This is a genomic window from Vibrio zhanjiangensis, assembly GCF_030161235.1.
In the GTDB taxonomy this organism is placed as follows: Bacteria; Pseudomonadota; Gammaproteobacteria; order Enterobacterales; family Vibrionaceae; genus Vibrio; species Vibrio zhanjiangensis.
Map to the genome: position 1 here is coordinate 1 of NZ_BSPW01000028.1, position 56,443 is coordinate 56,443.

A 56,443-nucleotide genomic window follows, 5' to 3' on the forward strand; every position below is an offset into this window, starting at 1 on the left:
AGTTAACGTAATGACAAAGTCGCTTGGTAATTAAGGTACGACAGAATCGCTTGGTGATCACACGGTTTGCGGGTTCCTCATGATTTGTCAGTGGTCGGTTTCGATGATATTCATTTTGCACAATATTGCGATCCACCATTAACAACGATTTCGCAGCCGCGTTATGAAATAGGTCGTCAGGCTATGCTGATGATGCTGGATCTCTTGCGAGGGCATGAGGTTCGCGCAGGCTCTCGTCTACTTGAGACCCAATTAATTATCAGAGAGAGCGCCGCGCCTCCTAGAAGCAGAAGTTGCTAACAGCATAATCACGCTTTCACTGATTTTTACATTCTCCTATGTATTGCATGGCAATCATTACATGCGTTTGCATTTCTATAGAGAATGGCTATCTCGCCTTTGGCAATTAAGCGATACATTTTGATGTGTCGCTTCCATTTCATCACTGTCATCAAAGGTCAATCTGGATTACCATAGCGATAGAAGTAACCGACATTGATTGACAACAGTGGCAAATAGAGATTACGTAAAACGCGGTCGCGGCAATAGCGGAAAAAAAACACAACGTAATAAACCATCATCATCAAGAAAACCATGGCGAAGTGGTTTGTTGGCTGTGGGTTTGCTTGGTGTGTTCGGTTATGGGCTTTATACCCTGAGTAATGATCCAGAGCCTCCTCAACCTCTAGTGCAGCAAGCCAAGCCAAAACCTAAAACTCAAAAACTGCTTCCTCCACCTCCAGAGGAGAAGTGGGATTACGTTGAATCTCTACCAAGTCGAGAAATCGAAGTGACAGCAAAAGAGCAAGTTGTTTCGGAGATTCCTTACATAATGCAATGCGGGGCTTACACCAATGCAGCACAAGCCGAAGCTCGTAAGCTGGATATTGCTTTTCAAGGCATAAACAGCAAAATACGGAAAAAAGAAGACAGCAAATGGTATCGCGTTGTTCTGGGACCTTATAAATACAAGCGTGACGCCGAAAGAGATAAACATAAGCTGCAACGCGCCAAAATTGAGCCATGCGCAATATGGAAAGATACGCAATAGATCTCTGGTGTCGTGCGCTTGGCTGTGTCAGCGGGTTTGCTGTTAGATTTTTATAGCTTGGTCCTTGATGGGTTAAGATCTGACGATTGAAGAGGTGTTATGGGCCGGCATAGCAAATTAATTTGTAGACGACTGATATACGCCCCATTCAAATTGATATTATCAACAGAAGTGCTTTTTCCCTTGAATTTGTCATTTCTTAGCCTCATATATTGTCTAACATTGAAATTAAAATAATTATGAGGCCCTACTCGTGACTACTATTGTATCTGTACGTCGAAACAACAAAGTCGTCATCGCAGGTGATGGACAAGTATCACTGGGTAACACTGTAATGAAAGGCAATGCGCGTAAAGTTCGTCGCCTATACAATAATAAAGTGTTGGCTGGTTTTGCTGGTGGCACAGCCGATGCGTTTACTCTTTTTGAGCGTTTTGAAAGCAAACTGCAAATGCATCAGGGGCATCTGACTAAGGCTGCCGTTGAACTCGCTAAAGATTGGCGCAGTGACCGAGCGTTGAGAAAATTGGAAGCTTTGTTGGCGGTAGCAGATGAGACAGCGTCGCTGATTATTACCGGAAACGGCGATGTTGTTCAGCCAGAAAATGATCTGATTGCGATTGGTTCTGGCGGTAACTTTGCCCAAGCGGCCGCAACGGCATTATTAGAAAACACTGAGTTAGACGCGCGTGAAATTGCCGAGAAGTCACTAAAAATTGCGGGTGATATCTGTGTGTTCACTAACCAATACCACACTATCGAAGAACTAGAAACGCCAGCCGCTGAAGCTGAATAAACAAAGATAGTGGTTATAGAATTTAAGGAATTTGATTATGTCTGAAATGACTCCTCGCGAAATTGTTCATGAGCTCAATTGCCATATTATTGGTCAAGATAAAGCCAAACGTTCTGTTGCCATCGCTTTGCGTAACCGTTGGAGAAGAATGCAATTAGAGGAAAGCTTACGAGTTGAAGTGACCCCTAAGAATATTCTGATGATAGGCCCAACAGGTGTCGGTAAAACCGAAATAGCTCGTCGCCTTGCTAAGCTGGCTAACGCGCCTTTTATCAAAGTTGAGGCGACAAAGTTTACAGAGGTTGGCTATGTGGGTAAAGAAGTGGAAACGATTATCCGTGACTTGACCGATGTGGCGATTAAGATGACTCATCAACAAGCGATGGAAAAGGTCAAATTCCGAGCTGAAGAGCAAGCAGAAGAGCGCATTTTGGATGCACTTCTGCCGCCAGCACGTGATGCTTGGGGACAAAACGAGCAAAGCGATGAAAACTCCAATACTCGTCAGGCTTTTCGCAAGAAATTGCGTGAGGGCAAGTTAGACGACAAGGAAATTGAAGTTGATGTTGCGGCACCACAAATGGGGGTTGAAATCATGGCGCCTCCAGGAATGGAAGAAATGACGAACCAGCTTCAAGGTATGTTCCAAAATTTAGCAGGGGATACCAAGAGAAAGCGCAAACTTAAGATTAAGGATGCGTTTAAAGCGTTGACCGAAGAAGAAGCCGCCAAGTTAGTTAATCAGGAAGAGCTCAAAGAGCAGGCCATTTTCAATGTTGAGAACAATGGCATTGTATTTATCGATGAAATCGACAAAATCTGCAAGCGTGGTGAGAGTTCAGGCCCTGATGTCTCTCGTGAGGGTGTGCAGAGAGACTTACTGCCTTTGATAGAGGGCAGTACCGTATCGACTAAGCATGGTATGGTGAAAACGGATCATATCTTATTCGTGGCCTCAGGTGCATTCCAAGTCGCTAGACCATCGGATCTTATTCCAGAGCTTCAAGGACGCTTGCCGATTCGAGTTGAACTTGAAGCCTTGTCAAGTGATGACTTTAAGCGCATTTTGACCGAGCCAAAAGCCTCTTTGACAGAGCAATATGTTGCGCTGATGAAAACAGAGCAAGTGGACATTGAGTTCACTCAAGATGGCATCGCGCAAATTGCGGATGCGGCTTGGACGGTCAATGAAACCACTGAAAATATCGGTGCTCGCCGTTTACATACGGTTATGGAACGTTTAATGGACGAAATTTCGTTCGAGGCGACAGATAAAGCGGGTTCCAAGCTGACGATTGATGCCCAATATGTAAAAGAAAAGCTCGGCGACACCATAGAAGACGAAGATCTCAGCCGCTTTATTCTTTAGCTTGAAGCTTAACATTTCTTAGTAGAGCCGATCACAAGATCGGCTTTTTCTTTGCCTATATCCCGTTAGAAAATTTGTTCTGACTCTCAGTGTTTTCCTTTGGCATCTTTTTGTTGATACGCCAAAGCAAAGGGTCGCTATATTGGAATGATATTAAAAGTGCAAGGAAATCATATGTCGAGCCTAGAATCTCATTATCCACTGAGCGATTTTATTGAATATCCAGCGGAGGAAATGTCTGCTCGTGCCGAGCAAAATTACCAGCAACTTAAACGTCGTCATTCGATTCGACAGTTTTCACACAGGCCTGTCGCCAAAGAGGTCATTGAAAACTGTATACGTGCCGCAGGAACAGCGCCAAGCGGTGCGAATCATCAGCCTTGGCATTTTGTTGCCATTCATAATAGCCAAGTAAAAGGACAGATAAGACAGGCCGCTGAAGAGCTTGAACAATCGTTTTATCAAGGACGGGCTGGGCAAGAGTGGTTAGAGGCACTAAAGCCTCTAGGAACGGACGCTGATAAACCATACTTGGAGAAAGCTCCATGGCTAATTGCTGTTTTTGCCAAGAAAAAAGGTGGTTTGAACAATGATGGGGAGCAGACCAACTACTATGTCCATGAATCTGTGGGTATTGCGACAGGTTTTTTGTTGCAGGCTTTACATAATGCCGGATTAGCCACGTTGACGCATACTCCTAAACCTATGAGCTTTTTGACCGGTATTTGTGGTCGTGACTCAGACGTGGAGAGACCATATATGTTAATCGTCACTGGCTACCCTGACACTGGAGCGACGATACCGGCCCATGCACTAAATAAGAAAACACTTGATGATATTGCGACCTTTATTGAATAGCTGTAGCCAGAGGTAAATACGGCTGAAGATAGTGGGCCTACTTGTCACCAAATAAACTTATTGTGCTAGTCAGGCCCAGTTTTATGTCTATATCATGACGACAAGCAGTACCGCTAGGGCTGATATAAGGCCCGAAAAAGCATAACATGCTATTTTGCCCGCCAGTCCAGCGTGTATTTTTAGATCGTGCATACCATGATGGATACGATGCATCGCATGCCACATGGGAAGTGCTAGAGTTGCAATAATAAATAGCCCGCCAATCACGCTGCTAGCAAAGCCTTTTACACGCTCATAATCTAGTGCATCTGAATCAATCAATCCCGTAGGAACCAAGATTCCCAATACTAGAATGGTGACTGGAGTGATCATCGCAAACCATGTTCCCCCAGCGCCAAACAAGCTCCACCAAATAGGCTCATCGGAACGCTTTGGTGCAGTATCAACGGAAAAATTCGTTTTCATAGTCTTCGCTCCTTACACCACAATCAGCACAATTAGGGAAATAAACACTACGGCTGCCCATTGCGTCATCACAATCAGCTTTTTATCGATGAGCTTGGCTTTGAATCGAATCGGTACCACCTGAGGCATCATGCTAAAAAAGGTTTGTGCATGAAAGAGACTGCCGATCAAAGCCACAAGGTTAATCAGGATAACAATAGGATTGGCCATAAATTCAAGCCAAGTGTGCCAAGCTTCGGGGCCTCTCACTAAGGCAGCCAGACCAATGGTCAGAAATATCGTAAAGATCACCAAGGGGAGTACCGTCGCCTCTCTTAGCATATAGAAACGATAGAAGGGATGATTTTTCCACCACGTTGGTGTGATTTCTCGGATGTAGGGTTTTCTATTACTCATCCTTAAGCCTCCTGTGATGCGGGTTTGCCATCAGGTTTAAACATAGCAATGACAAAATCCATCGAAGATTCTACCTTACCTTGATTGACGGCAGCGGCGGGGTCGACATTTTTTGGGCATACTTCAGAGCAATAACCAACAAAAGTACATCCCCAAGCACCATTGGCACCATTGATCATAGCCATACGTTGAGATTTACCATTATCTCGGCTATCCAAGTTATAGCGATGGGCTAAAGTCAGTGCAGCAGGCCCAATAAACTCTGGGTTGAGACCAAATTGAGGACAGGCCGCGTAACATAATCCGCAGTTTATGCAGCCTGCAAATTGCTTATATTTGGCCATTTGTTCCGGAGTCTGGATATTGGCGCCATCTTCCGGTGTGCGATCATTGCCGATGATATAGGGCTTGATGGCTTCGAGGCGCTCGATAAAAGGCGTCATATCAACAATCAAGTCTTTTTCAATAGGAAAGTTAGCCAGAGGTTCAATTTTGATTCCATTCGGATAGTCGCGCAAAAAGCTTTTACACGCCAATTTGGGTACACCATTGACCATGATTCCACAAGAGCCACAGATTGCCATTCGGCACGACCACCGATAGGAGAGGTTTTTATCCAAGTTATCTTTGATATAACCAAGAGCATCCAAGGTAGACATAGTGTCATCAAAGGGGACATCAAAGCTTTGCCAATGCGGTTTTGCGTCTTGTTCAGGATCGTATCGCAAAATTTCGATTTTTTGGATTCGACTATTCGACATTACATGCCCTCCTGTAATGAATTGGCATTTTCCTGAGCTGCGGCTTTTTCTGCCGCTTCGCCGTACAGACGAGCCTTTGGTTGTGATTTGGTAATCGTCACATCACTGTATTCGATGTTTGGGGCAGCATTGTGGTTAAAGAAAGCCAAAGAGTGTTTGAGGAAATTGACGTCATCTCTTTCTGTACAGCCCTCATCAAGGCGTTGATGGGCACCGCGAGATTCTCTGCGTAGCATGGCAGAATGTACCATGGCTTCTGCAACTTCCAACCCGTAACCTACCTCAATAGCGTAAAGGAGGTCAGTATTAAATACCTTGCCCTTATCTTTTATGCTCACTCGTTTGAAGCGTTCTTTGAGTTCCGCAATTTTATCCATGGTCGCTTGCATCAAGTCGTGTTGACGGTAAATACCACACCCAGCTTCCATAGTATGGCCCATTTCGTTACGTATATCGGCCCAGTTTTCGTCGCCTTCTTGATTGATTAGGCTGTTGATTCTCTCTTCAACTGATTGAACTTGTTCAGATATGGCGGTTTGGTTCCAACCTGTAAAGTTTTCAGCATGTTTGACAGCTTGTTCACCCGCGACTCGACCAAAGACCACAAATTCAGCCAGTGAGTTCGAGCCTAAACGATTGGCGCCATGAAGCCCGACAGAAGCACATTCTCCTACAGCAAACAGGCCTTTGATTCGAGTCTCACACTCTTGGTTTGTTTCGATACCGCCCATGGTGTAGTGGACGGTGGGTCGAATGGGTATTGGCTCTTTCGCAGGATCAACATTGACATATGCCTTTGCCAGTTCACAGATGAAAGGTAAGCGCTCTTGCAGGTATTCTTCTCCTAAATGACGAAGATCTAAATGGACGACGTCGCCAAGAGGATGTTTGATGGTATTGCCTTTTTGTTGTTCGTGCCAAAACGCTTGAGAAACTTTATCGCGTGGGCCAAGTTCCATGTATTTATTTTTGGGCTGGCCGACCGGCGTTTCTGGCCCCATGCCATAATCTTGCAAATATCGATAACCATCTTTGTTAACTATGATGCCACCTTCACCACGGCAGCCCTCGGTCATCAATATCCCCGTACCGGGTAATCCTGTGGGATGGTATTGAACAAACTCCATATCTCTGAGTGGTACGCCATGACGATAAGCCATTGCCATGCCATCACCAGTCACAATGCCTCCATTGGTATTGCAGTGATAAACACGACCTGCGCCCCCTGTGGCCAATACAACAGATTTGGCTTTTATCGTGATGAGTTCACCCTCAGACATTTGAATCGCGACCAGTCCTTGGATCTCGCCGTTGTCAACGAGCAGATCAAGCACAAAATACTCATCCAGTCTTTTGATGTTTTTGTACTTTATTGAGGTTTGAAACAGGGTATGTAGCATATGAAAGCCGGTCTTATCCGCAGCAAACCAAGTCCGTTCTACTTTCATGCCCCCAAATCGGCGCACATTGACCTCACCGTTGGGTTTTCGGCTCCATGGGCAACCCCATTGCTCCATTTGGATCATTTCACGAGTTGCATTTTCTACAAAATATTCGACGACATCCTGTTCGCAGAGCCAGTCACCTCCCCCAACAGTATCGTTGAAGTGGTTGTCTAAGCTATCTTCATCCTTGATAACTGCTGCTGAGCCACCTTCTGCTGCGACGGTATGAGAACGCATTGGGTAAACTTTAGAGATCAGTGCGATGTCTAAATCAGGGTTTGCTTCAGCTGCTGCAATAGCAGTACGAAGACCAGCACCGCCGGCGCCGATGACTGCGATATCTGTGGTGATAGTTTGCACAGTTATCCTCCAGTATGAAATTGCGGAGTTATCCGCTTGTTATTGTCAAAAGGGTAATCCCCATAAAGATTAGGGTTAGTGTAAAAGAGAGGCAGAAGACAAAAATTGATGTATTTAGGTTTTTGCTCTGGTAATCAGCTGCAACGCATAAAAAATCTGCGTAATGTGAGTGTTATCACGACATATTTATAATCTAATTGCCATTCGGTGGGGGGAATGACGCTGGTGGATGGTTTGGTCACGACAGTCACTTGTTTATTCCAATGACTGTGGTTTTGTGAATTATTTTATCTATGTTGGGTTTTCAATCTTGAGTGTGTCTATGGAAAGGTCAGTCGTTATTGGGATTTGCAAACCTAATCAAAGGTGATAGTTTCCCACTTCAATTGAAATACATGAGTAGTCAAACATGAGTATAACTTGGCAACCTGCAGCATCAATCGAACAACTCAAACTTAGGGCTGATTTACTGAGACAAATTCGTCAATTTTTCAGTGATAGATCGGTATTGGAAGTTGATACGCCAGCGCTTAGTCATGCCACAGTGACGGATATGCATTTGCATACTTTTAAGACAGAGTTTGTGGGACCCAATTATGCTAGAGGCCAGACCTTATATTTAATGACTAGCCCTGAGTTTCACATGAAACGTTTGCTATCAGCAGGAAGCGGGTGTATTTACCAAATCGGTAAATCTTTCAGAAATGAAGAAAGTGGGCGCCATCATAATCCCGAGTTTACCATGTTAGAATGGTATCGAGTGGGTTTTGACCATCATAAATTAATGGATGAAATCGATGAGCTTCTTCAATTGACTCTTAAAGTACCGTCAGCGAGTCGCGCCACTTATCAACAGGTGTTTCTAGACGTTTTAGGTATATGTCCCTTAGAGGCGTCGATATCTGAGCTAAAAGACACTGCTAGTGTTTTAGGGCTTGGAGATATCGCTCAGGAGGAACAAGATAGAGATACCTTACTCCAGCTGTTGTTTAGTATTGGAATTGAACCTCAAATTGGTCAGCAGCACCCTATTTTTGTTTACGATTTTCCAGCATCGCAAGCTGCGCTTGCTAGAATTAGCCCTCAAGACTGTCGGGTTGCAGAGAGGTTTGAGGTCTATTTTAAAGGCGTTGAGCTTGCGAATGGTTTTCATGAACTTGATAGTGCAGAGGAGCAGTTGCAGCGTTTTGAAGACGATAACCGCAAGCGCCAGCTTTCGGGGCTGCCGTCTCAGCCAATTGATTATCACCTAATCGCAGCGTTAAAGAATGGTTTACCTGACTGCGCTGGTGTTGCGCTAGGGGTTGATCGTCTTATGATGCTGGCGAATCAAATTGAACATATTGACCAAGTCATCGCTTTTCCTTTCGATAGAGCGTGATTCTATAGGTTATGTCTCGCTAAGCGAGGACATCCTCGCTATACTGCCAGTCTAAATTTACATTTCAGGGCTGCTGCTAATAAGCAGCCCTAGCATTGAAGAGCACGGGACATGCAAGAGTACATCGCATTTTTTCAAGAAAATATGATCCTTTCTTTGGTTTGGGTAGGCATATTGGTTGCCCTTATCATGAACATAGTAAAATCAAGCACAGCGGCTTACAAAGAAATCACCGCATCACAAACCACATACTTGATGAATAGAGAGAATGGCATTGTGGTTGATATTCGTAGTCAAGAAGATTATCGAAAAGGTCATATTACAGACGCAGTTCACATTTTGCCTTCTGATATCAAAGCGGGTAACTTAGGGAAACTTGAAAAGCATAAATCTAGCCCAATTATCCTAGTATGCCAGACAGGTCAAACGGCTCAAGAGAGCGCTAACCTTCTAGCAAAAGGCGGATTTGAAAACGTCAACTTACTTAAAAATGGTTTAATTGCTTGGAATGAAGCAAATCTACCATTAGTGAAAGGCAAAAAGTAATTTTCAATTTTTGGATGTTGCTTAATAGAGCAGCGTTAATATGAGAGGCATGAGATATTAGCGACTAAATGCACTCACAATTCACCTCTCACTTAGTCTCTATGTAGACAATTTGAACCTAAAGGATTTACACATGGCTGAAGCAGCACCACAACAAGAAACTCAGAACTTCGCAATTCAACGCATTTTTCTTAAAGATGTGTCTTTTGAAGCACCTAATTCACCAACCATGTTCCAAAAAGAATGGAACCCAGATGTAAAGCTGGATTTGGATACCCAAAGTCGTGAGCTGGGCGAAGGTGTATATGAAGTGATACTACGTTTGACGGTTACGGTAAAAAATGCTGAAGAAACAGCATTTTTATGTGAAGTTCAGCAAGGTGGTATCTTCACTGCGGAAAAAATGGAATCGGGCCAACTAGCGCATTGTTTGGGAGCATTCTGCCCAAATATTCTTTTCCCTTATGCGCGTGAAACTATTTCAAGCCTAGTAGTAAAAGGTACTTTCCCACAGCTAAACCTTGCACCAGTTAACTTTGATGCCTTGTTTATGAACTACTTGCAGCAGCAAGCTCAGCAAGAAGGTAAAGCTGAGGCTTAATCTTAGGTACACGACACGACTAGGGCAAAACCTTGGTGTTAAACTGAAATGCACAGAGCAATCACATTGATGATGCAATGTGCATTTTTCATTTGCGACGTACAATATGGCTAAGTGGCGCTAACGCTTCTGGTGACTTGCTCACACCATTCGGAAAATGTTTAACTGAAAGACTGGGGGTATGACTCCACAGGCTTAAATAGTAATCAGGTACAATCATGACAGAAACTCACACCATAAGTAGCGACAGTAACGATACAGTAATGGCGGTGCTCGGTGCTGGATCATACGGTACATCTCTTGCGATATCACTGGCGCGAAATGGCGCTAAGGTGATGCTTTGGGGGCATGATGCTGAGCATATGAGGCGTTTACAATCAGAACGCGCCAATCATGCCTTTTTGCCGGGTATTGATTTCCCGCCATCTTTGGTGGTCGAGTCTGATTTGGCAAAGGTGGTACAAGCTAGCAAAGATCTATTAGTCGTGGTTCCAAGTCATGTATTTTCTGACGTGCTGACCAAGGTGAAACCCTATTTGCGCAGCGACTCTAGATTGTGCTGGGCAACAAAAGGGCTTGAACCTGAAACGGGTCGTCTGCTTCAAGAGGTTGCTAAAGATATCTTGGGCAATGGGTATCCCTTAGCGGTTCTATCTGGTCCAACATTTGCGAAAGAATTGGCTATGGGCATGCCCACTGCCATTTCTGTGGCCTCACCTGATGCGGGCTTTGTCGCTGATCTTCAAGATAAAATACACTGCAGTAAAACATTTCGCGTCTATGCCAATAGCGACTTTATTGGTATGCAGCTCGGCGGCGCAGTAAAAAATGTGATTGCGATTGGGGCTGGTATGTCTGATGGTATTGGCTTTGGGGCGAATGCTCGAACTGCGTTGATTACTCGTGGTCTTGCGGAAATGACGCGACTTGGCATAGCGCTCGGTGCTCAGCCTGAAACATTCATGGGCATGGCAGGTCTTGGTGATTTGGTATTGACTTGCACAGACAATCAATCTCGCAATCGCCGCTTCGGTTTAGCCCTAGGACAAGGTAAAAATGTGCAAACTGCTCAAGATGAGATAGGGCAAGTTGTCGAAGGATATCGTAATACAAAAGAAGTATGGTTACTTTCGAAAAGAGTTGGGGTTGAACTACCCATTGTTGACCAAATCTATCAAGTATTGTATCAAGGTAAAGATGCGCATCTTGCTGCAAAGGATTTGCTTGCCCGTGATAAAAAAGCAGAAGCTTAACGCTTGATGCAACCAGAGTGAAGGTATCTAGCTGAGGTTAGATGTAAGGTTGAGAAATGAAACATTGTGAAAAACAAAAAGTTTGGCAGGCTGTTGTGGCAGAAGCTCGTGAATTGTCTGAGCAAGAGCCTATGCTGGCGAGCTTTTACCATGCCACCATTATCAAACATGATAGTTTAGCATCGGCGTTGAGTTACATTTTGGCGAATAAACTTCACACTGCATCAATGCCCGCTATGGCTATTCGAGAAGTGATTGAAGAGGCATTTAATTCTGATGGCTCGATCACTGAGGCTGCTGCGTGTGATATCAGTGCAACCGTCAACCGGGATCCTGCGGTTTCTATGTATTCAATGCCTTTGCTGTATTTGAAAGGCTACCATGCTTTGCAAGGGTATCGTGTGGCGAACTGGCTCTGGAAGCAAGGAAGAATAGCGCTTGCGACTTATCTACAAAATCAATTATCCGTCGCTTGTCAGGTAGATATCCACCCTGCTGCACGCATAGGGCAAGGGATTATGCTTGATCATGCCACTGGGATAGTCATTGGTGAAACTGCCGTTGTTGAAAATGATGTGTCTATACTCCAAGACGTGACTCTAGGTGGTACAGGTAAAGCCTGTGGTGATCGACATCCTAAAATACGCGAAGGTGTAATGATAGGAGCGGGCGCTAAAATTCTTGGCAATATTGAAGTCGGGGAGGGTGCTAAAATAGGCTCTTGTTCGGTTGTGTTGCAGCCTGTTCCTCCCCATACCACAGTCGCTGGTGTACCTGCTAAGATTGTTGGGCGTCCTAAAACAGATAAGCCTTCTCTTGATATGGACCAACAATTCAACGGACGTTCACAAAGCTTTGTCGGTGGTGATGGTATTTAGTACTTATCTTAGCCTACTGAAAACAAGGGGTTGACGTTCGGTCAACCCTTTATTTTTTGCTTTCATTTATGCGAGTGCTTCTAGCTCTGCAAGGGCTTCTTCAGCCCATTCTACCCACGCTTGGCGTACAAGTAGGTTGCGGCGAAGCGTTAGACGCTCAAGGCGCTGCTGTTTATCGAGCGTCGCTGTTTTAGAATAATACGCACTTTCTATTTCTTTGTAGTGCGAGACGAGTTTGCGAGACTCTTCAACCAGTTCAGCGAGCTGCTGACGATAAGGTGCTGATGGCTGTACTGCACAAGCCATGAGTTTTGCGCAAAACTCATCACGAACCGTTGGATGAGCCGTCGGTTGGTCGAACCATTCACCGAGTGCCACGCGTCCTGCTGGTGTAATTGAGTACACTTTGCGGTCAGGCTTACCTTCCTGAGGCTCTAGTACACAAGTAACAAGTTGATTTTGAGCCATTTTGTTGAGCTCGCGATACACTTGCTGATGACTTGCTTTCCAAAAGTAACCGATGGTGGCTGAAAATTCTTTGGTGATATCATATCCAGTTGCATCACGTGTGCTGAGAACTGTTAGGATAACGTGTGGTAATGACATGTCTTTAATCCAAATGGTCAAATAAATACTTACAACTGCTTAGCTACTGTTGTGCTTCTATGGCACTAATCATCAGCGGAAATTCAAGCAGCGCCAACAGTGTTGGCCATGTCACCTTAAAAGCCGTTTTATCACCTAGAGCGATTTATAATGTTATTGTTCATCGCAAAGGAGCAGTATTATATCTAAATAATAAGCATAAAGTGGAATAGAAAAATCAATAAAGTCAAAAAACTGATAATTAACTCAATAAATTAATATATCAGAATATTATTCTGTTTTTTTGTCTTTTTTAATGAGAAATTGTAATTTTATTTTGCTCTATTTGGGGTTTTTAGCATCAGAAGTATTGAGGTGAGAGTATAAATCAGCCTCAATACATTCTTCTTGGTGGATTATCCGGTGTTTCGCATCCCTGCTGCGATACCGGCGATGGTGATCATTAAGGCTTCTTCGAGCTCTGGAGAAGTCGCTTCATTTTGGCGATTTCGATAGAGTAATTCAGCTTGCAGCATGTTAAGAGGTTCTACGTATATGTTACGCAAACGAATGGACTCTTGCCCCCATGGATCGCTTTGCATTAAGTTCTCGTTGTTTTCGACATTTAATACGGCCTTAATGTCTTGGCTGAGCTGCTGACGTAGCTTCTCTCCAAGAGGCAATAGTTTGGCCTCTACCAGTCGTTCATCGTAATAGCGAGAGATTTCTAGGTTACATTTTATGTAGACCATTTCTAGCATACCCAGTCGCGTAGAGAAAAATGGCCATTCACGGCACATTTCTTCAAGTAGGGTTTGTTGCCCGTTATCTATCGAGTGTTGGATCGCCTCACCCGCACCAAGCCAAGCAGGTAAGACTAAACGATTTTGACTCCATGAGAAAATCCAAGGTATGGCGCGCAGGCTTTCCACCCCCCCATTGGGATTTCTTTTCGCAGGGCGAGATCCTAGCGGTAATTTACCCAGTTCAAGCTCAGGTGTTGCTTGGCGAAAGTAGGGTACAAAGTCAGGCTCTCCTCGAACGATACTTCTATAGGCTTCACAGCTCACTTTAGATAGAAGGTTCATCTGGTCGCGCCACTCTTGCTTTGGTTCTGGTGGTGGCAGTAGATTAGCCTCTAAGATAGCACTTGCGTAGAGAGTAAAGCTATTGACCGCAACTTCAGGCAGGCCGAGTTTAAAACGAATCATCTCTCCTTGTTCAGTGACTCTCAGTCCACCCTTCAAACTTTTTGGTGGCTGGGAGAGCAATGCTGCATGAGCAGGCGCGCCGCCACGGCCAATTGTACCGCCACGTCCATGAAAGAGGGTGAGTTCAATTCCTGCTTCATCAGCCACTTTTACTAGGGATTCCATGGCATGATATTGGGCCCAGCCCGCCGACATAACACCGGCGTCTTTGGCTGAATCTGAATAACCTATCATGACCATTTGATGGTTTTGAATAAACCCTCGGTATAAGTCGATTGCCATCAATTGTGTAATGACGGACTCGGCGTTATTGAGGTCGTCAAGTGTCTCAAACAGGGGACACACATCCATTCTATATGGGCAGCCTGCTTCTTGAAGCAGTAAATGTACCGCGAGCACATCCGATGCGGTGCGTGCCATGGAAATGACATAAGCGCCAAATGCTTCACGTGGTTGAGTGGCGATAATTTTGCAAGTATCGAGCACTTCCTGTACTGGCTCTGATGGTTGCCAATCTCTCGGTAGCAAGGGTCGTTTGGAAGCCAGTTCATTGGTTAAGAAGGCAATTCTATCTTGTTCATTCCAATGATTGTAATCACCAATGCCCAAATAACGAGTAAGCTCTGATAACACATCGGAATGGCGTGTGCTTTCTTGACGGATATCTAAGCGGACCAAATGGACACCGAAGGCCTTAATCCGGCGCAGAGTATCTAACAAAGATCCATCTGCGATGATTCCCATCCCACATTGGTGTAAAGATTGGTAGCAGGCGTATAACGGCTCCCAAAGCTGGTCTATTTTTTGTAGCGGCGCTTTGACCGCAATCTTTTGGCCTTTTATTTTGCCATCCAAGATATCTTTGGTTTCAGACAAAAGAGAACGTAACTGTTTAAGAATAGCGCGATAAGGTTCGTGTTCGTCGGCACCAGCCAGTGAGCGCACGGTTTCGTTGCAGCGAGTCATAGACAATTCGCTGATTAATTCATGGATATCATTTAGATAAAGATCGGCCGCTTTCCAGCGTGACAGCAACATGACTTCACGAGTGATCGTATGTGTTACAAATGGATTACCGTCTCTATCTCCTCCCATCCATGATGAGAAGTGAACCGGCCTAGCATCGATAGGTAACCCTTCTTGTAAGTATTCACGAACTCTGCTGTCGAGTTCGCGTAGAAAATCTGGAACCGCTTCCCAGAGTGAGTTCTCAACCACAGCGAAACCCCATTTGGCTTCATCGAGTGGGGTGGGGCGTTGCTGACGAATGGTATCGGAATGCCATCCTTGAGCGATCAACTGTTCGAGTCGCCGCTCAGTTTTCAAGCGCTCTTTGCTTGAAAGTTCATTTAAATCTAATTTCGACAGACATTGGTTAATTTTGACCAGTTTATTGATCATGGTGCGACGTGTAATTTCAGTCGGATGTGCTGTCAGTACTAATTCGATATTGAGATCACGAATCGCCTGAGCAGTATCGAGTTTTCCAATACCATTTTGGTCCAGTTTTGCAAACAAAGCGTTGATGGCATCTGGTTCACTGACGTCAGCATCGCAATGGCGAGAAATGGTGTGATATTGCTCGGCCATATTGGTGAGGTTGAGAAATTGATTGAAGGCGTGAGCAACGGGGGTAAGTTGATCGTCAGGTAGGTTCTTGATTTCTTCTATCAAGCTTTCTCGATCAGATTTATTACCAGAAAGAGCAGATTTGGAGAGTTTACGAATGGTTTCTACTTTTTCCAGAAGGGCATCACCGTGAGCGTCCTTGATGGTATTACCCAGTAAGTGCCCAAGCATGCTTACGTTACTTCTGAGAGCAGAGTATTTTTCGTTCATTATTATCCTACCTTGTAAAAAAATTACATCCATTGTTCCTTGTTGAGAAGACAATCTAGCGAAAAATATCAATGGGAGTCAAATACTCTTGACTCTATTTGCCAATATTAACCAAGTGAAGCAAGTGACTTAATTTGGTTATTTATTTAGCGCATGTTGAAATTTTATTACAACAATGAGCCAAACTGACTGAATTGCCAGTCTGGTTCTAGCTAGAAACAATATTTATGCATTGCCTTTGCCAGTATGTCTATTGTGGGATCGATAAACTCAAATCCAAGATATTCATCAGGTTGATGGGCTTGTTCTATAGACCCAGGACCTAAAACGAGTGTTGGGCATAGTTGCTGAAGAAACGGCGCTTCTGTACAGTAGTTGACGGTTGTACTGTCAGTGCCACATATTGCCTCTACACCAGCAATAAAAGGGTGATCACTTTGGCATTCATAGCCTGGAATAGGCTCATGGAGAGGCGTGATTTCGATTCGTCCTGGCCACTTCGATTCCACTTCTGTTAATGCACCTCGCAGCATATTATCCAAACTGTCCAAACTAATGCCAGGAAGAGGCCGAACATCATAGTGCAGTTCACAGCAGCCACAAATGCGGTTGGCGCTGTCCCCACCGTGGATATGACCAAGGTTGAGAGTCGGGCTCGGTATCGCAAATCCTGGGTGGTGATACTCTTTAATGAGTTTATCGCGCAGTGTCATCATGGCAAAGAGGATCTCATGCATAATTTCAATCGCATTGACCCCAAGAGCAGGATCTGACGAGTGTCCTGATTTACCCGTTACTCGAATCGAATTCGCCATGTGGCCTTTATGGCCCCTTATTGGTACAAGGCTGGTGGGTTCGCCAATAATACAGTAGTCAGGCGTGATAGGGCTATTGTCAGTAAAATGCCTAGCACCCAGCATAGTGGTTTCTTCATCGCATGTTGCCAGTACATACAGAGGTTTGCTTTGTTGGCTCCAGTCAACTTTTTTTACTGCCTCTAAGATAAAGGCAAAAAAGCCTTTCATGTCTGCTGTACCTAGGCCATAAAAGCGATTATCGGCTTGAGTAAGCTTGTGAGGTTCAAAATTCCACCGCCCTTGGTCGAAAGGAACAGTGTCACTATGGCCAGCCAGAAGTAGCCCTCCATCGCCAGTTCCTTTTTTAGCCAGTAAATTGAATTTTCCATCCGATACTTGGATAACGTCCGTTTCAAAGCCTATTGATTGCATCCAACAGTCAAGCTTCTCTATAACATTGGCATTGCCTTCATCCCAACTAGGGTCAGTTGAACTGATGGAAGACGTCGATATTAGGCCTTGGTAGACCTCCATAAAACTGGGTAATTGCATATTAGTTTCGCTTTGCCTGTTGACATAAATGATTAATGAAGGTAAAAACATAATAAATCATTTATAATGAATAAAAAACCAATAAACTGGTGTTTTCTTAAATTTATAATCACGATTAATAGTGACTACTAAATAACAAGTCGGATGTCTATATGCTTAAAACCACCATTGTCGGCGCTAGCGGTTATACCGGAGCTGAACTCGCACTTATGGTGCATAAACACCCAAAGCTTACATTATCTGGTTTGTATGTTTCAGCCAAGAGTGTAGATGCAGGTAAGTGTATTTCCCAGTTACATGGCAAGTTATCGGGTGTGGTGAAGCACTTGGTCGAGCCGTTGCAAGATCCGGAACGGGTTGCTTGCCAAAGTGATGTGATCTTTTTGGCTACAGATCATCAAGTGAGTCATGACTTAGCCCCTATTTTTCTTGCAAAAGGTTGCCAAGTTTTTGATTTGTCGGGTGCGTTTAGAGTTAAACAACAAGGTTTTTATGAGCACTTCTATGGCTTTGAACATCAGCATCAGAATTGGTTAGATGCGGCTGTTTATGGTTTAGCTGAATGGAATACGGATGACATTAAGAGCAACCAATTGATTGCTGTACCAGGCTGTTATCCTACCGCTTCGCAACTTGCAATTAAGCCTTTAGTTGAAGCTGGGCTTCTAAACAGTCAGCAGTGGCCCGTGATTAATGCCACCAGTGGTGTATCGGGCGCAGGCAGAAAGGCGTCCATGACAAACAGCTATTGTGAAGTCAGTTTAAAACCTTACGGTGTGTTTTCTCATAGACACCAGCCTGAAATTGCTCACCACCTTGGTACTGACGTTATATTCACGCCTCATTTGGGTAATTTTAAACGTGGCATCTTGGCTACCATAACGATGAAGTTAGTCGATGGCGTGACCGAAGACGATGTAGAACAAGCGTTTAAGACGGCTTATGGTAACAAACCCGCCGTGCGTCTATTGTCGCAAGACTTACCTAGTATTCAAAATGTCGAGAATACCCCGTTTTGCGATATTGGTTGGAAGGTGCAGGGTCAGCACATCATAGTTGTTTCAGCGATAGACAACTTACTCAAAGGTGCTTCTAGCCAAGCGATGCAATGCCTCAACATCCACTACGGATTTCCAGAGTTAACTGCCCTTCTCTAAACCAGTGGGCAATAAGGAAAAGTAATGACAGATAACAAACAAACTCCATTAGTGATCAAACTCGGCGGCGCTGCCTTGTCATGTACAGAAACGCTAAGCCAGGTATTTTGTGCCATTTCTGATTATCAAAATCTGGCTCGCCGACACATGGTGATCGTTCACGGAGGCGGATATCTGGTGGATGAGCTGATGGCTAAGCTGCAACTAAAAACAGTCAAAAAAGAGGGTTTACGCGTTACGCCATATGACCAAATTCCTTTGATTACGGGTGCTTTGGCTGGTACTGCGAACAAAATGTTGCAGGGACAGGCAATTAAAGATGGTCTGAATGCAATCGGCCTCAGTCTTGCTGATGGAGGTTTGTGTCAAGTTGAAGAATTGGACCCACAGCTTGGGGCAGTCGGTAAGGTCATGCCCGGTGATTCATCGCTATTGCAGGCGATTCTTAATGCAGGTGCTTTGCCAATTATAAGCTCCATTGGTTTGACGACGAATGGACAAATGATGAACGTCAACGCCGATCAGGCCGCGGTAGCGGTGGCGGGCGCATTAGATGCGGAGCTTGTATTGCTATCAGATGTCAGTGGAGTGCTGGATGGAAAGGGACGTCTTATCAAGAGTCTCAATGAGCAAGAAGCACAAAGTCTTATTAATGGTCAGGTTATTACTGACGGCATGATAGTTAAAGTAAAAGCAGCGCTAGAAGCGGCTAGTACCTTGGGACGAGCGATTGAGGTTGCGACTTGGCGTTACCCAGAAAAGCTTGGAAAGCTATTTGCTGGGGAAAGCATTGGAACCCAGTTTTTACCTGAATAATAAAAATTTAACTACAGCGCTGACCGCCATGTGCAGGGCTGATATTTTTGGAGATAAGTAAGAAATGAGCAAAGTAAAAGTTAGTAAAGTTGTTGTCGCATACTCTGGCGGTCTCGATACCTCGGTCATTATCCCGTGGCTTAAAGAAAACTATGACTGTGAAGTTGTCGCGTTTGTGGCTGACGTAGGTCAAGGTGCAGAAGAGCTGGAAGGAATTGAAGCCAAGGCCAAAGCATCTGGTGCATCTGAATGTTACGTTGCTGATCTAAAGGAAGCCATGGTTGCCGATTATATCTATCCGACGTTAAAAACGGGTGCTTGCTATGAAGGCAAATACTTGCTTGGTACATCAATGGCAAGACCTATTATTGCCAAAGCTCAAGTTGAAGTCGCTCGCAAAGTGGGCGCGGATGCCTTGTGTCATGGATGTACTGGTAAAGGCAATGATCAGGTACGTTTTGAAGGTGCATTTGCCGCGTTAGCACCGGATCTTCATGTTATTGCACCTTGGCGTGAATGGGATCTTGTCAGCCGTGAACAGTGTCTTGATTATCTTGCTGAGCGTAACATTCCTTGTGCTGCATCATTAACCAAAATCTACTCAAGAGATGCGAATGCTTGGCATATTTCAACGGAAGGTGGTGTACTTGAAGATACTTGGAATGCACCGAATGAAGATTGCTGGGTGTGGACGGTTGATCCAGAACAGGCGCCAAACGAAGCAGAATACGTGAGCTTGAAAGTTGAAAAAGGGGAGGTAGTGAGTGTCGATGGTGAAGCCATGACACCATACAACACGCTTGTTTACCTAAACGAGAAAGGAGCCAAACATGGTGTCGGTCGCATCGATATCGTCGAAAACCGTTTGGTGGGTATGAAATCTCGAGGTTGCTATGAGACTCCGGGAGGCACCATCATAATGGAAGCTCTGCGTGCGGTTGAACAATTGGTTCTTGATAAAACCGCTTTTGAGTTTCGTGAAGAACTTGGCGTTAAAGCTTCCCACCTTGTGTATGATGGTCGCTGGTTTACACCTTTGTGTAAGTCCATTCTGGCAGCATCACAGGAACTGGCTCAAGACGTAAATGGAGAAGTGGTTATCAAGCTATACAAAGGCCAAGCTACCGTGACTCAGAAGCGCTCTGAAAACAGCTTATACTGTGAAGAGTTTGCAACTTTTGGTGAGGACGAGGTTTATGATCAGAGTCACGCTGAAGGCTTTATTCGTCTTTACTCACTTTCTAGTCGTATTCGGGCGCTCAAGCAGCAAAAAAATTAATCGTAGATAATACACCACAGCCCATTCGCATATTGAATGGGCTTTTTTATTCGTCCGATAAGCAAGAATCAAAAACGCATGAATAAATATGTATTAATATTGAATTAATACTTTATTTTTGGTGTGAATTACCGTAACTTTGCAGCATAAGATAAAAACTGGGTTAAACCCAGAGTTGTATAGCAAACGAAACAGTTCCTCGAGCGAGTGAGCACTGGTCATCAGGAGAAACGCAATGGCATTATGGGGCGGAAGATTTACCCAAGCAGCAGATACAAGATTCAAAGAATTTAACGATTCATTGCGCTTCGATTACCGACTGGCAGAGCAAGACATTGTTGGGTCGATCGCTTGGTCTAAGGCATTGCTGTCTGTTGGTGTTCTGAGTGAAACAGAGCAGCAGAAACTTGAGTTAGCATTGAATGAGCTTAAATTGGCAGTAATGGAAGATCCACACCAGATCTTGCACTCTGACGCAGAAGATATCCACTCTTGGGTTGAACAACAGCTGATAAGCAAAGTGGGAGACTTAGGGAAAAAACTGCATACAGGCCGTTCTCGTAATGACCAAGTTGCCACAGATCTTAAGCTGTGGTGTCGCCAACAAGGTCAACAACTCCTTCTGGCTCTTGATCGTCTTCAATCCCAAATGGTTTCGATAGCAAAAGTGCACCAAGAAACGGTATTGCCTGGCTATACGCATTTACAGCGAGCTCAGCCTGTAACCTTTGCCCATTGGTGTTTGGCCTACGTCGAAATGTTTGAACGTGATTACTCGCGCCTGCAAGATGCGATTAAACGCCTCGACACCTGCCCGCTGGGTTCTGGAGCTTTGGCTGGTACCGCTTATCCGATTGATCGTGAGAAGCTTGCCCACAACTTAGGTTTTCAACGTGCAACACGAAACTCGTTGGATTCAGTCTCTGATCGTGACCATGTGATGGAACTGATGTCAGTGGCTTCTATCTCTATGTTGCACTTATCGCGCTTAGCAGAAGATATGATCTTCTATAACTCTGGTGAGTCCAATTTTATTGAGCTTGCGGACACCGTGACTTCAGGGTCATCTCTGATGCCGCAAAAGAAAAACCCAGATGCATTAGAGCTAATACGTGGCAAAACTGGCCGTGTTTACGGCTCACTTGCTGGCATGATGATGACTGTAAAAGCGCTGCCGCTGGCCTATAACAAGGACATGCAAGAAGACAAGGAAGGCTTGTTTGATGCATTAGATACTTGGCATGATTGTATGGAAATGGCTGCTTTGTGTTTTGATGGTATTAAAGTGAATCAACAACGGACGCTAGAAGCGGCTAAACAAGGCTATGCGAATGCCACTGAGCTGGCCGATTATCTGGTGGCGAAAGGTATCCCGTTTCGTGAAGCTCACCATATTGTTGGAGTGGCCGTGGTCGGTGCGATTGCGAAAGGCTGTGCGCTTGAAGAATTATCCCTAGATGAACTGAAAGAATTTTCGCCAGTTATCGAACACGATGTATACCAGATTTTGACTATTGAGTCGTGCTTAGAAAAGCGAAGTGCATTGGGCGGCGTATCGCCAAAGCAGGTTGCGCATGCCGTTGAACAAGCTGAAGGACGTTTGATTGCTCGTGATGCTTATGCGGTCAATGTTCGTCCTGCGCGGTTGACAGATATAGAGTCTTTGGAAGGTATGGTGGCATACTGGGCAAGTATGGGCGAAAATCTCCCACGTTCTCGCAGTGAGTTGGTTCGTGACATAGGTTCGTTTGCAGTGGCGGAGCACCATGGTGAAGTAACAGGTTGCGCCTCGCTTTATGTTTATGATTCAGGGTTGGCTGAAATACGCTCATTAGGTGTTGAAGCGGGATGGCAAGGGCAGGGACAAGGCAGTGCAATTGTGCATTACTTGGTTGAAAAAGCTCGTCAAATGGCAATCAAGAAAGTGTTTGTACTGACCCGAACGCCAGAGTTTTTCATGAAACTGAAGTTTTTACCCACCTCTAAATCTTTGTTACCAGAAAAAGTACTGAAAGATTGTGAGCAGTGCCCTCGTCAGCATGCTTGTGATGAAGTTGCACTGGAAATTAATTTGGTTGAAAAGTCGATAGCACGAGCTAACGTTGCATAATCACATACGTCTTTTTAAAAAGATCAAAAAAGATCGCATTTTTTTGGAACCATATTGAAAAAGCGGGGTCTATTAATATACCACTGCTTTTTCTTAGAATTTTCTAAGAGAGCCCCAAGACCAAAATTGGTTTTGGGGCTTTTTTTCGCCTTTGATTCTGGAATTGAAGCTACGATTTGATCTTTTTTCGTCGCCAAGGAAAAACGACAAAGCGCATCCAGAGATGAAGAAAGAGCAAGGCATGAAAGCCAAATCCTGCTACGAGTATTGTGACAGACTCGATCGATTTAGGATTGCTCGCACCTGCATACCACCAAGCTAGCCAGCTAAAGATGGATAAGCAAATCAGCTGTTTCATACAGCGCTGGCATCGGCCGACCTTTTTCCAAAACCAATGTTCGTTGCAGTACTGACATGGCATATAATTGATTGCTAATGGGTCAAATGGAAAGTATGACTCAATCTTAGCGAAAACTCATCGATGAACACAGTCAGTCTGAGATAAATTTAAAGCGAGCCATTTGGCTCGCTTTGATGTGATTTGACAGCAGATAGATTAGCAACCGGGACCACAGTCAAGGCAGTGCTTGATCATTTCTGGACCCAAGTGCAGTTTCGCATTGAGATCACGTAGCGCTGTCCTAACGCCTTCTTCTATCACTGGGTGGTAGAAAGGCATGTCCAACATGTCAGATATTGTCATCTTGTTTTGATGTGCCCATGCGAGTAGGTGGGCTAAGTGCTCAACATTAGGCCCCATCATTTCTGCACCCAGAAATCGACCAGTTCCTTGCTCTCCGTAGACATGCAGCAAGCCTTTATTTCGCAGCATGACTCGCGAGCGGCCCTGATTTTCAAAAGACACCTCACCGATGGCAAAACAGCCACAGTTGCCTAGCCGATTTTCAAGCTGTTTGAAGCTTTCTCCGACCATGGCAATTTGAGGGTCTGAGAATACTGCTGAAATGGAAGAGCGGCGAAGTCCTGCGCGAATATCTGGGTAGCGTCCAGCATTATCACCTGCGATACGTCCTTGATCGGCCGCTTCATGTAGCAAAGGGATTTGGTTACTTGCATCACCCGCAATGAATATATTCTCAACAGATGTTTGTAAAGTGTAGTGATCTGCTGTAGGTACGCCTCGCTCATCCAACTGAACTGCAGTGTTTTCTAGCCCCAGTTTATCGACATTTGGGCGACGACCGGTTGCGGCAAGAACGTAATCAACAATGAAGGTTTCTAGCTCACCATCATGGTTGATAAATTGTATTTCAACTTGATCCGAGCCTGAGCCATCCTTAGATTCAATGCGCTTCATTTGTTCTACTTTAACGTCCGCATCGAGATAAAATTCTTGTTTAAATGCTTTGTCTGCATAGCTCATTATTTGTGGGTCAGTCAGTGGGCCAACTTGACCACCAAGACCAAATAGCTTGATTTCAACACCTAAGCGATGCAAGGCTTGACCCAGCTCCAATCCAATAACACCAGGTCCAAACACAGCCACTGATTTTGGCAGATCATCCCATTCAAAGACATCATCGTTTATCACTAAGCGGTCGCCTAATTCATTCCAAACACCAGGGTAGGTAGGGCGTGATCCAGTGGCAATCACAATACGTTTCGCAGTGATTTTGGTATGGTCATCGACTTGAAGTGTGTGGTTATCAACAAACTGAGCGTATCCACTGATTTTATCTTCGGCAGGTATTTCGTCGACACCCTCAATCACAAAACCAACGAAGCGATCACGCTCTCGCTTGACGCGATCCATCACTTCACGGCCGTTTATTTCAATATCACCTTGCGGATAAATACCAAATTGTGGCGCTTTTTCAATGTGGTGAACACTTTCAGCTGCTGCGATAAGTAGCTTTGATGGCATGCATCCAACACGCGCACAAGTTGTGCCATACGGACCACCTTCAATCATCACCACACTTGATGTATGCGCCTTCGCAGCACGGTAGGCTCCAAGACCTGCAGTACCCCCACCAATCACCGCCACGTCAACATTAAGCTGTTTCATTTCCTATTCCTGTTCAGTAAATCACCGAAGCGAAAGATTGCTTCGGTGATGAGATTGAGCATCGCGCTTTCACGAAAATCTGGAGCGGCGATATTTGCAGTCAAATCTTGAGAGATAAAATTAGCCTAAGTAAGATTCAAGCTCTTCACTACCGCCAATGTGTTTACCACCAATGAAAATCTGTGGCACTGTTGAGCGACCTGAGATAGCACGTAAGCTGACGGTTGTTGCATCTTTGCCCAAGATGACTTCTTCATACTGAAGATTATGATCGATCAAATTCTGTTTGGCTTTGGCGCAGAACGGGCAGCCTGGCTTGCTAAATACCGTAATTGATTCTTGGACTTTATGCTCAGGGGCAATGTAGCTAAGCATGGTATCTGCGTCAGAAACTTTGAATGGGTCGCCAGGTTCATTCGGCTCGATAAACATCTTCTCTACCACGCCATCTTTGACCAGCATACTGTAGCGCCATGAACGTTTGCCAAAACCAATGTCGTTTTTGTCGACCAACATGCCCATGCCGTCGGTAAACTCACCATTACCATCCGGTAAAAAGGTGACATTGTCGGCTTCTTGATCGGATTTCCAAGCGTTCATAACGAAGGTGTCATTGACAGAAACACATAAGATTTCATCTACACCGTGCTCTTTGAATACAGGGAATAGTTCATTGTAGCGTGGCAAATGACTAGATGAACAAGTTGGAGTGAAAGCACCAGGTAAGCTAAAAACAATGACCGTTTTGTTTTTAAAAATATCGTTGCTAGTGACGTTTACCCATGCATCTCCTTGACGAGTTGCAAATGTAACTTGTGGTACTTGGTGGCCTTCTTTCGATGTAAACATTATGGATTCCTTTGATAAGAATAAAAATTGTATCAGCACTTAAAGTGTTTGATGTTGATGACGCTATTATTTGAAATTTGCTTTGATAGCTCCAATCGTTAGATGCTATGGTATCGATAGGTTTTTTCTATTTTTGGATAGGTAACTAAAAATGAATATCCGCGACTTTGAGTATTTGGTGGCATTGGCAGAACACAATCACTTTCGTAAGGCCGCAGAAGCATGCTTTGTTAGCCAGCCAACCTTGAGTGGACAAATTCGCAAGCTAGAGGATGAGTTAGGTACGGCTTTGCTGGAGCGAAGTAGCCGCAGAGTGTTATTTACTGATGCTGGTCTCCAATTGGTTGGACAAGCAAAAAGGATTTTGTCTGAGGTAAAAACGTTTCGTGATATGGCGAGTGGTCAGGGCAAGGCAATGAGTGGGCCTATGCACATAGGGTTTATTCCAACGGTGGGACCTTACTTACTGCCTAAAATTGTGCCGGTATTAAAAGAGCAATTCCCTGAACTTGAGCTTTTTCTTCATGAAGCACAAACCAATCAGTTAGTAAGGCAATTAGAAGATGGCAAATTGGATTGTTTGGTATTGGCTTCTGTTGCGGAAACCGCACCGTTTAAAGAAATAGAGGTCTATGAAGAGCCGTTAAGCGTTGCTGTTCCTTGTGATCATGAATGGGCAAAGCTAGACGAAATAGATATGCTAGAGCTCAATGGTAAAACGGTGCTTGCCTTAGGTGATGGGCATTGTTTGAGAGACCAAGCGTTAGGCTTTTGCTTTGCCGCAGGGGCAAAAGATGATGAACGCTTCAAAGCAACCAGTCTTGAAACATTACGTAACATGGTTGCAGCAGGCGCTGGGATTACTTTGCTACCAGAGCTGTCTTTACCTAAAGAAAAGTATAAAGATGGGGTTTGCTACGTTAAAGCGACCAATCCGGTGCCTTCCCGCAGTATCGTCGTCGCATATCGTCCGGGTTCCCCTCTGCGAGCCCGTTTTGAACAACTGGCAGAAGCGATAAAGCGGCAACTGGAAAAGCAATAGATTGACCTGTTTGGCTGAGTGTACATCTATTGTGTTAGTTACTACAGCCTCTCACGAGAGTAGAACATCGGAGAGGCTGAAGCTTAAAACAGTTCTTCGTTTTCTGTTGACGTGTAAATACTATCGGTGACTTCTTCACTGACAAAGTCAGTTGGCTCTGTACCTTCAAGGAAGTATTCAAACATTGAACTTGAATCAAATTTATTCGTCAGTAGACCTGAGTCACGATCGATGCGCACGCGAACAATGTTGGTAGGAATGTCCTTGTCTTGTTCTGGAACATCAGCAAGCGCGACTTTCATAAAGTTAACCCAAGCAGGTTGAGCCGTTCTCGCTCCTGCTTCTACCCCAGAGTTTTGATCTTGACCTAGGTTGCTGTTTGGTACGGTACGGCCCAAATCACGAGTGTGATCATCAAAGCCAACCCATGAGATGGCGACCATCCCCGGACCATAGCCGTTATACCAGGTGTCTTTGGAGTCATTCGTTGTACCAGTTTTGCCACCAATATCGCGACGTTTAAGTGCCTGTGCTCGCCAGCCCGTGCCATTCCAGCCCGTTCCTTCACTCCAGTTACCTCCACCCCAAATATTACTGTACATCATTTCACGTACTAAGAACGCGGTTTGCTCAGTGATAACTTGCGGAGCGTATTGAGCGGTCTGCTGTATTTCATCTGGCTCAATATCTTGTTCCAAAAATTCATTTTCTAGTAGACCTGAATCTGTTGGCATGCAGGATTCTCGGCAGATAGTTTTAGGTTTTGCCTCAAATTCCATATCACCAAACGGCCCTTCAACTTTACTGATATAGTATGGCTCTACATAGTATCCACCATTGGCAAACACAGAGTAGCCTTGTGCCATTTTCATGGGTGTTAAGCTACCTGCTCCTAGAGCGATAGTTTCAGAGCGTGGTAATTGATCAAGTTCGAATCCAAACCGAGTTAAATACTCTCGAGTTTCATCTAGGCCCACTTCTCGCAGTACTCTTACTGCCATAACGTTTTTAGACTGAGCAAGCCCGATTCTTAAGCGAGTAGGGCCAATATAGGTTGGCGGAGAGTTTTTGGGTCTCCAAGCGGTACCTTGGCTTTGGTCCCATTGATTGATAGGCGCATCGTTAACTAAGGTTGCTAATGTTAATCCCTTATCGATAGCTGCCGAATAGATAAAAGGTTTAATGCTTGAACCTACTTGCCTGACCGATTGTGTCGCACGATTAAATTTATTGTGTACAAAGTTAAACCCGCCAACAAGAGATAGGACGGCACCGTTTTCTGGATTCATTGCGACAAATGCTGTGTTGGCGTTGGGTACTTGACTCAATTGCCAGTCGCTCGTTTGCGTTTGGCTTTCTGATTGGGTGTTTATTTTTCGAACCCAAATTTGCTCTCCGGCTGTGAGGACTTCTGTAGCAGAGTTTGGTGCTGGACCTTGACGTTCATCGGTCAAAAACTTACGAGCCCACTTGATGCCATCCCAGTTGAGCGTTTGAGCTCCTTGATTTTTAACCCAAACCTTGGCTTGCTGAGCGGTAACACTTGTCACAACCGCTGGAGTAAGTTCACCATAAGTTGGGACTTTGTCCAATACGTCATCCATTTGTTGAGTGTCGAGAGCTGGTTGATCTTTTTTCCAAAGGATGGTCTCTGCACCTCGATAGCCATGCCTTTCATCATAGGCAAGCAAGTTGTTGATAGCGGCATCGTTTGCAGCTGACTGCAACTTAGAGTCAACCGTAGTATATACATTCATGCCTGAGGTATAAGCATCCTCTCCATATCGAGCAACCATCCAAGCTCGAGCGAGTTCGGCAACATAAGGTGCGCTGAGCTCTATCTCTGCACCATGATAGCGTGAAATAAGCACCTCGTTTCGAGCTTGTTCGTATTCAGCTTGAGTAATGTATTCTTCATTTAGCATGCGCTGGAGCACGACATTCCTGCGGTTTGTTGCGCGCTCTAGTGAGTATATTGGGTTCATAGTTGAAGGTGCTTTGGGCATACCCGCGAGAGTGGCGACTTCACTTAAGGTGAGATCTTTAAGATCTTTGCCAAAGTATGTTTGCGCTGCGGCACCAAATCCGTAAGAACGATAGCCTAAGAAAATTTTATTGACATACAGTTCCATGATTTCTTGCTTGCTCAGTAACTGCTCGATGTGAATGGCAATAAAAATCTCTTTTATCTTGCGCATGATCTTCTTCTCATTCGAAAGAAAGAAGTTACGAGCGAGCTGCTGAGTGATAGTACTTGCCCCTTGCTTGGCTGACCCTGAAACGGCAACCACAAGTGCTGCGCGAGTAATACCGATAGGGTCTATTCCCGGATGCTCATAGAATCGGCTGTCTTCTGTCGCTATTAGAGCCTCGATAAGATGAGGGGGGATTTCATCATAGGTTACTGGAATACGACGTTTTTCACCGAATTGAGAGATAAGCTTGCCGTCTTGACTGAATATCTGCATCGGTGTTTGCAGTTTGACGTCTTTTAAGGTTGCTACATCAGGTAGCTCAGGCTTGACGTAAAGGTAGAAACCAAAAATGGTGCCTATCCCAAGCAGTGTGCAAACCAATACGAAAACAAACAATCGCTTTATGAACTTCACCGGAGAATCCCTGATTAATTACGCTTACGTTATGCAAACCCTGACAGTTTAAGCTAAAAACGTAGCTCATATGTATTTATGTTCCCACTAAATCAAAGAGTTAAATTCGTGGGCCACGTTAACCTGTCGGAGTTGATTTACATGATTCAATCATTTATCACAGGCATTGATATCAGTCACCAGCATATTCGAGCTGTGGTTATAAAGCCGATAAAAAACACTTGCAAACTTGTTCGTTGTTATCAAATGCCACTGGATAACCACATTCTTACTGATAACGACAGGTTAAATTATCAGAAAATTGTAAAGAAACTTGAAGAACTAAGAAAGGCCTTACCTTTATTTAGTCGCAAAGTGTGTCTGAGTATTCCCGACAATATGCTAATAACTAAGCAATTACAGTTAGATAGCGACTTAAACCAAGAAGAATGTCAATTTGTTATCAAACAGACTCTATCAAAGCATTCTGTAATAGAGATAGACGAACTCTACTTTGATTTTGAGGTTTTGCCTAGTGAAAGCCAAAACCACACTGCTAGTCGCTATCAAGTGTACGCAGCTCGTAAACACGATATTGATGGTTTGATGTCTGCTTGTTCTAGAGCAGGATTGACATCTTTGCTCATTAATCCCTATTCATCCAACCTGATTCAGCTTTTGCGATATGCGCTTCATCACTATCGAGATAAAAATTGGTTACTGATTGGTTTAAATGGGTCTTGTCTTGCTATGTGCTTTGAGTCTAAACAACATGGCAGTGTGTATCATCAAGTAGAAGTAGGCAAAGAAATAAGTGCAATTAGCGATGGACTACGAAGTCTTTTTCTTCATATCCAACTACTCAAGATAACCCCAAAAGGGATATGGCTGACTGGTGAAGCTTCTTTGGACTCCGTTCAAGTGATGAAGTCACTATCAGAAGCGACATTTCCCTGTATTGATTTACCTTTAGTTAAATTAGCTAAGTGCCAAAATCAACTGTCGTTGCCTCGGGAATGCTTCCATGCATTCGGGCTGGCATTAAGTGGAGCCAATTGGTTGGGGTATTTTGATGGGATATAACGTTAATCTTATTCCTTGGAGGCAGAAGCGAACCAGTTATCTAAAACGTAGGCTTATCGTGTGTTTGGCCACAATAACCTTGATAGCTGCCGTGACCACTTTTTACATAACAGACTATCTTGTTTTACAGCTGGAGATACAGCAGGAAAGAGTGGCTCAGATAAACCAGGAAATCGATTTTATTTCTTGTCAAAAACAAAAGGTTAATCATTTGCAACAAAGTGTAGATAGTGTCAAATCCAATATCGTTCACCTAGCTAAGCAGGACGCAAGGCGCTTCAACCCTCTTATTTTAATGTTTCTTATGGCTAAAGAGATGCCTGAGGATGTGTATCTAAATCAAATCAATTTGACGGGCGAACAAGTGGAAGTTCAGGGGGTGGCAGCTACAGTAAGTGGGATTGATGCTCTACTGACGAGATTAAACCATTCGGGTCTTGTTGATGCTGCTTTTATGCGGCAATTAAATACTTATGGTGAAGGTTTACAACGAGACTATCCGTCATTTTCCATTTTGTTTGTGTTGTCGGAAACTCTCTATGAGTGATGTTCAGTCGTTCTTTTCTCTGTCTCAAATAAAGTGTAATCCGATAGTCCAATGCTACTACCTTGGTGGGTATGTGGTGGCCACGGCGACTCTGCTGTTTTCCATTTTTATTTATCCACAACTGACTCGACTGGATTCTCTGCGAGAAAAGGAAACTCAATTAATACAGACACTCAGTCTAGATGGCGATCATCAGTGGTTATTGGCGCAGTTGGCGATTGAACTGGAGGAGTTAAAGCGGGTTGAAAAACAATGGCAGGCGTTAATGGTTGATTCGGAGAGTTTGCCACACGCCATACAAAGTTTAAGTCGTCTTGCGGAGCAACATGAGTTGCGTCTATCGATTCTAGTTCGAGTTGATACTGTGGCTAGTGATGTTGGCTCTCAATCAGCAATTAATCTTGATATTTATGGTGAATATCAAAAAGTAATGGCCTTTTTTGATTCTGTTACCAAGGCGTCCCATTCTATTCATTTTGATGCCGTTAGCTGGAATCGGTCTACAGAGTATGGAAAGTTGCATGTGCAAGGTCATCTTAGCCTTGTGAGCGATCGTTTAGGAAATGATGATGCAGGTTAAAGTAATGGCGTTGATATGTGGCTTTTTGTTTGGATGTAGGGCAAACCAAGGTCCTTTGCCAATAGAGAATAATCGCGGGTCAAGGCCCCACATAGAAATTGAGGCCGACACTGTTGACCTCACTTATCGTTATTCACCATCCGTGTTTGAATCAAAACTTGACTTAAAACGCGATCCTTTTTCTTTTCCGGCGTTGTTTTCTCAGATGCGTTCACCAGAAACCCCTTGTGACTCACTCTCTAATCCTTCTCGTGTTAGCACGATTAATTTTCCGATTGAGAGCTTAAGACTGGCAGGGGTCATTCATCGTCAAACTGACTATGTTGCTTTAATTGAACTTCCTGATGGAAGGGTTAATAAAGGTTTGGTTGGACAAGAAATTGGCCTTGAAAAGGGCAGGATAACCAATATTACACCTGAGGAGCTCAGTATCGGCTTTTGGATAGCCGATGAGCAAGAATGCCGATTGGTGAAAAATACCATATTGGCAATTTCACAATAGGATCAATTTATGCTCGATGATCTCATTAAGAAATGGGTGATATTAATGGTAGGCATAACTTTTTCGGCGCCATTTGTTTACGCCAGTAATAAAGCTTCCTATGAATCCGACATTCAAGAAATCGATTCCAGTGATAAGAAATTGTCACTCAATGTTGACGATATTCCGGTACGTAGCGTATTACAGCAGCTCGCAGACTACAGTGATTTTAATATAGTGGTATCTGATTCTGTCTCTGGGACGCTGACACTAAAAGTCAATGACGTGTTTTGGGCGGAATTGCTCGATATGATTTTAGTCGTCAAAGGACTGCAAAAGCGTCGAATCGGCGATAGCTTATTGGTGTTCAACGAATCTGAATCAAGCATGATAAATAATGCGTTGTCACCTGACACGCAATCGCTTGAATCTACCATTATTGCGATGAAATTTGCTAATGCAACCGACATTGCTGCCATGCTGGGAAGTGAAGCGACCACTTCCATGTTGTCTGCACGTGGTTCGATTTCAGTAGATGCAAGGACGAATGCCCTTTTGATTCGCGACTATGCAGCAAACATTCGGGCCATGAAACCCATCATTTCGGCTTTGGACGTACCCGTAAAACAGGTTCAGATAGAGGCGCGAATCATCAGTCTCAATGAAGGCGATTTACAAGAACTTGGGGTGCGCTGGGGATTGAATGGTCAAAAAGGCCATTACGCGATTGGTGGATCTATTGAAAATAATTTATCAAACATTAGCTTATATTCAGATGGTGAAGACACTCTTGATGGTTTGCTTAATGTCGATCTTGCAGTGACATCCAACACGGCCTCGACAATTGCTTTTCAAGTCGCTAAATTGAGTAGTGGGATTTTGCTTGATCTCGAGCTATCCGCTTTGCAAAGGGAAGCAAGAGCTGAAGTGATCTCTAGCCCGCGTTTGATCACAACCAATAAACAGCCTGCTTATATAGAGCAGGGTACGGAAATTCCGTATTTGGAAGCAGCATCAAGTGGGGCAACCAGCGTTAATTTTAAAAAGGCCGTGCTCAGTCTTAAAGTCACACCTCAAATTACCGCTGACGATCGCTTAATTCTTGATTTGAAAGTGACTCAGGACAGGCCTGGGCAGGTTGTGAAAACTGGCACAGGGGAAGCCGTCGCAATAGATACTCAACGCATTGGTACTCAAGTGCTGGTTAACAATGGTCAAACCATAGTACTGGGAGGAATATATCAACATAGTGTCTCGGATGCGATAGAAAAGGTGCCACTGTTGGGGGATCTTCCACTGCTCGGAGGGATTTTTCGTCGGAGTTATCAACAGATGGGTAAAAGTGAATTGTTTATTTTTGTCACACCAACTCTGATTACTCCATAGAGCAATATTGGGAATGAAGAGTGTCTAAATTGCATGAAATATAACCATGAAAGACAATAGGTTCCCAATGAAATAGAAAAACAGATGAAAATAAATTTGCAATAGTGTCACCTTACCTAGATAATTTCGGGTCTTATCACGAATTATCTGTGAGGAATTGGTGCCACGAGCATATCTTGGACCAGATATATCTGGTTTTCTTGTGGCGATGTCATTGAATTAACGTTGTAAATTACTGCTAAACATGGCTGAAAAACGCAATATTTTTCTTGTTGGCCCTATGGGTGCTGGCAAAAGTACAATTGGTAGACATCTCGCTCAACAGCTTCACATGGAGTTTGTTGATTCGGATACCGTAATTGAAGAACGCACTGGAGCAGATATCGCTTGGGTATTTGACGTTGAAGGCGAAGACGGCTTTCGTGTGCGTGAAGAGAAGGTGATCAACGACCTGACAGAAGAACAAGGCATTGTTTTGGCGACAGGTGGTGGCTCTATCAAAAGTAAAGAAAACCGCAATCGTCTTTCTGCGCGCGGGATTGTTGTTTATTTAGAAACAACAATTGAAAAGCAACTTGCACGCACGAATCGTGACAAAAAACGTCCTCTGTTGCAGACGGACAACCCACGAGACGTGCTTGAGTCGCTGGCGGGTGAACGTAACCCTCTTTATGAGGAAATTGCGGACTACACGGTGCGAACTGACGATCAAAGTGCAAAAGTGGTAGCCAACCAGATTGTAAAAATGCTAGAAGAACGTTAATACGTTAAATATTAGCAACTGGAGAATACCCATGGAAAGGATTACGGTTTGTTTAGGCGAACGTAGCTATCCAATCTCAATTGGTGCCGGATTATTTGATGATCCGGCCCACCTTTCATTTTTATCAGCCAAACAAAAAGTTGTTGTGATTACTAATGTCACGGTTGCGCCCTTGTACGCTGAAAAAATACTCAATCTTCTTGAACACTTAGGTTGCAATGCATCGGTACTGCAACTGCCAGACGGTGAGCAATATAAGTCATTGGACACCTTCAATACGGTCATGAGTTATTTGCTCGAAGGCAATTTTGCCCGCGATGTGGTGGTGATTGCTCTTGGTGGTGGTGTTATCGGTGATTTGGTCGGTTTTTCCGCTGCATGTTACCAACGTGGTGTTGATTTTATCCAGATTCCGACAACTCTTCTGGCTCAAGTCGATTCATCGGTTGGTGGTAAAACGGCAGTCAACCATCCGTTGGGCAAAAATATGATAGGCGCGTTCTATCAGCCCAAGTCGGTCATCATCGACACGGAATGCCTTAAAACCTTGCCTTTAAGAGAATTTTCTGCCGGTATTGCTGAAGTCATCAAATACGGAATTATCTATGACGGAGAATTTTTCGCTTGGCTGGAGGAAAATTTAGACCGTCTATATGCACTAGATGAGCAGGCTTTGACTTACGCCATTTCACGTTGTTGCCAAATCAAAGCAGAGGTGGTGGCCAAAGATGAAAAAGAATCGGGAATTAGAGCTTTATTAAACCTTGGGCATACATTCGGCCACGCGATTGAAGCAGAATTGGGTTATGGTAAGTGGCTGCATGGTGAGGCTGTCTCTTCTGGTACCCTTATGGCGGCTAAAACAGCCGAGCTTCAGGGGCTTATCACCGAGCAGCAAGTAGGTCGAATACTCTCTATACTGAAGAAAGCGCAATTACCTGTGCATACGCCAGAGTCAATGAATTTTGACGACTTCATGAAACATATGATGCGTGACAAAAAAGTACTGTCTGGTGAACTGCGTTTGGTGTTACCTACTGGAATCGGTAGTGCTGAAGTTGTGAAAGGTGTGCCTGAATCGATTATTCGCCAAGCGATCGATTTTTGTCGCAATCTCTGAGTTGTTTGCTTTGGACAGTGGACTGTCATTAGGATGGTTTGAATGAGTTTCACGCATGAATCCCGTGTTTTGGAGTTGGATTCTCAAGTAGAGCTACTTGAGCGCATGCAATTGCTGACTAATTTTGGTTCGAACTTAGTCACGGTTGGTGGCGCTCCGGGAGCGGGAAAATCGTGGTTGGCTCAGCGTTACTTGGAGGCGTGGGCAACGGATAAGAACCAATCTCTGCTTATGTGCCACCCAAATCAGGATGACCAGCAGCGCAGAACTATGATTCTTACGCAGCTTTTTTCCGAGCCTATGTTCGATCCGGTCGATCCTTTGACTGAAAGTTTCTCTCGTCAAATCGGTGAAGAAGGCTGCGATGTGGTCATCGTGATTGATGATGCGCAGCAGTTAAAGGAGTCGTTTGTTTCTGAGTTGTGGATGTTGGTGCTCGAAGCTCAGGAGCATCCGTCTTGGACAGTCAATGTGGTGTTATTTGCTCAATCCAACTCGCTTGATGTTCTGCTAACTCGGTTGAGTTATGGTCAAGAACACAAGCCAATTGATCTAGATATAGATCCTTTGACCCAAGACGAGGCAGACCGATTCTTTGAGCACTTAGTGATTCGTTTTGTCGAAGATGATAGAGAAAAGCGTGTGCGTAACGCATATCGTACCGTCGCCCTTCGGCCGGGTGACATTATGGCTTTAGGGGACCATAAAGTGGAAAAAAGGATTATTATCCGTTCAATCATTGGCTCACCAGTGAATATTGCTTTACTTGTTTTCACTCTTCTTTTGTTTATTGGAGGAGGGTATTGGTGGTTGATGGGGCAGCCTTCCCCAGAAGAGAAGACCCAACAGGCGTTGCAGATGTCTGATGAACTAGTTATTCCAGTTTTGTCATCTGAACCCCAAGTTGATTCTTCTTCTCAAAAGCTTGAGTCACAACAAGAGATGGACACCGCTGGGATGTCGACAGAAGATGATTCGGAGGCTCTGCCACCCAAAGTAACCGAGCAAACGTCAAGTGTAGGAAATACGCAAGATGGCCAGCAGAGAGTTATTATCACCTCAGAAGTGGTTGATGCTCTCATCGAAGGTAAATCTGAACAAGCGAAAACCCCAGTTACAGCGGAAGCCCCAGTTGCAGAGAAAGAGGTGAGTAATCCAGGTATTCGTATTTTGCCCGCTGAACCTGACAAGGTATCAACAACAGATGCGGCAGTATCTGAACCGGTTGAGCCAGCCAAAGCGGTGATATCATTTTCGTTTACTAAAGATGAATTAAAAAACTTTTCATCTCGCAGCTACACGCTACAATTGGCTGCTGTTCAGTCTTTGCAAGAAGTACAGGCATTTTTGGACAAGCATAAACTGGCAGGCAGCGTGTATGTCTATCCAACGATACGTAATGACGCTGAGTGGTATATCATCACCTATCAAAACTACCCGACGATTCAAGTTGCCAGAGATGCGGTGGAATCCTTACCTGCGGAATTGCAGCAATTGGACCCTTGGGCTAAATCACTCAGTCAAGTGCATCGAGAAATCGATCGAGTGAAATAACGCTGAGTCGAGATGGAAAATATGTTACATTTCGCAGCCTTAATTTTGGTTGATTGATTTAGAGCATTAGATGAAAAAGCAACGTGCCTTTCTCAAATGGGCTGGTGGAAAATACGGACTAGTTGAAGATATCCAGCGGTACCTACCAGAAGGGCGCAAGCTTGTGGAGCCATTCGTAGGTGCTGGTTCCGTCTTTCTTAACACGGATTACGAACATTATCTTTTAGCCGATATCAATCCAGATCTGATTAATCTCTACAATTTATTAAAAGAGAAGCCGCAAGAATATATTTCAGAGGCGAGACGTTGGTTTATTGCAGAAAATAATCGTAAAGACGCGTATTTATCGATACGAGCAGAGTTTAACGGTACAGACGATATCATGTATCGCTCACTGGCTTTCCTTTATATGAACCGCTTTGGCTTTAACGGTCTATGTCGTTACAACAAGAAAGGCGGCTTTAATGTTCCTTTTGGTTCGTACAAAAAACCCTATTTTCCTCAAGCTGAGCTAGAGTTTTTCGCAGATAAAGCCAAAAAAGCATCATTCGTTTGTGAAAGCTACCCAGAAACTTTTAGGCGAGCTCGCAAAGGAAGTGTGGTTTATTGTGATCCTCCCTATGCGCCGTTATCGACAACTGCGAATTTTACCTCCTACTCTGGCAATGGGTTTACTTTGGATGATCAAGCTGCCTTAGCCGATGTGGCAGAAAAAGCCGCCAAGGAGCGACATATCCCCGTTTTGATTTCGAATCACGACACCACGCTGACACGTCGTTTATATCACGGTGCAGAGCTTAATGTCGTCAAAGTGAAACGTACCATTAGCCGTAATGGTTCAGGACGCAACAAAGTTGATGAGTTATTGGCTCTGTTTAAACCGAGCGTTAATCGCTAGCGATATTTCTCTTATCTAAGCTATCTTAAACGCTTTTGCTTGGGTAGAATGGGAACCAATCAGTCTTTTGGGCTTGCCCACATTCACATAGAGGTTTGGTATGAAAGATTTCCTTATCGCTCCATCGATATTGTCTGCGGATATGGCGCGTCTTGGTGAGGACGTTGACAAGGTTCTTGCTGCAGGTGCTGATGTGGTTCATTTTGACGTGATGGACAATCATTATGTACCAAACCTAACTTTTGGTGCTCCAATTTGCCAAGCACTGCGCGATTACGGTATCACGGCACCCATTGATGTCCATTTGATGGTGAAACCAGTAGATCGCATCATTCCTGATTTTGCTCAAGCTGGCGCTTCTATGATCACCTTTCATATCGAAGCTTCTGAGCATGTTGATCGTACTTTGCAGCTTATCAAACAACATGGCTGTAAAGCTGGCGTTGTGTTAAATCCTGCCACACCTTTGTCTCATCTAGAGTACATTATGGACAAGCTGGATATGATTTTGCTCATGTCAGTCAATCCAGGATTTGGCGGTCAGTCATTTATTCCCAACACACTCGATAAGCTCAGAGCGGTGCGTAAGTTGATTGATGACTCTGGACATGATATCCGTTTGGAAATTGATGGTGGGGTTAAAGTCGATAATATCAAAGAAATTGCTCAAGCTGGCGCAGATATGTTTGTTGCGGGTTCGGCAATTTTTAACCAACCAGACTATAAACAGGTCATTGACCAAATGCGAGCAGAGTTAGCCAAGGTAAGATAATTCAATGAGTAGTATTAAATTGATCGCTTTTGATCTCGATGGCACCTTACTTGATAGTGTGCCAGATCTTGCTGTTGCAGCAGAGCAAACTGTCAAGGCTTTGGGCTTCCCGAGTGTCACAGAAGAGCAGGTACGTGACTATGTCGGTAATGGTGCCGATGTTCTTATCGCAAGAGCCTTGAGTCGCAGCCTTGCCGTAAACCCAGATTTAGATGCAGAGCTTCTCGACAAAGCTCGTCAGCTATTTGATGACTATTATGAGAAAAGCGGCCATCAACTTAGCCACCTTTATTCTCAAGTTAGGGAAACCCTTGAGCAACTTTATCAGGCAGGGTTTGTCTTAGCATTGGTGACCAATAAACCGTCTAAGTTTGTGCCTGAAGTGTTGAAAAAGCATCGAATTGATACTTTTTTTGCTGACGTCATTGGTGGTGATACGTTTTCGGATAAAAAGCCTAGTCCCGTTGCGCTTAATTGGTTGCTGAATAAGTACCATTTGCAGCCACAACAAATGCTGATGGTGGGGGATTCAAAGAACGATATTTTAGCGGCAAAAAATGCTGGCTGTTTATCATTTGGATTGACTTATGGCTACAATCACGGTGAGCCGATCTCAGATTCTCAGCCAGATTTTGTCTCTGACTGCATCACTGATTTGGTCGATGTGGTTCAGGTTTGTGCACACTTGTAACAAAAGATCTTCCAAAATACTCGTTAATGAGTACACTGAGTAAACCGCGTGGCAAAGTAAGCTATGCGGTTTTTCATTTTTAGATTAAGAAGTCAAGGAATTATTCCCATGAGCAAGCCCATTGTATTGAGTGGTGTTCAACCTTCAGGTGAACTAAGTATCGGTAACTACTTGGGTGCTCTACGTCAATGGCACCAGATGCAAGACGATTATGATTGCCAGTATTGCGTGGTAGATCTTCATGCGATAACGGTTCGTCAAGATCCCAAAGCACTGCATGAAGCGACGTTAGATGCGTTGGCTATTTGTTTAGCCGTTGGTGTTGACCCACAAAAGAGCACGTTATTTGTTCAGTCTCATGTCCCAGAGCATGCGCAATTGGGCTGGCTTCTTAACTGTTATACTCAGATGGGTGAGCTAAGTCGAATGACTCAGTTTAAGGATAAATCTGCTCGTTATGCCAATGATGTGAATGCAGGCTTATTTGGTTACCCAGTTTTGATGGCAGCGGATATTTTATTGTACGGTGCCAATCAGGTTCCGGTAGGGAACGATCAAAAGCAGCACTTGGAACTGGCGCGTGACATTGCGACGCGTTTCAACAATATCTATGCGCCGGACTCACCGATTTTTACGATTCCTGAGCCATACATTCCAACAGTCAATGCGCGTGTTATGAGCTTGCAGGATGCAACGAAGAAAATGTCCAAATCGGACGATAACCGTAAAAATGTCATCACCTTGTTAGAAGAACCAAAATCGATTATTAAGAAGATCAACAAGGCGCAAACTGACACGGAAACACCGCCACGTATTGCTCATGACTGGGATAATAAAGCGGGTATTTCTAACTTAATGGGATTGTATTCAGCGGCAACAGGAATGAGCTTTGAAGAAATTGAAGCCCAGTATAAAGGGGTGGAAATGTATGGCCCATTTAAGAAAGATGTTGGTGAAGCTATCGTTGCGATGCTTGAGCCAATTCAAGCGCAATACCGTCGTATTCGTGAAGATCGTGCCTATATGGATAGCGTAATGAAACAAGGTTCTGAGAAAGCTTCCGAGCGCGCGGCGCAAACCTTGAGCAAGGTATACAAAGCTGTCGGTTTTGTTACTCGTCCATAGAAAACACCTATTTCAGTCAAAAAAACGGACTTAACCAAGTCCGTTTTTTCTATCCCTGAGCCCACTCATTTATTGAGCGCCAGCAAAGTCCATTTGACGCCACGCTTCAAACGCTATGATAGCAACCGCGTTGGACAGGTTTAAACTACGAGCGTCTGGCATCATGGGAATGCGTATTCTCTGTTCCATTGGCAGGCTCTCAATGAGCTCTGCGGGTAAGCCCCGAGTTTCAGGACCAAATAATAGTACATCACCTTGCTCAAATTGAGCATCGACATGATGCCCCGTTGTTTTTGTTGTACAGGCAAAAATACGGTAGGTGTCATGCCTTGCTTCAAGATGATCAACGAATGCTTGGTAGTTGTTGTGCCGAGTGACACGTGCAAGGTCGTGATAGTCTAAACCGGCACGACGTACTTTTTTCTCTTCCAAATCAAAACCAAGCGGCTCAATAAGATGAAGGTTGGCACCACAATTGGCACATAGGCGGATGATGTTACCAGTATTTGGAGCAATTTCTGGCTCGTACAAAGCGATATCAAACATGATCTGGGTTTTGTTCTTGTTGACTGAGATGAGAAATTATAAGGCGGCTTATCATCGCCGCCAAGTGGGTAAAGAGCATTTTGCTATTTATTCAGGGCAAGCGCTTGAGTGTAATTCTCGCCAATGGCATCCCAATCGACCACATTCCACCACGCATCAATGTACTCTGGGCGGCGGTTTTGGTAACTGATGTAATAGGCATGCTCCCACACATCGAGTGCTAAAATAGGCTCACCTTGTTCAACGGCTACATCCATGAGAGGATTATCTTGATTGCTGGTTGAGGTGATTTTCAGTTGTCCATCTTTTACTATCAACCATACAAATCCTGACCCAAAAGTATTGATAGCGGCCTCAGCAAACAATTGCTGGAAGTTTGCGAAGCTGCCAAAAGTTGAGTTGATGTCATCTGCGAGTCTGCCGCTCGGTTTGCCGCCACCATTTGGTGCCATGCAATTCCAGTACACAATGTGATTGTAGTAGCCCCCTCCATTATTTCGTATCGCTGGAGAATGCTGCGAAATGTTGGCAAAAATGTCATCTATCTTCGCAGACGCAAGTTCAGTATCTTTGATCGCAGCGATAAACTTGTCGAAGTAAGTTTTGTGGTGCTTGCTGTAATGTACTTCCATGGTTTTGGCATCAATATACGGTTCAAGTGAATCGTAAGCGTAAGGCAGTTCGGGAAACGTGTGCGACATAGTCATTCTCCTCAATCTAGAGGATATAGGTTAAATGATAATGAGATCTATTATCAACTGTAATTTTGTAAGGTTATTATAGTCACATAGAGGCAGAGATATTTCCATGCATAAGCCACCCAGCATACTGCGCTGCGCTGTTATCCTCCCGCTATGCTGGCGAATGGCATTTTCTGTAATGGCTAGACCTAGACCAGTACCTCCAGTGTGCCTATCTCTTGCAGTAGATACACGATAAAAGGGGCGAAATATCGCCTCCAACTCTTGCTCTGGAACGCCTTCACCATTGTCTTCGACTGTGATAGAAAGCCTGTCATGTTCAACGCTTAGAGTGACTTGGACAAGATCTTTGCTGTAGTAGATGGCATTGCGTACAATGTTATCCAGTGCGCTCATCAGAAGTTTAGGGTTGCCTGAAATACTCCGTTCTGGGATAGAACTGTAGGTGAGAGATTTGTTCATTTGCTCTGCTTCAAATTGCGCATCGGAGAGAATGGCTTCCCACAGACTACTCAGAGGCTGTAGCTCTCTCGCCACATGACTGTCTAATTGCATACGCGATAGATCTAGCAGTTCACTGATCATTTGTTCCAGTCGCTGCGCTTCGGTATCAATACGATTGAGTTCAGCACTATCACCTTGTTTACGCGATACCAGAGCCGTTGCCATTCTCAAACGAGTAAGAGGGGAGCGTAATTCATGGGAGATGTCGGATAGCAACCTTTGTTGTCCAGACACCATTTGATTCACAGCTTTGACCATTTGGTTAAAACTTTTGCCTGCTTGTCTAAACTCTGAGGTTCCTTTCTCAAGCTCGGGATCAACAACAAATTCGCCTTTCGCGACACGTTTTGCTGCTCGCTCAAGCTTCCGCGCAGGTTGGCTCAATGCCCATGCGAGCCAAAGTAGTAACGGAGTACTGACGAGCATGACGGCGAACAGTAATTGGAATGGTTTGTCAAACAATTGCAGCATAAAAGGGGGCGGTTGGGTCCATTTTACGCCGATATAAAGTAGCAGTTCATTGTTTGCTAGGGTAATGGGCAAAGGTCCAGCGACCATGTAATGTCCATAGAGTCTTTGTTTGGGCTTTTGCGGGTCTTCAATGCTAGTAATAAAGTTTTGTACCGCTTTGAGTGTAAAGTCTTTACGCTCCTGAGTGGTTAATAGGTTGCCTTCAAGATCAGTGAGTACGTAACGAGGACGAAGGTCTCGTGGAGAGCGACGTGGCCTCTCCAACTGGAAAATTATCTTGCCAAGTTCACTCTCATTAGCAAAACGCTGCTCTATTTTTTGTTTCGCTTCAAGTAACTTGGCGTAGTGGGCACTTGGAATGTCTCTTGATTTTCTCGGATCCAAATGTGGTAGAGAAAGTACCGCCACCAAAACTAAAAACATAGTGAACCAGAAAATCGCGAAAATACGTCCGTATAGGCTTGTGATCTTAGGTAGACGCATCAATCTTCCTCAACCAACAAGTAACCACGCCCTCTTAATGTCTTAATGCGTGGTTTCCCATCTTGTCTTTCGGGAAGCTTTTTGCGTAAGTTGGACACATGCATGTCGATTGCACGATCGAAAGCTGCGAGACGTTTTCCAAGTACATCCAGACTGAGTGTTTCTTTGGTGAGCGTTTCTCCTGGATGTTGCACAAAGTGGCTAAGAAGCGCAAATTCGGTAGTGGTTAATTCAAGATACGTTTCTTGGCAATACGCTTCCTGTTTGCCTGGAAAAACTTTGATGTCTTGATATTCAATACAATCAATGCTTTTAGTATTTGATTTGGACTGAGTTCGGCGCAAAATAGCTCGTATACGTGCCAGCAGCTCACGATCACTAAAAGGTTTAGGTAGGTAGTCGTCAGCCCCTAATTCAAGACCAATGACCCTGTCTATCTCTTCACCTTTCGCTGTAAGCATGAGGACTGGTGTTTCCCAATGCTCACGTAGACGTTTGAGAGTTTCGACACCATTGAGTTTGGGCATCATGATGTCCAAAAGTATCAAATCAACACTCTTATCTATGACTTTAAGTCCCGCTTCTCCATCATTCGCCTCCGATACCTGATAATCTTCCAGAGTTAACACCTCTTTTAGTAAGCCCGTGAGCTCGGTATCGTCGTCTATCAACAGAATATGCGCCATGACTTGTAACCTCAGTTTTTCCTTTTTACTAATAGTACTGATTAATTGGGCTGAACTTTAGTTTAATCTTGCCTCTTTACGATTTTTTACTCTCTCTAGACGTCACTTTACGCTGCAATTTCTATGCTAGATTCAGAGCTGTTATACAGCTGAGTTTACTTCTTTGATAGGAAAGGTTCGAATATGAAAACAGTAACAAAATTAGTACTAGCGACAATTGTGCTTCCACTCAGTCTCACTTCAGTCAGTGCCTATGCAAATAGTGGCAAAGGGCATGGCAAACCAGAACACAAAGAATTTGCTGTGGACCCCAGTTTGATGCGTGAGCTTGATTTATCGCCAGAGCAGCAGACGCAGCTTAAAGAATTGCGTAATACGATGAAAAATGGTTTGAAGGCACAGCGTCAAGAGAACTTTGCTGCTCACCAAGCAGAGATGCAGGCCAACAGAGAAAAAATGCAAGCCCTTTTACTGGCTGAGTCCTTTGATAAGTCGGCGGCTGATGAGCTAGTTAGAGCGATGCTCGATAAGCAGGCGGAGCATAAAGTGATGTTGCTCGAAAAGCAGCATCAAATGCTAAGTATTTTAACGCCGCAACAAAAGGCTAAATATGTTGAACTGCAAAAGGAGCGTGATGAAAAACGCGCGCAAAAGCGACACGAGCGTTTAACAAAAAATTAGTCCGGATGGGTGATTTTGCTAATATAATTGGCGGCCTCTGGCCGTCTTTTTAGTTTTGTTTTTATTCAACTTACGACAAGTTATACTTAAGATAATGTTTTTGAACATCTTTACTTTATGAAACACGAATATGCACGTTTAGTTACTCTTGCTGCTTGGACGGCAACAATCGTTGCGAGCATGCTACTTATTGTTAAGCTAGTGGCTTGGTGGGTGACAGGTTCAGTGAGTTTATTGGCCTCATTGATCGATTCCATGCTTGATATTGCCGCATCTTTAGTGAATTTGGTCGTAGTGAGGTATTCGCTGCAACCGGCAGACCGAGAGCATACTTTTGGCCATGGTAAAGCAGAGTCTTTGGCGGCTCTTGCGCAATCAATGTTCATCTCAGGCTCGGCAGTATTTCTCATTTTAAATGGCGTGGATCGCTTTTTTAGACCTCATGATCTCCAGTCACCGGAATATGGTGTGTACGTTAGCTTTTTCGCAATGGTGGTAACCTTCGCTTTGGTGGTCTTTCAAAAACATGTGGTCAAGAAAACTGGTAGTCAGGCAATCGCGGCGGATTCGCTTCATTATCAATCTGATTTGTATATGAATGCGGCGATCATGTTGGCCTTAACGCTGAGTTGGTTTGGCGTAACTCAGGCTGATGCTGTATTTGCTATTGGGATTGGGTTTTATATTTTGTACAGCGCTGTGCAAATGGTACGTGAAGCAACGCAGACCTTGTTAGATCGCAAGCTGCCCGATGAAGAATTAGAGGAGATAAAATCTCAGTGTCTTTCTGTCGAAGGCGTTTTGGGTGTGCATCAATTGCGAACCCGGATGTCGGGTCCAACTCGGTTTATCCAGCTTCATTTGGAGCTTGGTGATCAAATGCCTTTGATTGAAGCACACCGAATCTCAGATATGGTTGAACATAGGTTATTGGACCGCTTCCCTCATGCCGATGTACTGATTCATCAAGATCCCTATTCAGTGGTGCTTGGTCCAGAAAAAGAGCAGAAAGTGGATGATTGGTAATGGTGTCTATAGGGCGTAGCACATATAGATGGATTGCTGATTATCTTTGCAACACGGTGAGAATTTGCAGCTATCCTGATATGTATCAAATCTTTGTTCGGGCTGAACTGTAATACTTTTACATAAGTAGAAAAGTTACATAGTTTAGTGCAAATAAAAGTAGTATTCCTTGGGCTTCAAGGTAACATATTGCGCAACTAAAAGGGTCTTGTCAGTCATTATAGTGAAAATTGCTGACGTAAAAATTGAAATAAGATTCCCAAAAATTGAGGGTGAGCATGATTAAAAAGATCGGTGTTTTGACAAGCGGCGGTGATGCACCGGGCATGAACGCAGCAGTTCGTGGTGTAGTGCGTACGGCGTTATCGGAAGGTTTAGAGGTCTATGGTGTTCAAGATGGTTACCTTGGCCTATATGAAAACAGAATTGAGAAATTAGATCGTTCTAGTGTTTCTGATGTCATCAATAAAGGTGGAACCTTTCTTGGCTCTGCACGTTTCCCTGAATTCAAAGAAGTTGCAGTACGCGAGAAAGCGATTGAAAACCTAAAAAAACATGGCATTGAAGCGCTAGTCGTGATTGGTGGTGACGGCTCTTACATGGGCGCGAAAAAGCTCACCGAAATGGGATATCCATGTGTTGGTCTCCCTGGGACCATAGACAATGATATTGCGGGTACCGACTACACGATAGGCTATCTCACTGCACTTAACACGGTTATCGACGCGATTGACCGTTTGCGTGATACTTCCTCTTCACATCAACGCATCTCTATCGTTGAAATTATGGGACGTCACTGTGGTGACTTGACCCTGATGTCCGCTATTGCGGGTGGGTGTGAATATATCATTACTCCAGAAACGGGCTTAGACAAAGAAAAGCTGATTAATAATATTAAAGATGGCATCACAAAGGGTAAAAAGCATGCAATCATCGCGTTGACTGAGTTGATGATGGATGCGAATGAATTAGCCAAAGAGATTGAACAAGCGACGGGTCGTGAGACGAGAGCAACCGTGCTTGGCCATATTCAGCGTGGTGGTCGCCCAACCGCTTTTGACCGCGTTTTAGCATCTCGTATGGGCAATTATGCTGTGCATCTGTTAATGGAAGGTCAAGGCGGTCGTTGTGTCGGCATCCAAAAAGAGCAACTTGTGCATCATGACATTATTGATGCCATTGAAAACATGAAACGTCCAGTACGAGAAGATCTTTATAAAGTAGCAGAAGAGTTGTTCTAGATTTTCTCTATCGCACTGTGCTGTTTAAGTAAACCCTCGTGTTATGCGAGGGTTTTTTATTTCAGTCTACAAAAAGATCATACCGTCTTGATAAGAAGCTAAATAGAGGCTGATTAGGTCAATTTTGCGGTCTATTTTTGATTCCTGACAAAGAAAGGCAAGATATCTTCCTTGAGGCTTTGATAAAGCCGTCAATTCACTTTCCGAGCTCACTTTTTTTGATTAGGATTGAAGAAAATATCACCATTATTGTAGGGAAAAATTATGTTTTATGTACATATGCTCCTGCTTTTAACCATCATTTTTATTGGTATTCGTCATGGGGGCATCGCCTTTGGTTTACTCGGTGGACTCGGTGTCTCTGTACTTGCTTTTGTGTTTGGTATAGCACCGGGGTCTCCGCCCATCAGCGTCATGTTAATTATTCTCGCTGTGGTTGCTGCATCTGCGACGCTAGAGGCCAGTGGAGGTCTTCAACTTTTAGTGCGTTTTGCAGAACGTCTTTTACGCAAGCACCCCAGTCAGATCGTTTTTCTCGGCCCTTTATGTACTTATACACTGACGGTTTTAGTGGGGACGGGACACTCCGTTTACCCACTTTTACCAGTGATATACGATGTGGCTTATAAAAAAGGCATTAGACCAGAGCGCCCGATGGCAATGGCTTCTGTAGCATCTCAAATGGGGATTACTGCGAGCCCTATTGCCGCCGCTGCCGCTGTCGTTATGGCAACTGCAGCTGACAACCATTTGACGATAAGTTTAGGCAGTGTGCTTCTTGTGACGATTCCGGCGACACTGTTCGGTGTTTTAACTGGATGTGCTTGGAGCTTAAGACGAGGAAAAGATCTCGCGCATGATCCTGAGTTTATTCAACGTTGTGCCGATCCTGAGTTTAAAGCTCAGTTGATTGATAATGAGCAAGATAATGTTCAGGCAGAAGGAGTCAATGCTCAGGCTAAAAAAGGACTGTCTATTTTCTTAGCCGGTATTGTTGTTGTTGTGTTTGTCGCTATGTTTGGCCATGACCTCGCACTGCTGCCTCAAGGGGTGAAGATGTCGGTCGCGATTCAATTTCTAATGCTCTCAATTGGCGCAATTATCTTGTTAGCGACAAAAGTAGAGCCGAAAAAGATCGTTCATTGTAATGTTTTTATTGCAGGAATGACCGCGGTTGTCATTATTTTCGGTATTGCATGGATGAGTGATACGATCATTAGCTTCCATAAGCCATATTTGATAAGTCTTGTTAGTGACTTGGTTGCTGCTCATCCTTGGACTTTTGCTTTAGCTATGTTTGTCGTATCCATTTTCCTCAAGAGCCAAGCTGCGGTGTTGACCATTATGTTGCCTCTTGGTTTTGCCATGGGCATTCCAACACCCGTGCTTATCGGTGTTCTTCCGGCTTGCTATGCCTACTTTTTCTTCCCGTTTTATCCTAGCGATCTGGCGGCAATTACTTTTGACCGTTCAGGAACAACTCGAATTGGTAAGTACGTGCTAAATCATAGCTTTTTGTTGCCGGGGTTCATTGGTGTCTCTACCGCGACAACCATGGCTTATATTATTTCTACGCTATTTGTTAACTAAGATTTATCCACATAAAATAGAGGGTCAGTAGGGATACTGGCCCGACTAATTAGCCAATCTTTCACTATTGATAGCGAGGTAATGGAGAAGCCTGCTCAATTGTCTATTGAGTTATTTCTGTTAGGTAGCTTACGACGTTGAAATTTTTGATGTACGCCTCGGCGCAGCGATTGGAATTGGTTTTCGGCTTTATCAACACCGAGCAAAACGCTTAAAGCTAACAAGGTAATTAAGACCGATTGTTGCAGATAACCTAATCCTATCATCATGCCTATTGCAGCGAGTACCCAGATCACCGCAGCCGATGTCACTCCATGGATTTTGCCATCAAGAGTCATCATAACGCCAGCACCTAAAAAGCCGATGCCGGTTATAATTTGTCCAAGCACACGAGCTTGATCTAACGTGCTTGGTGATAAAGACACCGCCATGGCCATAAATAGGTAAGTACCAGCAATGATGAGAATAGAGGTTCTAATACCGACGGGTTTGCCACGAGTTTGGCGCTCTACCCCGATTAAAACTCCATTAATGGCACAGCATAATAAAGCAGGCCAAGTAAAAGGTCCGAGATCGAAAAATTGTTCGATGTTTGTTTGCATATTGCCCCCCCTAAACCATCAAGTATGTAAAGAAAGATACAAATAATCGAACAAATCTTTTTTGTCGTTACGATGAGATTATTCCAAGTATAGATCGAGTGGCGTTTTACTGGCTCTACCGGCGATCTCTCGGGTTAATTTAGGCACCAAATAACCGGATACACTCTCTATCACTCCTGACATAATGGCCTTTGCTTTGTCATCTGAGATATAAAAATGCGCAGCTCCCTGCACTTTATCCAGTACGTGCATGTAATAGGGCATGACACCAGCATCAAATAAAGCTTCGCTCAGGGATACCTGTGTATCAATGTTATCATTTACCCCCTTAAGCATTACGCCTTGATTGAGTAAAGTGACGCCAGCTGCGTGCAAATGACTCAGTGCGTTTATTAAATCCTGATTGATTTCATTAGGGTGATTGATATGGGTGACCAAAATGATTTGCAAACGAGTGCTTGAAAGCAGCTCTCGTAGTGTAAGAGTAATTCTGTCAGGGATAACAACAGGCAAACGTGTGTGAATTCGTAATCGTTTAATGTGTGGGATGTCAGCAATAGCATCAATGAGCCAGTGTAATTCTGCATCTTTTGCCATAAGAGGATCGCCGCCTGACAAAATCACCTCATTCAGTTCTGTGTGCTCGCGAATATAGGTCAGGCTTTGTTGCCAGACGGATTTACCCCCTTTGTTTTCCTCATAGGGAAAATGGCGTCGAAAGCAGTAACGGCAATTGATGGCACAGCCACCCTTTACAATCATTAGGACTCGATTGCGGTATTTGTGTAATAGTCCGGGAACAGTATTGTCTTGTTCTTTCAGTGGATCGTTTGAGTAGCCAGCGTGGACCTCAAACTCTTGCTCTAATGGTAGGACTTGTCTGAGTAGTGGATCAAAGGGATTCCCCTTTTCCATTCTATCGACAAAGCTTTGCGGTACCCGCTGGGCAAAGAGCTTTCGGGCGGCAAAACCACCTTGCCAAGGAGAGGGATCAATATCAAGGATCATGAGTAGCTTTTCGGGATCTGAGATCCCATTCGCTAGTTGTTTGATCCAGTTTTGCTCAACAGAATCAACTTTTCGGGTTATGATGTGCGACATTAAATTTAACTCGAAGAATGGTAAGAGGAAAAAATGGCTACTGTTAGCACAAATGAATTCAAAGGCGGTCTTAAAATTATGCTTGATAATGAGCCTTGTGTCATTCTCGAAAACGAGTATGTCAAACCGGGCAAAGGTCAAGCGTTTAACCGCGTAAAAATCCGTAAACTGCTTTCAGGTAAAGTTCTAGAGAAGACATTCAAATCTGGTGACACAGTAGAAGTCGCGGATGTAATGGATATCGACTTAGATTACTTGTACAACGATGGTGAATTCTACCACTTTATGAACAACGAAACATTCGAACAGCTAGCCGCTGATAAAAAAGCGGTCGGTGACAATGCGAAATGGTTAGTTGAAAATGACACTTGTATGCTGACGCTGTGGAATAATAACCCAATCGCGGTAACACCACCTAATTTTGTTGAGCTTGAAGTGACTGATACTGACCCAGGCCTCAAGGGGGATACGCAAGGTACAGGTGGTAAACCTGCCACGTTGGCGACTGGTGCCGTGGTTCGTGTTCCTTTGTTTATTTCGATTGGTGAAGTGATTAAGGTTGACACGCGTTCGGGCGAATACGTAGGTCGCGTTAAATAAGCCAAATATCGTTTTAATACGAGAATAAAGGCCACATTCGTGGTCTTTGTTGTATTTAGTCAAATTTTGATGTATCACAAGTGTTGTTATTCATAATGACGATAGACTAGTGAGCATGAAACAGTCTTTACGTATATGGCTAGACGCCGCTCGTCCCAAAACGCTACCACTTGCTTTAGTTTCAATTTTAACGGGGAGTGTGCTTGCGTATTCTACCCACCAAGCTTCGATATTGGTCACTTTGCTTGCCTTCACAACGGCAACATTACTGCAAATATTATCTAACCTAGCTAATGATTATGGTGATGCAGTTAAAGGGACTGATAACTCTAATCGGCTTGGACCGATGCGTGCGATTCAGTCTGGTGCAGTGACGCTAAAAGATATGAAGTCAGCAATAAAAATCAATCTTGCGTTCACTTTAGTCTTTGGATTGGTTTTGATCTTTTACTCATTGGATAGTGTAAAAAGTATTTTAATATTTGTTGCTCTTGGCGGACTGGCAATGATTGCCGCAGTTGCCTACACCGTTGGTAATAAGCCCTACGGGTATGTCGGTCTGGGGGATGTCTCTGTTTTTATCTTTTTTGGCTTGCTTGGTGTAATGGGAACCTTTTTCCTTCATACAGGCACTATCACTCTGTCTCTCGTACTGCCAGCTGTAGGCTGTGGTTTATTGGCTGTTGCTGTGCTGAATGTAAACAATATGCGAGATATCGAAAATGATCAGGAATGTGGTAAGAGAACCATTGCCGTTAGATTGGGGTCTCGCAGGGCTAAACATTATCATGTCTTACTACTTGCTGGCGCTTTGTTGTCTTTTACCAGCTATTTAATTGATCAACCAGCATCTCTATGGCTAAGTTTGCCTTTTTTGTTGAGTGCTCTGATGGTCTATAAACATGGTAAGTTAGTCTGGGAAGCACGGCAACCAGTGCATATTGCACCTATGATGCCGACCATCGTTAAATGTTCATTAATTACCAATTTATTGTTTGCTGGAGTGGTTATAGCTCAAACTCTGGTTAGTTAATTGAGACTTGTCATTGCAATGACTTAATGTACCTATATACTCGATTGAGATGACGAACCGTATGGGAAGGAACACTATGGAATACAACACGTCGGCTTTATGTGACATATATTCAGAACAAGTGGATGTGCTAGAGCCCATGTTTAGCAACTTTGGTGGCAGCGCCTCGTTTGCTGGACAGATCACCACAATTAAGTGTTTTGAAGACAACGGTCTGATTCGAGAAGTCCTAGAACAAGATGGTCTTGGGCGCATCCTGCTCGTTGATGGAGGGGGATCGCTGCGTCGTGCTTTGATTGACGCAGAAATAGCGTCGATAGCTGAAGAAAACGAATGGGAAGGGATTGTTGTCTACGGCTGTGTTCGTGAAGTCGATGAGCTTGAAGATATGAGTATTGGCATTCAAGCCTTAGCATCGATTCCTGCGGGAGCATCCTCTCAAGGAATTGGTGAAGTGGATGTCGCAGTCAATTTTGGTGGCGTCACCTTTCTACCAGAAGATTATCTGTATGCAGATAACACTGGGGTTATCCTTTCTCAAGAAAGGCTGGATGTTGATCTTGAAGTTGAAGAAGACGATTTACTTGCCGAGTAAGCGTTTATATCGTTTGGTGTAAGTACTTGCGCCTTAATTTTAAGGCGTACAGGTACCCCAATACCCCTACAATAATATTGCCAAGAGCAATACCCACAAAGATGCCTTTCGTCCCAAACCAGTAACTTCCAAGCCAAGCGCTGGGTAGCGTGAATAGAAATAGTCGCATAAAGCTCCATTGAAATGCTTTTAGCGGTTGATGTAGGGCATTGAGGCCAGACACAAGTATCATGGCAATGCCTTGAAAGCCATAGCTAAAAGGGACAACCAGCAGATAGTGCCAAAGCAGTTCTTTCACAGATTGCTCTTGAGAAAAGAGTGATGCAATAGGAATGCTAAGTGGAACCATGGCAATAAAAACGCCCATTTGAAATACCAGTGCAAAACGCATGCTGATGAACAAACCCGTGAAGCTACGCTTATGCTTTTCTGCCCCTAGATTTTGAGCAATAAAAGGGGTCAAAGCGGAAGCCAGAGACATTAAGACCAGAATTAAAATCGATTCTATCCTCTGAGCTGCGCCATAAGCGGCAACGGCTGCGGTTCCATGACGTGACATGATAATCATCAGCAATGCGCCAGATAATGGGATCATGCTATTGGATAGAGCTGCTGGCGTGGCGATTCTGAGGATTTGTTTGCAGTCTTCGACAATACAGCTTAAATGAGGTGGCGCTAACATTGGCTCTCGCTGGGTGAGAATATAGAGAGACCAAAGACAAGCGCCAAGCCAACTTAGAGCGCTAGCAATCGCTGCGCCTTGTATGCCTAACTCAGGAAATGGCCCCCAACCGAAGATCAGTAAAGGGTCCAACACGCCATTGATTACGCCAGCAAGTACCATGATTGTCGCTGGGGTTCTGGTATCACCAGTTGCTCGAATCACGCTATTGCCAATCATAGGGATTGCGAGTAAAGGAATACTGAGATACCAGATATGCATATATTCATCTATCGCGGGTATAAGCTCTGGCGACGCACCCAATAAAGAAAATATAGGCTGTATCGTCATGAGTCCTATCCCAGACGCTAGAGTGATGAGAACCACAGTGAGCAAGAGGCCATGCGTTGCAAATCGCGTGGCTCCAATGGTTTTCTTCTGGCCCAGTAGATGAGCAATGTTGGTTGACAAACCAACACCCATTCCCATGGTTATGCAGTTTAGAGCGAATGTCACAGGAAAGGTATAGCTGATCGAAGCGAGAGCTTGAGTGCCCAATAATGAAATAAAGAAGGTGTCCACCAAGTTGAACATAAGAATAGAGATCATGCCGAATATCATCGGGATGGTCATTTGTCTGAGTACTTTGGGAATGGGGGCGCTTAAAAGGCCATGTTTATCCTGCATCTCGAACAACGGCTCAAATGGACGAAAAGGTTAGGATACTTGATTGGTGAGCAAGAAACAAAAAAGGTCAGCAATGGCTGACCTTGTATTTTAAACTGTCAATTTATGCTTTGGCTGCTGCCGCGGCTTTGGCAATTGCAGCAAAGCTCTTAGCATCCAGAGATGCACCTCCAACGAGAGCGCCATCGATATCTGGTTGAGAGAAGTAAGCTTCGGCATTTTCTGGTTTCACACTACCGCCATATTGAATAATTACTTGCTCAGCTACCGCAGGACTTTTCTCTGCAATTAAAGCTCGGATTGAAGCATGAATGCGCTGGGCATCTTCAGCCGTGGCGGCTTTACCTGTGCCGATAGCCCAGATAGGTTCATACGCGATAATCGCGCCATTGAGTGCTTCAACGCCGTATGCGTCGATAACCGCATTAATTTGGCGAGCACAAACGGCTTCTGTTTCACCTGCTTCGTTTTGGGCTTCTGACTCGCCGATACAAAATACAGGCTTGAGGCCGTTTTCTTTTAAGAAGTTAAATTTTTGGGCAATGAACTGATCAGATTCATTGTGATATTCACGTCGCTCAGAATGACCAATAATGATATGAGTTGCACCGAAATCTTTAAGCATTTCAGGAGACATGTCGCCAGTGAATGCACCGCTGTTGTTAAGGTCAGTGTTTTGTGCACCTAAGATGATTTTGTTTCCACCTTCTTTGATCAGCTTTTCTGCTAAATCAATGTAGAGGGCTGGTGGAGCGATCGCTACGTCAACACCGTCAACACCTTCAAGTTCGGTGTTAAGGCCAGTAATTAGCTCCTTTACCATTGCTTTACTGCCGTTAAGCTTCCAGTTACCCATGACTACAGGACGACGCATAGGAATATCTCCGTGTTTATTCAATTAATGTAAAAAATCTTCGTAAGAATATAACAGATAAACACTAGGAGATCATGATTCGCGTCATGTCTTGTTCGCTTTGATTGAGTGATCGATAAAGCAGTTTATGCGTAATGGACTCGGTATTGGCAAGAGAAGCTGTTAGGTTCTGTTGACATTTAAAACAGAGGCAATTGATTTGGCGAGAGCTGACTTGTCTCAGATGAACTTTACTTACTGAGGAACACTATGCCTAATTTAGTAATGGAATACTCCCTTCCTGTTGAAGACAGTATTGACGTAAGACAACTGCTTAAAACTCTGCATCAAGTAGCGCTAAACAGCGGCTTGTTTGATTTGGACTCTGTGAAATCACGTGCGGTTTGTTACCAAAACTGGCTTATTGGCAAAGATGACACTAGCGTTGATTTTATTCATATAAACTTTGATTTACTAAGTGGTCGGACACAAGAGCAAAAAATAAGCCTGTCACATCAGCTCATGCAAACCCTTAAAGAAAGCGCAGGAGATGTCCACAGTTTGACAATTAATATCCGTGATATGGACCGTGAGTGTTTTCAAAAAGTGCTCAACTAGGGTTGTAAGATGGGCTGCCCTAGCTGAGGTGGCATGCGTTATTTGCGCAACAAAATTTCTTCTACTGTGTGGTCTTGGCCTTTTTTGAGAATAAGCTGAGCTCGGCCTTTGGTAGGAGAAATATTTTCTTCTAAGTTTATCCCATTAATGGACTGCCAAATACGATGCGCTTCCAGCGCGGCTTCTTTCTCACTGAGCTTAGTATAATGGCTAAAGAAGGAGCCTGGTTCGGTAAAAGCTCCTAAGCGGAAGTTAAGAAAGCGCTCAACATACCACTGCTCAATAACTTCGCTTTTGGCATCGACATACAAAGAAAAATCGAGGAAGTCGGAAACAAACACTCTGTGTGGTGCGTGGGGGTAATCCATGCCACTTTGCAATACGTTGAGTCCCTCGATAATAAGAACATCTGGGCGATCGACGACTTTGACGTCATCAGTAATATCATACGTAATGTGGGAATATACAGGGACTTCTAAGTTTGGCTTGCCCGCTTTGACATCAGAAACAAATTCAATCAGGCGTTTAATATCATAAGATTCTGGGAAGCCTTTGCGGTGTATTATTCCGTTGTCTTCCAAGACCTTTTTGGGGTACAAGAACCCATCGGTTGTGACCAATTCTACCTTAGGATGATTCTCCCAGCGAGAAAGCAATTCTTTAAGAAGACGTGCCGTGGTACTTTTCCCTACAGCAACACTTCCGGCCACTCCAATGATAAAGGGGGGGGCCTTTTCCGAGTTATCAAGAAAGTTATTGAGCACTGAGTTACGGCTTTGTCTTGCTGCGACATAGAGGTTGAGTAGACGCGAGAGTGGTAGGTAAATCTCAACAGCTTCTTTCATCGACAGCTTTTCATTCACACCTTGCAATTCGATGAGATCATGTTCGGAAAGCGTCATAGGTACAGAATTACGCAGTTCTGCCCAATGTTGGCGAGTAAAAGAGAGATATGGCGTCATAGTCTTCCTAACAGAGATTCGCGATAGAGCAGCGAAAATACAATAAGCGAGCCTAATTGCCAAATAGCAGTGGCAAAAATACATCATTATTTTGGTATGGCTGTTCGAATTTTAAGCAAATAATCTTAAACAGAGTAAAAAAACGTTTTTTTTCAATTTATCTATTGCAAGGTAGCGTTTCCTTCAATAGAATGCGCTCCACTTATGCCGACTTAGCTCAGTAGGTAGAGCAACTGACTTGTAATCAGTAGGTCACCAGTTCGATTCCGGTAGTCGGCACCATTACTACTTTAATTGTTTTAATGGTTTAATTTGGGGGGGTTCCCGAGTGGCCAAAGGGAGCAGACTGTAAATCTGCCGGCACTGCCTTCGATGGTTCGAATCCGTCCCCCCCCACCATATTTTTAGGAAATAGCTCACAGAGTTACGTGTTGCGGGCATCGTATAATGGCTATTACCTCAGCCTTCCAAGCTGATGATGCGGGTTCGATTCCCGCTGCCCGCTCCACTCTTTTAGAGTGCTGATATAGCTCAGGTGGTAGAGCGCATCCTTGGTAAGGATGAGGTCGGCAGTTCGAATCTGCCTATCAGCACCAGCTCTAAAGCAAAGTTTTCCTTTTGATATATACTTTATCACCAATACTTTTTGGTTGCGTGGTCATCAAAGCCACCTAAATCCGTACCTAGAGGGACAACTCATGTCTAAAGAAAAATTTGAACGTACGAAACCGCACGTAAACGTTGGTACTATCGGCCACGTTGACCACGGTAAAACAACTCTAACTGCT

Annotated in this window: 55 protein-coding genes, 4 tRNA genes and 1 pseudogene; 40 read left to right on the forward strand and 20 right to left on the reverse strand. The window is 44.2% G+C overall.

The features are described from left to right. Positions 1-63: 63 nt before the first annotated feature. The 5 genes and pseudogenes from QQK21_RS08480 to QQK21_RS08500 form a co-directional block, all read left to right on the forward strand. Positions 64-300: pseudogene (locus tag QQK21_RS08480) on the forward strand (substrate-binding domain-containing protein); the annotation flags it as partial. A 208-nt stretch (positions 301-508) separates the two neighbouring features. Then, positions 509-1,051: an SPOR domain-containing protein gene (locus tag QQK21_RS08485; RefSeq protein ID WP_284191766.1), complete on the forward strand. Its 543-nt coding sequence runs from the start codon at positions 509-511 to the stop codon at positions 1,049-1,051. 253 nt (positions 1,052-1,304) lie between these two features. Then, entirely contained in the window at positions 1,305-1,847 is a 543-nt protein-coding gene (hslV, locus tag QQK21_RS08490) for an ATP-dependent protease subunit HslV (protein WP_284191767.1), read from the forward strand. Between the two features lie 37 nt (positions 1,848-1,884). Beyond that, complete coding sequence (gene hslU, locus QQK21_RS08495) at positions 1,885-3,216, forward strand: ATP-dependent protease ATPase subunit HslU (RefSeq protein WP_284191768.1); 1,332 nt, start codon at positions 1,885-1,887, stop codon at positions 3,214-3,216. Between the two features lie 174 nt (positions 3,217-3,390). Continuing rightward, the gene (locus QQK21_RS08500; protein ID WP_284191769.1) at positions 3,391-4,074 is read left to right on the forward strand and encodes a nitroreductase family protein; all 684 of its coding nucleotides are present in this window, start codon (positions 3,391-3,393) and stop codon (positions 4,072-4,074) included. 87 nt (positions 4,075-4,161) lie between these two features. Here the strand turns inward: QQK21_RS08500 and frdD are convergent, their stop codons facing one another. Genes frdD through frdA form a run of 4 tightly spaced genes read right to left on the reverse strand, consistent with a single transcriptional unit; the run spans position 4,162 to position 7,501 of the window. Continuing rightward, complete coding sequence (frdD, locus tag QQK21_RS08505; protein WP_284191770.1) at positions 4,162-4,539, reverse strand: fumarate reductase subunit FrdD; 378 nt, start codon at positions 4,537-4,539, stop codon at positions 4,162-4,164. Between the two features lie 12 nt (positions 4,540-4,551). Next, positions 4,552-4,935, reverse strand: a complete 384-nt coding sequence (gene frdC / locus QQK21_RS08510) for a fumarate reductase subunit FrdC (RefSeq protein WP_284191771.1) — start codon at positions 4,933-4,935, stop codon at positions 4,552-4,554. Positions 4,936-4,937: 2 nt separating this feature from the next. Beyond that, positions 4,938-5,696, reverse strand: a complete 759-nt coding sequence (locus tag QQK21_RS08515; RefSeq protein ID WP_284191772.1) for a succinate dehydrogenase/fumarate reductase iron-sulfur subunit — start codon at positions 5,694-5,696, stop codon at positions 4,938-4,940. Next, positions 5,696-7,501, reverse strand: coding sequence for a fumarate reductase (quinol) flavoprotein subunit (frdA, locus tag QQK21_RS08520; protein WP_284191773.1), 1,806 nt, complete (start codon positions 7,499-7,501; stop codon positions 5,696-5,698). Before frdA ends, QQK21_RS08515 begins: the two co-directional genes overlap by 1 nt. 409 nt (positions 7,502-7,910) lie before the next feature. On the opposite strand from frdA, the gene epmA reads away from it, so the two are divergent. The 5 genes from epmA (at position 7,911) to cysE (ending at position 12,160) form a co-directional block, all read left to right on the forward strand. Further along, positions 7,911-8,882 (forward strand): elongation factor P--(R)-beta-lysine ligase, encoded by a 972-nt coding sequence (gene epmA / locus QQK21_RS08525; protein WP_284191774.1) that lies wholly within the window; start codon positions 7,911-7,913, stop codon positions 8,880-8,882. 111 nt (positions 8,883-8,993) lie between these two features. Then, the gene (locus tag QQK21_RS08530) at positions 8,994-9,428 is read left to right on the forward strand and encodes a rhodanese-like domain-containing protein (protein WP_284191775.1); all 435 of its coding nucleotides are present in this window, start codon (positions 8,994-8,996) and stop codon (positions 9,426-9,428) included. Between the two features lie 133 nt (positions 9,429-9,561). Further along, complete coding sequence (secB, locus tag QQK21_RS08535; RefSeq protein ID WP_284191776.1) at positions 9,562-10,029, forward strand: protein-export chaperone SecB; 468 nt, start codon at positions 9,562-9,564, stop codon at positions 10,027-10,029. Between the two features lie 218 nt (positions 10,030-10,247). After that, positions 10,248-11,282 (forward strand): NAD(P)H-dependent glycerol-3-phosphate dehydrogenase, encoded by a 1,035-nt coding sequence (gene gpsA / locus QQK21_RS08540; RefSeq protein ID WP_284191777.1) that lies wholly within the window; start codon positions 10,248-10,250, stop codon positions 11,280-11,282. Between the two features lie 56 nt (positions 11,283-11,338). Then, the gene (gene cysE, locus QQK21_RS08545) at positions 11,339-12,160 is read left to right on the forward strand and encodes a serine O-acetyltransferase (RefSeq protein ID WP_284191778.1); all 822 of its coding nucleotides are present in this window, start codon (positions 11,339-11,341) and stop codon (positions 12,158-12,160) included. A gap of 66 nt (positions 12,161-12,226) precedes the next feature. On the opposite strand, the gene QQK21_RS08550 is transcribed toward cysE, so the two are convergent. The 3 genes from QQK21_RS08550 to argE form a co-directional block, all read right to left on the reverse strand. Further along, positions 12,227-12,766 carry a PadR family transcriptional regulator gene (locus tag QQK21_RS08550; protein WP_284191779.1) on the reverse strand — a complete coding sequence of 180 codons (540 nt, stop codon included), beginning with the start codon at positions 12,764-12,766 and terminating at the stop codon, positions 12,227-12,229. A 395-nt stretch (positions 12,767-13,161) separates the two neighbouring features. After that, positions 13,162-15,795 carry a phosphoenolpyruvate carboxylase gene (gene ppc / locus QQK21_RS08555; protein WP_284191780.1) on the reverse strand — a complete coding sequence of 878 codons (2,634 nt, stop codon included), beginning with the start codon at positions 15,793-15,795 and terminating at the stop codon, positions 13,162-13,164. A gap of 212 nt (positions 15,796-16,007) precedes the next feature. Beyond that, entirely contained in the window at positions 16,008-17,144 is a 1,137-nt protein-coding gene (gene argE, locus QQK21_RS08560) for an acetylornithine deacetylase (RefSeq protein WP_284191781.1), read from the reverse strand. A 152-nt stretch (positions 17,145-17,296) separates the two neighbouring features. On the opposite strand from argE, the gene argC reads away from it, so the two are divergent. From argC to argH, 4 genes are all read left to right on the forward strand, one after another. Next, positions 17,297-18,301: an N-acetyl-gamma-glutamyl-phosphate reductase gene (gene argC, locus QQK21_RS08565; RefSeq protein WP_284191782.1), complete on the forward strand. Its 1,005-nt coding sequence runs from the start codon at positions 17,297-17,299 to the stop codon at positions 18,299-18,301. 24 nt (positions 18,302-18,325) lie between these two features. Next, entirely contained in the window at positions 18,326-19,117 is a 792-nt protein-coding gene (argB, locus tag QQK21_RS08570; RefSeq protein WP_284191783.1) for an acetylglutamate kinase, read from the forward strand. 64 nt (positions 19,118-19,181) lie between these two features. Continuing rightward, positions 19,182-20,396, forward strand: a complete 1,215-nt coding sequence (locus QQK21_RS08575; RefSeq protein ID WP_284191784.1) for an argininosuccinate synthase — start codon at positions 19,182-19,184, stop codon at positions 20,394-20,396. A 235-nt stretch (positions 20,397-20,631) separates the two neighbouring features. After that, positions 20,632-22,506, forward strand: a complete 1,875-nt coding sequence (gene argH / locus QQK21_RS08580) for an argininosuccinate lyase (protein ID WP_284191785.1) — start codon at positions 20,632-20,634, stop codon at positions 22,504-22,506. A 169-nt stretch (positions 22,507-22,675) separates the two neighbouring features. Here the strand turns inward: argH and QQK21_RS08585 are convergent, their stop codons facing one another. From QQK21_RS08585 to QQK21_RS08595, 3 genes are all read right to left on the reverse strand, one after another. Then, a complete protein-coding gene (locus QQK21_RS08585) occupies positions 22,676-22,927 on the reverse strand; it encodes a DUF3624 domain-containing protein (RefSeq protein WP_284191786.1) in 252 nt (83 codons plus the stop codon). 135 nt (positions 22,928-23,062) lie between these two features. Next, positions 23,063-24,535 carry a dihydrolipoyl dehydrogenase gene (locus QQK21_RS08590; protein ID WP_284191787.1) on the reverse strand — a complete coding sequence of 491 codons (1,473 nt, stop codon included), beginning with the start codon at positions 24,533-24,535 and terminating at the stop codon, positions 23,063-23,065. Positions 24,536-24,655: 120 nt separating this feature from the next. Further along, positions 24,656-25,384, reverse strand: a complete 729-nt coding sequence (locus QQK21_RS08595) for a glutathione peroxidase (protein ID WP_284191788.1) — start codon at positions 25,382-25,384, stop codon at positions 24,656-24,658. 151 nt (positions 25,385-25,535) lie between these two features. On the opposite strand from QQK21_RS08595, the gene oxyR reads away from it, so the two are divergent. Next, positions 25,536-26,426 carry a DNA-binding transcriptional regulator OxyR gene (oxyR, locus tag QQK21_RS08600; RefSeq protein WP_284191789.1) on the forward strand — a complete coding sequence of 297 codons (891 nt, stop codon included), beginning with the start codon at positions 25,536-25,538 and terminating at the stop codon, positions 26,424-26,426. 83 nt (positions 26,427-26,509) lie between these two features. On the opposite strand, the gene QQK21_RS08605 is transcribed toward oxyR, so the two are convergent. Beyond that, on the reverse strand, positions 26,510-29,035 hold the full coding sequence (locus QQK21_RS08605) for a penicillin-binding protein 1A (protein WP_284191790.1): 2,526 nt from the start codon (positions 29,033-29,035) through the stop codon (positions 26,510-26,512). Between the two features lie 141 nt (positions 29,036-29,176). On the opposite strand from QQK21_RS08605, the gene pilM reads away from it, so the two are divergent. From pilM to trpS, 12 genes are all read left to right on the forward strand, one after another. Beyond that, entirely contained in the window at positions 29,177-30,097 is a 921-nt protein-coding gene (pilM, locus tag QQK21_RS08610; protein WP_284191791.1) for a type IV pilus biogenesis protein PilM, read from the forward strand. Continuing rightward, complete coding sequence (locus QQK21_RS08615) at positions 30,087-30,644, forward strand: PilN domain-containing protein (protein WP_284191792.1); 558 nt, start codon at positions 30,087-30,089, stop codon at positions 30,642-30,644. Before pilM ends, QQK21_RS08615 begins: the two co-directional genes overlap by 11 nt. Continuing rightward, positions 30,637-31,224 (forward strand): type 4a pilus biogenesis protein PilO, encoded by a 588-nt coding sequence (locus QQK21_RS08620; protein ID WP_284191793.1) that lies wholly within the window; start codon positions 30,637-30,639, stop codon positions 31,222-31,224. Before QQK21_RS08615 ends, QQK21_RS08620 begins: the two co-directional genes overlap by 8 nt. Continuing rightward, positions 31,214-31,726, forward strand: a complete 513-nt coding sequence (locus QQK21_RS08625; RefSeq protein WP_284191794.1) for a pilus assembly protein PilP — start codon at positions 31,214-31,216, stop codon at positions 31,724-31,726. Before QQK21_RS08620 ends, QQK21_RS08625 begins: the two co-directional genes overlap by 11 nt. Positions 31,727-31,771: 45 nt before the next feature. Further along, positions 31,772-33,091 (forward strand): type IV pilus secretin PilQ, encoded by a 1,320-nt coding sequence (locus tag QQK21_RS08630; RefSeq protein WP_284191819.1) that lies wholly within the window; start codon positions 31,772-31,774, stop codon positions 33,089-33,091. 244 nt (positions 33,092-33,335) lie between these two features. Beyond that, positions 33,336-33,854, forward strand: a complete 519-nt coding sequence (gene aroK, locus QQK21_RS08635) for a shikimate kinase AroK (RefSeq protein ID WP_284191795.1) — start codon at positions 33,336-33,338, stop codon at positions 33,852-33,854. Positions 33,855-33,885: 31 nt separating this feature from the next. Further along, complete coding sequence (gene aroB / locus QQK21_RS08640) at positions 33,886-34,974, forward strand: 3-dehydroquinate synthase (RefSeq protein WP_284191796.1); 1,089 nt, start codon at positions 33,886-33,888, stop codon at positions 34,972-34,974. 42 nt (positions 34,975-35,016) lie between these two features. Beyond that, a complete protein-coding gene (locus tag QQK21_RS08645) occupies positions 35,017-36,528 on the forward strand; it encodes an SPOR domain-containing protein (protein WP_284191797.1) in 1,512 nt (503 codons plus the stop codon). 70 nt (positions 36,529-36,598) lie between these two features. Further along, on the forward strand, positions 36,599-37,426 hold the full coding sequence (locus QQK21_RS08650; protein ID WP_284191798.1) for a Dam family site-specific DNA-(adenine-N6)-methyltransferase: 828 nt from the start codon (positions 36,599-36,601) through the stop codon (positions 37,424-37,426). A gap of 100 nt (positions 37,427-37,526) precedes the next feature. Then, positions 37,527-38,198 (forward strand): ribulose-phosphate 3-epimerase, encoded by a 672-nt coding sequence (rpe, locus tag QQK21_RS08655; RefSeq protein ID WP_284191799.1) that lies wholly within the window; start codon positions 37,527-37,529, stop codon positions 38,196-38,198. A 4-nt stretch (positions 38,199-38,202) separates the two neighbouring features. Further along, positions 38,203-38,889 (forward strand): phosphoglycolate phosphatase, encoded by a 687-nt coding sequence (locus QQK21_RS08660; protein ID WP_284191800.1) that lies wholly within the window; start codon positions 38,203-38,205, stop codon positions 38,887-38,889. Positions 38,890-38,997: 108 nt separating this feature from the next. After that, entirely contained in the window at positions 38,998-40,014 is a 1,017-nt protein-coding gene (trpS, locus tag QQK21_RS08665; RefSeq protein WP_284191801.1) for a tryptophan--tRNA ligase, read from the forward strand. 69 nt (positions 40,015-40,083) lie between these two features. On the opposite strand, the gene trmL is transcribed toward trpS, so the two are convergent. The 4 genes from trmL to QQK21_RS08685 all read right to left on the reverse strand — a co-directional run bounded on the left by trmL (position 40,084) and on the right by QQK21_RS08685 (position 43,405). Further along, a complete protein-coding gene (trmL, locus tag QQK21_RS08670) occupies positions 40,084-40,560 on the reverse strand; it encodes a tRNA (uridine(34)/cytosine(34)/5-carboxymethylaminomethyluridine(34)-2'-O)-methyltransferase TrmL (RefSeq protein WP_284191802.1) in 477 nt (158 codons plus the stop codon). An 83-nt stretch (positions 40,561-40,643) separates the two neighbouring features. Beyond that, positions 40,644-41,261 carry a superoxide dismutase gene (locus tag QQK21_RS08675; RefSeq protein ID WP_284191803.1) on the reverse strand — a complete coding sequence of 206 codons (618 nt, stop codon included), beginning with the start codon at positions 41,259-41,261 and terminating at the stop codon, positions 40,644-40,646. Positions 41,262-41,291: 30 nt separating this feature from the next. After that, positions 41,292-42,719, reverse strand: coding sequence for an envelope stress sensor histidine kinase CpxA (cpxA, locus tag QQK21_RS08680; protein ID WP_284191804.1), 1,428 nt, complete (start codon positions 42,717-42,719; stop codon positions 41,292-41,294). Then, positions 42,719-43,405 carry a response regulator gene (locus tag QQK21_RS08685; protein ID WP_284191805.1) on the reverse strand — a complete coding sequence of 229 codons (687 nt, stop codon included), beginning with the start codon at positions 43,403-43,405 and terminating at the stop codon, positions 42,719-42,721. Before QQK21_RS08685 ends, cpxA begins: the two co-directional genes overlap by 1 nt. 183 nt (positions 43,406-43,588) lie before the next feature. On the opposite strand from QQK21_RS08685, the gene QQK21_RS08690 reads away from it, so the two are divergent. From QQK21_RS08690 to QQK21_RS08705, 4 genes are all read left to right on the forward strand, one after another. Further along, positions 43,589-44,086: a CpxP family protein gene (locus tag QQK21_RS08690; protein WP_284191806.1), complete on the forward strand. Its 498-nt coding sequence runs from the start codon at positions 43,589-43,591 to the stop codon at positions 44,084-44,086. A 117-nt stretch (positions 44,087-44,203) separates the two neighbouring features. Continuing rightward, positions 44,204-45,112 carry a CDF family cation-efflux transporter FieF gene (gene fieF / locus QQK21_RS08695; protein ID WP_284191807.1) on the forward strand — a complete coding sequence of 303 codons (909 nt, stop codon included), beginning with the start codon at positions 44,204-44,206 and terminating at the stop codon, positions 45,110-45,112. 278 nt (positions 45,113-45,390) lie between these two features. Beyond that, the gene (gene pfkA, locus QQK21_RS08700) at positions 45,391-46,353 is read left to right on the forward strand and encodes a 6-phosphofructokinase (RefSeq protein WP_284191808.1); all 963 of its coding nucleotides are present in this window, start codon (positions 45,391-45,393) and stop codon (positions 46,351-46,353) included. Between the two features lie 264 nt (positions 46,354-46,617). Further along, positions 46,618-47,943 (forward strand): anaerobic C4-dicarboxylate transporter, encoded by a 1,326-nt coding sequence (locus tag QQK21_RS08705; RefSeq protein ID WP_284191809.1) that lies wholly within the window; start codon positions 46,618-46,620, stop codon positions 47,941-47,943. A 95-nt stretch (positions 47,944-48,038) separates the two neighbouring features. Here the strand turns inward: QQK21_RS08705 and QQK21_RS08710 are convergent, their stop codons facing one another. Then, entirely contained in the window at positions 48,039-48,545 is a 507-nt protein-coding gene (locus tag QQK21_RS08710) for an MgtC/SapB family protein (protein WP_284191810.1), read from the reverse strand. A 78-nt stretch (positions 48,546-48,623) separates the two neighbouring features. Then, a complete protein-coding gene (gene epmB, locus QQK21_RS08715) occupies positions 48,624-49,646 on the reverse strand; it encodes an EF-P beta-lysylation protein EpmB (protein ID WP_284191811.1) in 1,023 nt (340 codons plus the stop codon). 33 nt (positions 49,647-49,679) lie between these two features. Here epmB and efp point away from each other — a divergent pair, with 33 nt between their 5' ends. The 3 genes from efp (at position 49,680) to rraA (ending at position 51,874) form a co-directional block, all read left to right on the forward strand. Then, entirely contained in the window at positions 49,680-50,246 is a 567-nt protein-coding gene (efp, locus tag QQK21_RS08720) for an elongation factor P (protein WP_284191812.1), read from the forward strand. Positions 50,247-50,361: 115 nt separating this feature from the next. Beyond that, complete coding sequence (locus QQK21_RS08725; RefSeq protein WP_284191813.1) at positions 50,362-51,279, forward strand: 1,4-dihydroxy-2-naphthoate polyprenyltransferase; 918 nt, start codon at positions 50,362-50,364, stop codon at positions 51,277-51,279. A 76-nt stretch (positions 51,280-51,355) separates the two neighbouring features. Next, positions 51,356-51,874 (forward strand): ribonuclease E activity regulator RraA, encoded by a 519-nt coding sequence (gene rraA / locus QQK21_RS08730; RefSeq protein WP_284191814.1) that lies wholly within the window; start codon positions 51,356-51,358, stop codon positions 51,872-51,874. A gap of 4 nt (positions 51,875-51,878) precedes the next feature. Here rraA and QQK21_RS08735 read toward each other — a convergent pair whose 3' ends face one another. Together QQK21_RS08735 and tpiA are read right to left on the reverse strand one after the other, a co-directional pair. After that, on the reverse strand, positions 51,879-53,222 hold the full coding sequence (locus QQK21_RS08735; protein ID WP_284191815.1) for an MATE family efflux transporter: 1,344 nt from the start codon (positions 53,220-53,222) through the stop codon (positions 51,879-51,881). 103 nt (positions 53,223-53,325) lie between these two features. Further along, positions 53,326-54,096, reverse strand: a complete 771-nt coding sequence (gene tpiA / locus QQK21_RS08740) for a triose-phosphate isomerase (RefSeq protein WP_284191816.1) — start codon at positions 54,094-54,096, stop codon at positions 53,326-53,328. A gap of 249 nt (positions 54,097-54,345) precedes the next feature. Between tpiA and QQK21_RS08745 the strand changes: the two genes are divergently transcribed. Next, the gene (locus tag QQK21_RS08745; RefSeq protein WP_284191817.1) at positions 54,346-54,693 is read left to right on the forward strand and encodes a 5-carboxymethyl-2-hydroxymuconate Delta-isomerase; all 348 of its coding nucleotides are present in this window, start codon (positions 54,346-54,348) and stop codon (positions 54,691-54,693) included. 38 nt (positions 54,694-54,731) lie between these two features. On the opposite strand, the gene coaA is transcribed toward QQK21_RS08745, so the two are convergent. Next, positions 54,732-55,655 (reverse strand): type I pantothenate kinase, encoded by a 924-nt coding sequence (coaA, locus tag QQK21_RS08750; protein ID WP_284191818.1) that lies wholly within the window; start codon positions 55,653-55,655, stop codon positions 54,732-54,734. Between the two features lie 206 nt (positions 55,656-55,861). On the opposite strand from coaA, the gene QQK21_RS08755 reads away from it, so the two are divergent. The 5 genes from QQK21_RS08755 to QQK21_RS08775 form a co-directional block, all read left to right on the forward strand. Next, positions 55,862-55,937, forward strand: a tRNA-Thr gene (locus QQK21_RS08755). A 32-nt stretch (positions 55,938-55,969) separates the two neighbouring features. Further along, positions 55,970-56,054 (forward strand) — tRNA-Tyr (locus tag QQK21_RS08760). A gap of 34 nt (positions 56,055-56,088) precedes the next feature. After that, a tRNA-Gly gene (locus QQK21_RS08765) sits at positions 56,089-56,163 on the forward strand. 12 nt (positions 56,164-56,175) lie between these two features. Next, a tRNA-Thr gene (locus tag QQK21_RS08770) sits at positions 56,176-56,251 on the forward strand. Between the two features lie 102 nt (positions 56,252-56,353). Continuing rightward, on the forward strand, positions 56,354-56,443 hold a 90-nt coding region (locus QQK21_RS08775), incomplete at its 3' end, for a GTP-binding protein (protein WP_001982298.1).

Bases quoted from the DNA above. Each gene is read 5' to 3' on its own strand.
- cysE (WP_284191778.1), top strand. From the start codon at position 11,339: ATGAAACATTGTGAAAAACAAAAAGTTTGGCAGGCTGTTGTGGCAGAA.
- oxyR (WP_284191789.1), top strand. From the start codon at position 25,536: ATGAATATCCGCGACTTTGAGTATTTGGTGGCATTGGCAGAACACAAT.
- QQK21_RS08550 (WP_284191779.1), bottom strand. From the start codon at position 12,766: ATGTCATTACCACACGTTATCCTAACAGTTCTCAGCACACGTGATGCA.
- gpsA (WP_284191777.1), top strand. From the start codon at position 10,248: ATGACAGAAACTCACACCATAAGTAGCGACAGTAACGATACAGTAATG.
- QQK21_RS08530 (WP_284191775.1), top strand. From the start codon at position 8,994: ATGCAAGAGTACATCGCATTTTTTCAAGAAAATATGATCCTTTCTTTG.
- pilM (WP_284191791.1), top strand. From the start codon at position 29,177: ATGATTCAATCATTTATCACAGGCATTGATATCAGTCACCAGCATATT.
- QQK21_RS08595 (WP_284191788.1), bottom strand. From the start codon at position 25,384: ATGTTTACATCGAAAGAAGGCCACCAAGTACCACAAGTTACATTTGCA.
- QQK21_RS08645 (WP_284191797.1), top strand. From the start codon at position 35,017: ATGAGTTTCACGCATGAATCCCGTGTTTTGGAGTTGGATTCTCAAGTA.
- tpiA (WP_284191816.1), bottom strand. From the start codon at position 54,096: ATGCGTCGTCCTGTAGTCATGGGTAACTGGAAGCTTAACGGCAGTAAA.
- QQK21_RS08710 (WP_284191810.1), bottom strand. From the start codon at position 48,545: ATGCAAACAAACATCGAACAATTTTTCGATCTCGGACCTTTTACTTGG.
- QQK21_RS08575 (WP_284191784.1), top strand. From the start codon at position 19,182: ATGAGCAAAGTAAAAGTTAGTAAAGTTGTTGTCGCATACTCTGGCGGT.
- trmL (WP_284191802.1), bottom strand. From the start codon at position 40,560: ATGTTTGATATCGCTTTGTACGAGCCAGAAATTGCTCCAAATACTGGT.
- argC (WP_284191782.1), top strand. From the start codon at position 17,297: ATGCTTAAAACCACCATTGTCGGCGCTAGCGGTTATACCGGAGCTGAA.
- aroB (WP_284191796.1), top strand. From the start codon at position 33,886: ATGGAAAGGATTACGGTTTGTTTAGGCGAACGTAGCTATCCAATCTCA.
- epmB (WP_284191811.1), bottom strand. From the start codon at position 49,646: ATGTCGCACATCATAACCCGAAAAGTTGATTCTGTTGAGCAAAACTGG.
- QQK21_RS08685 (WP_284191805.1), bottom strand. From the start codon at position 43,405: ATGGCGCATATTCTGTTGATAGACGACGATACCGAGCTCACGGGCTTA.
- QQK21_RS08515 (WP_284191772.1), bottom strand. From the start codon at position 5,696: ATGTCGAATAGTCGAATCCAAAAAATCGAAATTTTGCGATACGATCCT.
- QQK21_RS08705 (WP_284191809.1), top strand. From the start codon at position 46,618: ATGTTTTATGTACATATGCTCCTGCTTTTAACCATCATTTTTATTGGT.
- QQK21_RS08590 (WP_284191787.1), bottom strand. From the start codon at position 24,535: ATGAAACAGCTTAATGTTGACGTGGCGGTGATTGGTGGGGGTACTGCA.
- QQK21_RS08500 (WP_284191769.1), top strand. From the start codon at position 3,391: ATGTCGAGCCTAGAATCTCATTATCCACTGAGCGATTTTATTGAATAT.
- secB (WP_284191776.1), top strand. From the start codon at position 9,562: ATGGCTGAAGCAGCACCACAACAAGAAACTCAGAACTTCGCAATTCAA.
- QQK21_RS08615 (WP_284191792.1), top strand. From the start codon at position 30,087: ATGGGATATAACGTTAATCTTATTCCTTGGAGGCAGAAGCGAACCAGT.
- QQK21_RS08675 (WP_284191803.1), bottom strand. From the start codon at position 41,261: ATGTCGCACACGTTTCCCGAACTGCCTTACGCTTACGATTCACTTGAA.
- QQK21_RS08585 (WP_284191786.1), bottom strand. From the start codon at position 22,927: ATGCCATGTCAGTACTGCAACGAACATTGGTTTTGGAAAAAGGTCGGC.
- QQK21_RS08620 (WP_284191793.1), top strand. From the start codon at position 30,637: ATGAGTGATGTTCAGTCGTTCTTTTCTCTGTCTCAAATAAAGTGTAAT.
- aroK (WP_284191795.1), top strand. From the start codon at position 33,336: ATGGCTGAAAAACGCAATATTTTTCTTGTTGGCCCTATGGGTGCTGGC.
- QQK21_RS08650 (WP_284191798.1), top strand. From the start codon at position 36,599: ATGAAAAAGCAACGTGCCTTTCTCAAATGGGCTGGTGGAAAATACGGA.
- cpxA (WP_284191804.1), bottom strand. From the start codon at position 42,719: ATGCGTCTACCTAAGATCACAAGCCTATACGGACGTATTTTCGCGATT.
- QQK21_RS08745 (WP_284191817.1), top strand. From the start codon at position 54,346: ATGCCTAATTTAGTAATGGAATACTCCCTTCCTGTTGAAGACAGTATT.
- rpe (WP_284191799.1), top strand. From the start codon at position 37,527: ATGAAAGATTTCCTTATCGCTCCATCGATATTGTCTGCGGATATGGCG.
- QQK21_RS08725 (WP_284191813.1), top strand. From the start codon at position 50,362: ATGAAACAGTCTTTACGTATATGGCTAGACGCCGCTCGTCCCAAAACG.
- hslU (WP_284191768.1), top strand. From the start codon at position 1,885: ATGTCTGAAATGACTCCTCGCGAAATTGTTCATGAGCTCAATTGCCAT.
- QQK21_RS08735 (WP_284191815.1), bottom strand. From the start codon at position 53,222: ATGCAGGATAAACATGGCCTTTTAAGCGCCCCCATTCCCAAAGTACTC.
- argB (WP_284191783.1), top strand. From the start codon at position 18,326: ATGACAGATAACAAACAAACTCCATTAGTGATCAAACTCGGCGGCGCT.
- coaA (WP_284191818.1), bottom strand. From the start codon at position 55,655: ATGACGCCATATCTCTCTTTTACTCGCCAACATTGGGCAGAACTGCGT.
- epmA (WP_284191774.1), top strand. From the start codon at position 7,911: ATGAGTATAACTTGGCAACCTGCAGCATCAATCGAACAACTCAAACTT.
- ppc (WP_284191780.1), bottom strand. From the start codon at position 15,795: ATGAACGAAAAATACTCTGCTCTCAGAAGTAACGTAAGCATGCTTGGG.
- QQK21_RS08660 (WP_284191800.1), top strand. From the start codon at position 38,203: ATGAGTAGTATTAAATTGATCGCTTTTGATCTCGATGGCACCTTACTT.
- QQK21_RS08630 (WP_284191819.1), top strand. From the start codon at position 31,772: ATGGTAGGCATAACTTTTTCGGCGCCATTTGTTTACGCCAGTAATAAA.
- pfkA (WP_284191808.1), top strand. From the start codon at position 45,391: ATGATTAAAAAGATCGGTGTTTTGACAAGCGGCGGTGATGCACCGGGC.
- frdD (WP_284191770.1), bottom strand. From the start codon at position 4,539: ATGAAAACGAATTTTTCCGTTGATACTGCACCAAAGCGTTCCGATGAG.
- trpS (WP_284191801.1), top strand. From the start codon at position 38,998: ATGAGCAAGCCCATTGTATTGAGTGGTGTTCAACCTTCAGGTGAACTA.
- rraA (WP_284191814.1), top strand. From the start codon at position 51,356: ATGGAATACAACACGTCGGCTTTATGTGACATATATTCAGAACAAGTG.
- efp (WP_284191812.1), top strand. From the start codon at position 49,680: ATGGCTACTGTTAGCACAAATGAATTCAAAGGCGGTCTTAAAATTATG.
- fieF (WP_284191807.1), top strand. From the start codon at position 44,204: ATGAAACACGAATATGCACGTTTAGTTACTCTTGCTGCTTGGACGGCA.
- argH (WP_284191785.1), top strand. From the start codon at position 20,632: ATGGCATTATGGGGCGGAAGATTTACCCAAGCAGCAGATACAAGATTC.
- QQK21_RS08690 (WP_284191806.1), top strand. From the start codon at position 43,589: ATGAAAACAGTAACAAAATTAGTACTAGCGACAATTGTGCTTCCACTC.
- frdC (WP_284191771.1), bottom strand. From the start codon at position 4,935: ATGAGTAATAGAAAACCCTACATCCGAGAAATCACACCAACGTGGTGG.
- argE (WP_284191781.1), bottom strand. From the start codon at position 17,144: ATGCAATTACCCAGTTTTATGGAGGTCTACCAAGGCCTAATATCGACG.
- QQK21_RS08625 (WP_284191794.1), top strand. From the start codon at position 31,214: ATGCAGGTTAAAGTAATGGCGTTGATATGTGGCTTTTTGTTTGGATGT.